Origin of the sequence: Candidatus Methylopumilus turicensis, from assembly GCF_000953015.1 — a bacterium.
GTDB lineage: Bacteria > Pseudomonadota > Gammaproteobacteria > Burkholderiales > Methylophilaceae > Methylopumilus_A > Methylopumilus_A turicensis.
The window spans coordinates 1,382,505-1,436,822 of the sequence record NZ_LN794158.1 but is presented as its reverse complement, the minus strand read 5'-3'; the positions used below and the strand labels follow the sequence as shown (position 1 = coordinate 1,436,822).

At 40.8% G+C, this 54,318-nt stretch carries 68 protein-coding genes and 3 tRNA genes (2 of these 71 running past the window's edge); 42 read left to right on the top strand and 29 right to left on the bottom strand.

Annotation, left to right across the window (positions count from 1 at the left end; all coding sequences use genetic code 11):
- Both ffh and BN1209_RS07245 read left to right on the top strand, forming a co-directional pair.
- Positions 1-912: the 3' portion of a signal recognition particle protein gene (gene ffh, locus BN1209_RS07250; RefSeq protein ID WP_045751581.1), read on the top strand. It extends 441 nt beyond the left edge of the window; only the last 912 of its 1,353 coding nucleotides appear in the window; the start codon falls outside the window, past its left edge; it ends in the stop codon at positions 910-912.
- A 76-nt stretch (positions 913-988) separates the two neighbouring features.
- A tRNA-Lys gene (locus BN1209_RS07245) sits at positions 989-1,064 on the top strand.
- A gap of 152 nt (positions 1,065-1,216) precedes the next feature.
- Here BN1209_RS07245 and BN1209_RS07240 read toward each other — a convergent pair.
- Positions 1,217-1,567, bottom strand: coding sequence for a DUF3147 family protein (locus BN1209_RS07240; protein ID WP_045751580.1), 351 nt, complete (start codon positions 1,565-1,567; stop codon positions 1,217-1,219).
- Between the two features lie 58 nt (positions 1,568-1,625).
- On the opposite strand from BN1209_RS07240, the gene BN1209_RS07235 reads away from it, so the two are divergent.
- The 6 genes from BN1209_RS07235 (at position 1,626) to BN1209_RS07205 (ending at position 5,308) form a co-directional block, all read left to right on the top strand.
- The gene (locus tag BN1209_RS07235; protein WP_045751579.1) at positions 1,626-1,988 is read left to right on the top strand and encodes a hypothetical protein; all 363 of its coding nucleotides are present in this window, start codon (positions 1,626-1,628) and stop codon (positions 1,986-1,988) included.
- A gap of 36 nt (positions 1,989-2,024) precedes the next feature.
- Positions 2,025-2,666, top strand: a complete 642-nt coding sequence (locus BN1209_RS07230; RefSeq protein WP_045751578.1) for a hypothetical protein — start codon at positions 2,025-2,027, stop codon at positions 2,664-2,666.
- A 12-nt stretch (positions 2,667-2,678) separates the two neighbouring features.
- A complete protein-coding gene (locus tag BN1209_RS07225) occupies positions 2,679-3,014 on the top strand; it encodes a heavy-metal-associated domain-containing protein (RefSeq protein WP_045751577.1) in 336 nt (111 codons plus the stop codon).
- The gene (locus BN1209_RS07220; RefSeq protein ID WP_171816516.1) at positions 3,014-3,412 is read left to right on the top strand and encodes a hypothetical protein; all 399 of its coding nucleotides are present in this window, start codon (positions 3,014-3,016) and stop codon (positions 3,410-3,412) included. Before BN1209_RS07225 ends, BN1209_RS07220 begins: the two co-directional genes overlap by 1 nt.
- Positions 3,413-3,948: 536 nt before the next feature.
- Entirely contained in the window at positions 3,949-4,605 is a 657-nt protein-coding gene (locus BN1209_RS07210; RefSeq protein ID WP_144402563.1) for a hypothetical protein, read from the top strand.
- A 19-nt stretch (positions 4,606-4,624) separates the two neighbouring features.
- Positions 4,625-5,308, top strand: coding sequence for a hypothetical protein (locus BN1209_RS07205; protein ID WP_045751574.1), 684 nt, complete (start codon positions 4,625-4,627; stop codon positions 5,306-5,308).
- A gap of 397 nt (positions 5,309-5,705) precedes the next feature.
- Here the strand turns inward: BN1209_RS07205 and BN1209_RS07195 are convergent, their stop codons facing one another.
- Positions 5,706-6,152, bottom strand: a complete 447-nt coding sequence (locus BN1209_RS07195) for a lysozyme inhibitor LprI family protein (protein WP_045751572.1) — start codon at positions 6,150-6,152, stop codon at positions 5,706-5,708.
- A gap of 154 nt (positions 6,153-6,306) precedes the next feature.
- Here BN1209_RS07195 and BN1209_RS07190 point away from each other — a divergent pair, with 154 nt between their 5' ends.
- Positions 6,307-7,491 (top strand): site-specific integrase, encoded by a 1,185-nt coding sequence (locus BN1209_RS07190; RefSeq protein ID WP_171816515.1) that lies wholly within the window; start codon positions 6,307-6,309, stop codon positions 7,489-7,491.
- Here the strand turns inward: BN1209_RS07190 and BN1209_RS07185 are convergent.
- Together BN1209_RS07185 and BN1209_RS07180 are read right to left on the bottom strand one after the other, a co-directional pair.
- Positions 7,457-7,843, bottom strand: a complete 387-nt coding sequence (locus BN1209_RS07185) for a hypothetical protein (RefSeq protein WP_144402562.1) — start codon at positions 7,841-7,843, stop codon at positions 7,457-7,459. The two genes, BN1209_RS07190 and BN1209_RS07185, sit on opposite strands and share 35 nt — an antisense overlap.
- 155 nt (positions 7,844-7,998) lie before the next feature.
- The gene (locus BN1209_RS07180) at positions 7,999-8,919 is read right to left on the bottom strand and encodes a hypothetical protein (RefSeq protein WP_045751570.1); all 921 of its coding nucleotides are present in this window, start codon (positions 8,917-8,919) and stop codon (positions 7,999-8,001) included.
- Positions 8,920-9,045: 126 nt separating this feature from the next.
- Between BN1209_RS07180 and BN1209_RS07175 the strand changes: the two genes are divergently transcribed.
- The 6 genes from BN1209_RS07175 (at position 9,046) to BN1209_RS09185 (ending at position 12,020) form a co-directional block, all read left to right on the top strand.
- Positions 9,046-9,819, top strand: a complete 774-nt coding sequence (locus tag BN1209_RS07175) for a hypothetical protein (RefSeq protein ID WP_045751569.1) — start codon at positions 9,046-9,048, stop codon at positions 9,817-9,819.
- A 52-nt stretch (positions 9,820-9,871) separates the two neighbouring features.
- Positions 9,872-10,609: an AAA family ATPase gene (locus BN1209_RS07170; RefSeq protein ID WP_045751568.1), complete on the top strand. Its 738-nt coding sequence runs from the start codon at positions 9,872-9,874 to the stop codon at positions 10,607-10,609.
- Between the two features lie 58 nt (positions 10,610-10,667).
- The gene (locus tag BN1209_RS07165) at positions 10,668-11,189 is read left to right on the top strand and encodes a hypothetical protein (RefSeq protein WP_045751567.1); all 522 of its coding nucleotides are present in this window, start codon (positions 10,668-10,670) and stop codon (positions 11,187-11,189) included.
- A 120-nt stretch (positions 11,190-11,309) separates the two neighbouring features.
- Entirely contained in the window at positions 11,310-11,582 is a 273-nt protein-coding gene (locus BN1209_RS07160; RefSeq protein ID WP_045751566.1) for a BrnT family toxin, read from the top strand.
- Positions 11,563-11,835, top strand: coding sequence for a BrnA antitoxin family protein (locus BN1209_RS07155; RefSeq protein ID WP_045751565.1), 273 nt, complete (start codon positions 11,563-11,565; stop codon positions 11,833-11,835). The genes BN1209_RS07160 and BN1209_RS07155 overlap by 20 nt, the downstream gene beginning before the upstream one ends.
- 14 nt (positions 11,836-11,849) lie before the next feature.
- Positions 11,850-12,020 (top strand): hypothetical protein, encoded by a 171-nt coding sequence (locus BN1209_RS09185; protein ID WP_171816514.1) that lies wholly within the window; start codon positions 11,850-11,852, stop codon positions 12,018-12,020.
- Positions 12,021-12,062: 42 nt separating this feature from the next.
- Here BN1209_RS09185 and BN1209_RS07145 read toward each other — a convergent pair whose 3' ends face one another.
- The 6 genes from BN1209_RS07145 to BN1209_RS07115 all read right to left on the bottom strand — a co-directional run bounded on the left by BN1209_RS07145 (position 12,063) and on the right by BN1209_RS07115 (position 15,484).
- Positions 12,063-12,629, bottom strand: coding sequence for a tyrosine-type recombinase/integrase (locus BN1209_RS07145; protein ID WP_045751564.1), 567 nt, complete (start codon positions 12,627-12,629; stop codon positions 12,063-12,065).
- A gap of 476 nt (positions 12,630-13,105) precedes the next feature.
- Positions 13,106-13,699 (bottom strand): hypothetical protein, encoded by a 594-nt coding sequence (locus BN1209_RS07135; protein WP_045751562.1) that lies wholly within the window; start codon positions 13,697-13,699, stop codon positions 13,106-13,108.
- Positions 13,700-13,719: 20 nt separating this feature from the next.
- Positions 13,720-14,235, bottom strand: coding sequence for a macro domain-containing protein (locus tag BN1209_RS07130; protein WP_045751561.1), 516 nt, complete (start codon positions 14,233-14,235; stop codon positions 13,720-13,722).
- Positions 14,236-14,256: 21 nt separating this feature from the next.
- Positions 14,257-14,496 carry a hypothetical protein gene (locus BN1209_RS07125; protein WP_045751560.1) on the bottom strand — a complete coding sequence of 80 codons (240 nt, stop codon included), beginning with the start codon at positions 14,494-14,496 and terminating at the stop codon, positions 14,257-14,259.
- 9 nt (positions 14,497-14,505) lie between these two features.
- On the bottom strand, positions 14,506-14,769 hold the full coding sequence (locus BN1209_RS07120; RefSeq protein ID WP_045751559.1) for a hypothetical protein: 264 nt from the start codon (positions 14,767-14,769) through the stop codon (positions 14,506-14,508).
- A gap of 1 nt (position 14,770) precedes the next feature.
- Positions 14,771-15,484, bottom strand: a complete 714-nt coding sequence (locus BN1209_RS07115; protein WP_045751558.1) for a hypothetical protein — start codon at positions 15,482-15,484, stop codon at positions 14,771-14,773.
- 143 nt (positions 15,485-15,627) lie between these two features.
- Here BN1209_RS07115 and BN1209_RS07110 point away from each other — a divergent pair, with 143 nt between their 5' ends.
- From BN1209_RS07110 to BN1209_RS07085, 7 genes are all read left to right on the top strand, one after another.
- Complete coding sequence (locus tag BN1209_RS07110; protein WP_045751557.1) at positions 15,628-16,593, top strand: helix-turn-helix transcriptional regulator; 966 nt, start codon at positions 15,628-15,630, stop codon at positions 16,591-16,593.
- Positions 16,594-16,595: 2 nt separating this feature from the next.
- Positions 16,596-17,129 carry a phospholipase D-like domain-containing protein gene (locus tag BN1209_RS09210; RefSeq protein WP_197539011.1) on the top strand — a complete coding sequence of 178 codons (534 nt, stop codon included), beginning with the start codon at positions 16,596-16,598 and terminating at the stop codon, positions 17,127-17,129.
- Between the two features lie 116 nt (positions 17,130-17,245).
- Positions 17,246-19,891 carry a DEAD/DEAH box helicase gene (locus BN1209_RS07105; RefSeq protein WP_197539010.1) on the top strand — a complete coding sequence of 882 codons (2,646 nt, stop codon included), beginning with the start codon at positions 17,246-17,248 and terminating at the stop codon, positions 19,889-19,891.
- Positions 19,891-20,580, top strand: a complete 690-nt coding sequence (locus tag BN1209_RS07100; RefSeq protein WP_045751556.1) for a DUF4391 domain-containing protein — start codon at positions 19,891-19,893, stop codon at positions 20,578-20,580. Before BN1209_RS07105 ends, BN1209_RS07100 begins: the two co-directional genes overlap by 1 nt.
- Positions 20,581-20,608: 28 nt before the next feature.
- Positions 20,609-22,459: a site-specific DNA-methyltransferase gene (locus BN1209_RS07095; RefSeq protein WP_045751555.1), complete on the top strand. Its 1,851-nt coding sequence runs from the start codon at positions 20,609-20,611 to the stop codon at positions 22,457-22,459.
- A 101-nt stretch (positions 22,460-22,560) separates the two neighbouring features.
- Complete coding sequence (locus BN1209_RS07090) at positions 22,561-25,587, top strand: type III restriction-modification system endonuclease (RefSeq protein ID WP_197539009.1); 3,027 nt, start codon at positions 22,561-22,563, stop codon at positions 25,585-25,587.
- A gap of 76 nt (positions 25,588-25,663) precedes the next feature.
- Positions 25,664-26,053: a hypothetical protein gene (locus BN1209_RS07085; RefSeq protein WP_045751553.1), complete on the top strand. Its 390-nt coding sequence runs from the start codon at positions 25,664-25,666 to the stop codon at positions 26,051-26,053.
- On the opposite strand, the gene BN1209_RS09180 is transcribed toward BN1209_RS07085, so the two are convergent.
- Genes BN1209_RS09180 through BN1209_RS07080 form a run of 3 tightly spaced genes read right to left on the bottom strand, consistent with a single transcriptional unit; the run spans position 26,046 to position 26,893 of the window.
- Entirely contained in the window at positions 26,046-26,222 is a 177-nt protein-coding gene (locus BN1209_RS09180; protein ID WP_171816513.1) for a hypothetical protein, read from the bottom strand. The two genes, BN1209_RS07085 and BN1209_RS09180, sit on opposite strands and share 8 nt — an antisense overlap.
- 48 nt (positions 26,223-26,270) lie before the next feature.
- Positions 26,271-26,441 (bottom strand): hypothetical protein, encoded by a 171-nt coding sequence (locus BN1209_RS09175; protein ID WP_171816512.1) that lies wholly within the window; start codon positions 26,439-26,441, stop codon positions 26,271-26,273.
- An 11-nt stretch (positions 26,442-26,452) separates the two neighbouring features.
- Positions 26,453-26,893: a DUF6641 family protein gene (locus tag BN1209_RS07080; RefSeq protein ID WP_045751552.1), complete on the bottom strand. Its 441-nt coding sequence runs from the start codon at positions 26,891-26,893 to the stop codon at positions 26,453-26,455.
- A 432-nt stretch (positions 26,894-27,325) separates the two neighbouring features.
- On the opposite strand from BN1209_RS07080, the gene BN1209_RS07075 reads away from it, so the two are divergent.
- Positions 27,326-27,748, top strand: coding sequence for a hypothetical protein (locus tag BN1209_RS07075; protein ID WP_045751551.1), 423 nt, complete (start codon positions 27,326-27,328; stop codon positions 27,746-27,748).
- Between the two features lie 174 nt (positions 27,749-27,922).
- Here the strand turns inward: BN1209_RS07075 and BN1209_RS07070 are convergent, their stop codons facing one another.
- A complete protein-coding gene (locus BN1209_RS07070; RefSeq protein WP_045751550.1) occupies positions 27,923-28,285 on the bottom strand; it encodes a helix-turn-helix domain-containing transcriptional regulator in 363 nt (120 codons plus the stop codon).
- A gap of 40 nt (positions 28,286-28,325) precedes the next feature.
- On the bottom strand, positions 28,326-28,652 hold the full coding sequence (locus tag BN1209_RS07065) for a type II toxin-antitoxin system RelE/ParE family toxin (RefSeq protein ID WP_045751549.1): 327 nt from the start codon (positions 28,650-28,652) through the stop codon (positions 28,326-28,328).
- Between the two features lie 86 nt (positions 28,653-28,738).
- On the opposite strand from BN1209_RS07065, the gene BN1209_RS07060 reads away from it, so the two are divergent.
- From BN1209_RS07060 to BN1209_RS07030, 7 genes are all read left to right on the top strand, one after another.
- Positions 28,739-28,999 carry a DUF4113 domain-containing protein gene (locus tag BN1209_RS07060; protein ID WP_045751548.1) on the top strand — a complete coding sequence of 87 codons (261 nt, stop codon included), beginning with the start codon at positions 28,739-28,741 and terminating at the stop codon, positions 28,997-28,999.
- Positions 29,000-29,100: 101 nt separating this feature from the next.
- Positions 29,101-29,364: a GNAT family protein gene (locus BN1209_RS07055; RefSeq protein ID WP_045751547.1), complete on the top strand. Its 264-nt coding sequence runs from the start codon at positions 29,101-29,103 to the stop codon at positions 29,362-29,364.
- Between the two features lie 4 nt (positions 29,365-29,368).
- Positions 29,369-29,836, top strand: a complete 468-nt coding sequence (locus BN1209_RS07050; RefSeq protein ID WP_082048466.1) for a type II toxin-antitoxin system HicB family antitoxin — start codon at positions 29,369-29,371, stop codon at positions 29,834-29,836.
- Positions 29,820-30,089 (top strand): hypothetical protein, encoded by a 270-nt coding sequence (locus BN1209_RS07045; protein WP_045751546.1) that lies wholly within the window; start codon positions 29,820-29,822, stop codon positions 30,087-30,089. The genes BN1209_RS07050 and BN1209_RS07045 overlap by 17 nt, the downstream gene beginning before the upstream one ends.
- Before the next feature lie 351 nt (positions 30,090-30,440).
- The gene (locus BN1209_RS07040; RefSeq protein ID WP_045751545.1) at positions 30,441-30,854 is read left to right on the top strand and encodes a MarR family winged helix-turn-helix transcriptional regulator; all 414 of its coding nucleotides are present in this window, start codon (positions 30,441-30,443) and stop codon (positions 30,852-30,854) included.
- Between the two features lie 33 nt (positions 30,855-30,887).
- Positions 30,888-31,460, top strand: a complete 573-nt coding sequence (locus tag BN1209_RS07035) for a YceI family protein (RefSeq protein ID WP_045751544.1) — start codon at positions 30,888-30,890, stop codon at positions 31,458-31,460.
- Between the two features lie 23 nt (positions 31,461-31,483).
- On the top strand, positions 31,484-31,717 hold the full coding sequence (locus BN1209_RS07030; RefSeq protein ID WP_045751543.1) for a CDGSH iron-sulfur domain-containing protein: 234 nt from the start codon (positions 31,484-31,486) through the stop codon (positions 31,715-31,717).
- Between the two features lie 100 nt (positions 31,718-31,817).
- Here the strand turns inward: BN1209_RS07030 and BN1209_RS07025 are convergent, their stop codons facing one another.
- Together BN1209_RS07025 and BN1209_RS09170 are read right to left on the bottom strand one after the other, a co-directional pair.
- A complete protein-coding gene (locus BN1209_RS07025; protein ID WP_144402560.1) occupies positions 31,818-32,120 on the bottom strand; it encodes a hypothetical protein in 303 nt (100 codons plus the stop codon).
- A gap of 105 nt (positions 32,121-32,225) precedes the next feature.
- Positions 32,226-32,540, bottom strand: coding sequence for a hypothetical protein (locus tag BN1209_RS09170; RefSeq protein WP_045751541.1), 315 nt, complete (start codon positions 32,538-32,540; stop codon positions 32,226-32,228).
- Between the two features lie 238 nt (positions 32,541-32,778).
- Between BN1209_RS09170 and BN1209_RS09130 the strand changes: the two genes are divergently transcribed.
- Positions 32,779-32,898 carry an entericidin EcnAB gene (locus BN1209_RS09130; RefSeq protein WP_144402559.1) on the top strand — a complete coding sequence of 40 codons (120 nt, stop codon included), beginning with the start codon at positions 32,779-32,781 and terminating at the stop codon, positions 32,896-32,898.
- A 220-nt stretch (positions 32,899-33,118) separates the two neighbouring features.
- Entirely contained in the window at positions 33,119-33,634 is a 516-nt protein-coding gene (locus BN1209_RS07015; RefSeq protein ID WP_045751540.1) for a peroxiredoxin, read from the top strand.
- A 59-nt stretch (positions 33,635-33,693) separates the two neighbouring features.
- Here BN1209_RS07015 and BN1209_RS07010 read toward each other — a convergent pair whose 3' ends face one another.
- Positions 33,694-35,178 carry an RNB domain-containing ribonuclease gene (locus BN1209_RS07010; RefSeq protein ID WP_045751539.1) on the bottom strand — a complete coding sequence of 495 codons (1,485 nt, stop codon included), beginning with the start codon at positions 35,176-35,178 and terminating at the stop codon, positions 33,694-33,696.
- Between the two features lie 225 nt (positions 35,179-35,403).
- Positions 35,404-35,475: a pyrroloquinoline quinone precursor peptide PqqA gene (pqqA, locus tag BN1209_RS09125; protein WP_081624291.1), complete on the bottom strand. Its 72-nt coding sequence runs from the start codon at positions 35,473-35,475 to the stop codon at positions 35,404-35,406.
- Between the two features lie 533 nt (positions 35,476-36,008).
- Here pqqA and BN1209_RS07005 point away from each other — a divergent pair.
- The 3 genes from BN1209_RS07005 (at position 36,009) to BN1209_RS06995 (ending at position 40,725) form a co-directional block, all read left to right on the top strand.
- Positions 36,009-37,853, top strand: coding sequence for an ABC transporter ATP-binding protein (locus BN1209_RS07005; RefSeq protein WP_045751538.1), 1,845 nt, complete (start codon positions 36,009-36,011; stop codon positions 37,851-37,853).
- A gap of 72 nt (positions 37,854-37,925) precedes the next feature.
- Positions 37,926-39,107: a MalY/PatB family protein gene (locus BN1209_RS07000; RefSeq protein ID WP_045751537.1), complete on the top strand. Its 1,182-nt coding sequence runs from the start codon at positions 37,926-37,928 to the stop codon at positions 39,105-39,107.
- A gap of 13 nt (positions 39,108-39,120) precedes the next feature.
- Entirely contained in the window at positions 39,121-40,725 is a 1,605-nt protein-coding gene (locus BN1209_RS06995) for a cryptochrome/deoxyribodipyrimidine photo-lyase family protein (RefSeq protein WP_045751536.1), read from the top strand.
- 153 nt (positions 40,726-40,878) lie between these two features.
- On the opposite strand, the gene azu is transcribed toward BN1209_RS06995, so the two are convergent.
- From azu to BN1209_RS06980, 3 genes are all read right to left on the bottom strand, one after another.
- Complete coding sequence (azu, locus tag BN1209_RS06990; protein WP_045751535.1) at positions 40,879-41,328, bottom strand: azurin; 450 nt, start codon at positions 41,326-41,328, stop codon at positions 40,879-40,881.
- Positions 41,329-41,436: 108 nt separating this feature from the next.
- The gene (locus BN1209_RS06985) at positions 41,437-42,072 is read right to left on the bottom strand and encodes an LON peptidase substrate-binding domain-containing protein (RefSeq protein WP_045751534.1); all 636 of its coding nucleotides are present in this window, start codon (positions 42,070-42,072) and stop codon (positions 41,437-41,439) included.
- Between the two features lie 4 nt (positions 42,073-42,076).
- Positions 42,077-42,580, bottom strand: a complete 504-nt coding sequence (locus BN1209_RS06980; RefSeq protein ID WP_045751533.1) for a BLUF domain-containing protein — start codon at positions 42,578-42,580, stop codon at positions 42,077-42,079.
- A gap of 177 nt (positions 42,581-42,757) precedes the next feature.
- Between BN1209_RS06980 and BN1209_RS06975 the strand changes: the two genes are divergently transcribed.
- The 7 genes from BN1209_RS06975 to BN1209_RS06945 all read left to right on the top strand — a co-directional run bounded on the left by BN1209_RS06975 (position 42,758) and on the right by BN1209_RS06945 (position 49,161).
- Entirely contained in the window at positions 42,758-43,219 is a 462-nt protein-coding gene (locus BN1209_RS06975; protein WP_082048425.1) for a LexA family protein, read from the top strand.
- A gap of 90 nt (positions 43,220-43,309) precedes the next feature.
- Positions 43,310-44,305 (top strand): NAD(P)/FAD-dependent oxidoreductase, encoded by a 996-nt coding sequence (locus BN1209_RS06970; RefSeq protein ID WP_045751532.1) that lies wholly within the window; start codon positions 43,310-43,312, stop codon positions 44,303-44,305.
- Positions 44,306-45,694 (top strand): exonuclease domain-containing protein, encoded by a 1,389-nt coding sequence (locus BN1209_RS06965; RefSeq protein WP_045751531.1) that lies wholly within the window; start codon positions 44,306-44,308, stop codon positions 45,692-45,694.
- 79 nt (positions 45,695-45,773) lie between these two features.
- Complete coding sequence (locus BN1209_RS06960; protein ID WP_045751530.1) at positions 45,774-46,205, top strand: thiol-disulfide oxidoreductase DCC family protein; 432 nt, start codon at positions 45,774-45,776, stop codon at positions 46,203-46,205.
- Positions 46,206-47,513, top strand: a complete 1,308-nt coding sequence (locus tag BN1209_RS06955) for a Y-family DNA polymerase (protein ID WP_045751529.1) — start codon at positions 46,206-46,208, stop codon at positions 47,511-47,513.
- A 102-nt stretch (positions 47,514-47,615) separates the two neighbouring features.
- Positions 47,616-48,674: an OmpA family protein gene (locus BN1209_RS06950; protein ID WP_045751528.1), complete on the top strand. Its 1,059-nt coding sequence runs from the start codon at positions 47,616-47,618 to the stop codon at positions 48,672-48,674.
- A gap of 139 nt (positions 48,675-48,813) precedes the next feature.
- On the top strand, positions 48,814-49,161 hold the full coding sequence (locus BN1209_RS06945) for a hypothetical protein (protein WP_045751527.1): 348 nt from the start codon (positions 48,814-48,816) through the stop codon (positions 49,159-49,161).
- A gap of 7 nt (positions 49,162-49,168) precedes the next feature.
- Here the strand turns inward: BN1209_RS06945 and BN1209_RS06940 are convergent, their stop codons facing one another.
- The 7 genes from BN1209_RS06940 to alaS all read right to left on the bottom strand — a co-directional run.
- Positions 49,169-49,375: a hypothetical protein gene (locus BN1209_RS06940; protein WP_045751526.1), complete on the bottom strand. Its 207-nt coding sequence runs from the start codon at positions 49,373-49,375 to the stop codon at positions 49,169-49,171.
- A gap of 16 nt (positions 49,376-49,391) precedes the next feature.
- Positions 49,392-50,786: a sensor histidine kinase gene (locus BN1209_RS06935; RefSeq protein ID WP_045751525.1), complete on the bottom strand. Its 1,395-nt coding sequence runs from the start codon at positions 50,784-50,786 to the stop codon at positions 49,392-49,394.
- Position 50,787: 1 nt separating this feature from the next.
- Positions 50,788-51,459: a response regulator transcription factor gene (locus BN1209_RS06930; protein ID WP_045751524.1), complete on the bottom strand. Its 672-nt coding sequence runs from the start codon at positions 51,457-51,459 to the stop codon at positions 50,788-50,790.
- A gap of 119 nt (positions 51,460-51,578) precedes the next feature.
- A tRNA-Arg gene (locus tag BN1209_RS06925) sits at positions 51,579-51,655 on the bottom strand.
- A 77-nt stretch (positions 51,656-51,732) separates the two neighbouring features.
- A tRNA-Ser gene (locus BN1209_RS06920) sits at positions 51,733-51,826 on the bottom strand.
- A gap of 57 nt (positions 51,827-51,883) precedes the next feature.
- Positions 51,884-53,119 carry an aspartate kinase gene (locus BN1209_RS06915; RefSeq protein WP_045751523.1) on the bottom strand — a complete coding sequence of 412 codons (1,236 nt, stop codon included), beginning with the start codon at positions 53,117-53,119 and terminating at the stop codon, positions 51,884-51,886.
- Positions 53,120-53,137: 18 nt separating this feature from the next.
- A protein-coding gene (gene alaS / locus BN1209_RS06910) for an alanine--tRNA ligase (protein WP_045751522.1) crosses the window boundary here: on the bottom strand, positions 53,138-54,318 show its 3' end. Its footprint extends 1,456 nt past the window's final position; only the last 1,181 of its 2,637 coding nucleotides appear in the window; the start codon falls outside the window, past its right edge; the stop codon is at positions 53,138-53,140.

Below are 54,318 nucleotides of genomic sequence, written 5' to 3'. Positions count from 1 at the left end.
AAAACGCTCGCCAATAGCCTAGAAGTCGATTGCTACGATTCAAATGCGAGCCAGAAGCCCCAGGACATTGCGCGCGATGCTTTGGCGCATGCTAAAAAGTTTTACTACGATGTCTTAATCTTCGACACCGCTGGTCGTTTGGGCATTGATGAAGCCATGATGGCCGAAATCAAAGATCTGCATACGCTACTTAACCCAGTTGAAACCCTTTTTGTGGTCGATGCGATGCAAGGTCAAGATGCGGTAAACACCGCAAAAGCCTTTGGCGAAACGCTACCGCTGACAGGTGTGGTGCTTACCAAATTAGATGGCGACTCACGAGGTGGTGCGGCGCTTTCGGTGCGTCATGTCACTGGTCAGCCAATTAAGTTTATTGGCGTCAGTGAAAAAGTGGATGGCTTAGAGCCATTCCACCCTGAACGGATGGCTTCGCGCGTGCTTGGTATGGGCGATGTGCTTTCGCTGATTGAGCAAGCGCAAAAAAATGTTGATTTAGACGAAGCTAAAAAATTCGCGGATAAAGTAAAGTCTGGCAAAAGCTTCGACTTAGAAGACTTCAAAATGCAAATGGTACAAATGCGTAACATGGGCGGCATGAGTGCGCTGATGGATAAGCTTCCCAGCCAAATGTCAGGCATGGCGGGCAAAATGAATAGCGATGATGGCGATAAAGCCATTAGACGTATAGAAGGCATTATCAATGCCATGACGCCATTAGAGCGTAAAAAACCAGAGCTGATTAAAGCAACACGTAAACGTCGTATCGCCGCTGGTGCCGGCCTTCAAGTCCAAGATGTCAATCGACTGCTTAATCAATTTGAAGAGACGCAAAAGATGATGAAAATGTTCTCAAAAGGTGGAATGGGCAAGATGATGCGCGCCATGCAAGGAAAATTTCCAGGTTTACGCTAGACTTTGATTGACGGGCGGTCATTTTTTATAGATAATTGCGACCTTTCGTTAGTTAGCTTCCTGCAAGATAACTAAAGGGCTGTTAGCTCAGCTGGTAGAGCAGCGGACTTTTAATCCGTTTGTCGTGGGTTCGATCCCCGCACAGCCCACCAAGTATTACAAAAGGGTTACGTGAAAACGTAGCCCTTTTTTTCGTCCAAAATTTCAATGCAGACCTGATGTGTGGTTTTAACTCAAAAGGTCTTAGATCAAAAAAGTCGGGAATCCCGACGTTTTGGGATTGGAATGTCAAAAGTTTTCACGCTTAGAGTAATTCAATTCCCCAGCCTTTAATGAGCTTAGCAAAAAAATAAAAGCTAATAAGCGTGACGATGATAGAAATCCCCATTGTTGACCAAAAGCTAAAACGCTTTAGTAACCAAGGAAACGCTAAAAACATTGGAAGGGTTGGGATGACATACCAAAAGGTATACCAAGCATGATTGGCAATCTTCTCGCTGGATTGGTTTTCCATAAATAGCCAAATTAACGTTAATACTGTCACAGTAGGCAATGCGGCAATCAGTCCACCTAATTTATCACTACGCTTTGCAACTTCAGAAATTAATACCACCATCCCAGCTGTAATTGCATATTTAAATATTATCCACTGCATTTCTATTCCCATTTATTAATAGATGAACTTTAGCTTCACGAAGCGTATCATAAGTATTATGAAGTCAATTCATAAAATCGTCGCTTTGTTGCTATTGCTTTGGACGCCGCTATTTTTTAGTGGTGCGGCTTACGCTGCAACGCAGATGGAATTAGCAAATGCTGCTTCGCACGAGACTGCGAAAGCTTCGCACTCTTGTCATGACATGCATAACGAGAGTGGGATTACGCATCAAGATATGAAACACAACACTGGCGATGCACATTGCCAGCATTGTGCTTTCTGCGTCGGATTTGTTACTCCACTTAATGAAGTTAACACTCATATTGTTCCTCAAGCCACTTCACTAGCTTTCAACGCTATGTGGGTTTCCTCCACACACAACATCACTCCAGACCATCGCCCTCCGATTGATGCTTAACGCATCGTAATTTTTTAAATTATTTTCGGAGGCATCATGCTTGCAAGACTATTTCTTGCATTGTTGCTATTGGTCACATTACCAGCCCAAGCGGCTGCGCTAATGGGATTCAAAGATAGCGCAATGTTAATGAGTGAGTTCTCGGTGGATAAAAAAGAACTCATGCTGAACTACTCTCCCTCAGTTGGTCACGCCTTTGGCGTTGAAACCATGTGGATGAGAGGCGAGAAGCAAACCAATCTCATTACTAACATCAATTACACAGGACTTATCAAGCGCTGGAATATGCCGAGTGGTCAAGCTAACTTATGGTTTATGACTGGCATAGGCGAAGCTTCTGGTGATTCTAGTGGGTTTTCTTATTCACCTAGCGTTCAGTTTGATTATGAAACGACACGTGTCTATTTCTTGGCGAAAGCCAGAATGGTACGTGCACCTCATATTCAATATGACACCTATAGTGTGCAAGGCGGCTTTTCTTTCTATGAAACAAGTTTTGAGGAAACTCAACCTTGGTTTGTCGTTGAAGCTCGCACCACAGAAAACATGGCGATGCGTAATGAAGTTACTCCAGCGCTAAGACTCATCAACCAAAACTACTTTCTTGAGTTTGGGATTACCAACCCATGGGATAGCGAATCACGCACACCCAGACTCAATTTAATGCTCACTTTTTGATAAGGAACCATCATGAAAAAACTATTTGTTATCGCAGTATTAGCAATTTTTACCAACACAGCATTTGCTGCAACTTCCATCCACGCAGAGGTAAAGGGCATGGTCTGTGCATTTTGTGCGAAAGGCATTAGTAAGAAACTGCGTGAGCAAGATTCCACGCAAGATGTTTGGGTGGATTTAAAAAGCCGTATGGTGGTGGTTGAGCTTAAAGACCAAAAGACCATGAGCTTGGAAGCGTTCACAAAGTTAATTAAGGATGCTGGCTATGATGTCGCAAGTGTTGAATATATCAATAAGAAGCTTCTTGAAATTAAGGCAGATCATACCCATATGAAAGAGGTGAAGTAATGACTGTGAATTCTCAACTTTTATCGATGAAGAAAGTATTAGCAGTGAACTGGTTAATTCTTTTTACCAGCAGTGCGACGCTTATTTGTTGTGCCATTCCAGCGCTGTTAGTAAGCCTAGGCTTAGGGGCAGTATTAATTGGATTGGTGAGTAACGTGCCACAACTGATTTGGATTAGTGAGCATAAGCCACTTGTGTTTGGTATCGCAGGCACGTTATTACTGCTTGCTGGGCTCATGCAGTGGCGTTCGTCCAAGCTACCTTGTCCAGCAGATAAACAACTAGCGCAAGCTTGTATGAAGGCAAGAAAGATGTCGAATGTGATTTATGGCATCTCATTATTGTTTTTTGCAGTGGGTTCCTGGTTCGCTTTTGTTGCGCCTTATTGGCTAGACTAATTCGAATTAAGTATCAGAAGTCTGTCGTTATAAGTTTTTTAACTTTAGGAGAGAATTATGTATGAAATGTTTAATGGAACAATCCCTATGCACGCAATTGCAATGTGCATTTTAATGAATGTCGCTTTGGTGCTATCCATTGCTGCGTTAGTCAAATACCTTATCAAAGGTAAATCTGGTTGCGGCTGTGGCTGTAATTGCGGCTGCAATTGTGGTTGTTCTTGCTGCAATGGTAAGAAAGAAAGTTGTGGCACAGAAAAAAATTCTTGCTGCAAATAATCAGAGGTTAGTTGTAAGAAAGGGTTACGTGAAAACGTAGCCCTTTTTTTCGTCCAAAATTTGAATACGTACCTGATGTGTGGATTTTTGTTGGGTAAGTTTCATGAGGTCTTTGATCAAAAAAGTCGGGAATCCCGACTTTTCTAGTTATGTTTACTAGCACTCTTTAATCGAGTTCGAATAAACTCTTCATATTGATAAAATTACTTGAAGGGCAATTGAGGACTATGCTCAAACTTATTAGGTCAGCTGCCCCTATGGCAAATCGTTTGGTAGCGATATCCTTGGTTTTGCTCTTGTTGAAGTTATTTTGTTTTAATCAAATTACTGAGCTATTTAACTTTGGATATCAGTTGGGACTGGTTGTAGATGGCATTTTGCTTTCCGTTATATCCAGCTATATCTTTTATCTTTTTGTAGTTCATCAGAAAGAAATAAGGGATAAAGAAAATATAACGCCATATATTGAAAAACATATTTTATCGATAATTGGGATCTGCTCAGCACAGGTGAATTCGATTGCTAAAGAGAGTGCAATCTCTTTGAATATTGAAAGTCTTGATAAAAGCTTGCTCAATCAAGCTATGACCAGGATTGATCCTAATGCCAAGGCACCGCTGATGATAGCAATTAATCCAGAGCAATACGCAAGCTGGCTTCAGTTCTTTGATCATCATAAGTATCGAACACAAGAAATTATTAAGCGTTTGTTTGTTCAGTTACCATTCTTGGATACCGAACTGATAGTGGCTCTCACTAACATCGATGAATGCATTCATTTTATGGCACTTGCTGGAACTGTAAGGTGGCCTGTGAGAAATACTAACCTTGAAGCATGGTCAGAATCATTTTACGATTACTGCGAACTTTGTATCAAACTCCAAAAGCTCTTAAAGAGAGAGACATTATCCTAATTTTATTACGGAAGTTTAAATGACTATAGTAAATGCTGAAGCAACCGTAGGCGTAAGTTCTGTGGCAACAGTATCTGCAAAGCTACGCGTAAATCTTGCCTTACACCATTTGATTGCAGCCTGTCGTTATTCGAACAGGATAAAGTGCATCGAAATTGAGAATAAAGGACAACCATTTGGTGGGTTTTGGGAGGAGGTTCTTCAGCAATCAATGGCCGTTTGTACATTAACTGTTGCTTCTTTAGAAGGATTTGTAAATGAAGTTTACTTTGAGGGGGGTATTTTAAAATCCACTGTGAACGATTCTGCATCAATCGAGTTGAGTGAGATTTTGGAAAGGGAGTCTATACTAAGAAAGTATTCAGTAGCGTTATCTCTAGTATCAGGAAAGCGTTTAGATATCGGTGAGGCAATAACACAAAACATATCAGCACTTATCAAGTTAAGAAATGCAATTGTTCATTTTTGTCCTGAGTGGATGGAAGAGCAAGATAAGCACGAAAAGTTATCTAAACTTCTAGAGCACAAATTCCATCAATCTGAATTTTTGGCAGAAGAGCCAATATTCCCTAGAGCGTGGGCGTCTCACAGTTTCTCGGTGTGGGCAATTAGCTCAACTATTAATTTTATCGACTATTTTTATAATGAAATTAGCCAACCCTCTGTTTTAGACCCTTTTAGAGATCGGTTAAAAGATTTCTGATGCCTGTTCGGTTGTCCATTATTTCAAAAGACTAGTCATAAGCATGGAGGGGTTGTTACGCAACTTCAGGGTAGAATAATCAAATCAGAAATATTCAACTGATTAACCTTATGATCAATATTATCCAACCAGCTTTGGCTTCAATTTACGCATTTCGTGTTGTGTTAAAGCTTCCTGCAAGCAACCGTTCAGAAAATCTAGAAGAGTACCCAGAGTTTATTGCTTTTGTTTCTAAGGCAAGAAGTTCTGGTTGGAGTGTGAATAAGTGCGTCAAGAATCTAACTATTCAATTGCAAGAAATAGATCGATACTCAAGAAACAATGGAAAGGATATAACCACAGGCCGAAAGCAAATACTCAAAGCTTGCTTAGATAACTGGGACTCGTTTGCAAGCTTTTAGCCTTCAAAACGTTTTTTTGGAGGTTGCGATCTTGGTTCAATATTACTTCTAAATTCAATTAAATGAAGTTCATGTAATCTTCGCTGGATCATTCTGCCTTTACACCAACTTATGTCAAAGCTTTGCATTGTTCCCCATTCCATTCGCCCGCTCTTCATATTCCTTGTTAGATCTCCCTCGGATTCACACTCAGACCTCATATATTCAACCCAAGATTTTTGAGATTTGTTAACTAACTCCATTCGATGTGAATCTAAATTCTTACTTAATTTTGCCAATCTAGTTTTAAGTTCGAGATCCATCTCTTCAATAACTCCAGTCCGGCATTGATCATCATATCGCCAGGATTTCTCATTTTCACAAGCTAAATCGGCATGTGCGCTTGATGTAAAAAACAGAATAATTAGCGCTAATATTTTTAATGAGAAATTGGATGGTTTCATAGCATTCCTGTAATTTATTAAATCGTATTAACTATGAACCTACTCTTACAGGTATAAGTTGTCAAATTGGCTGCTAATTGGTTGTCCATTCCCTAAAAAGACCATAAATTAGCCCTATATGGGCAAACCCCTAGCTGAAACAACACATGTCTTAATGAACAGAGAGCTTGTACTCTATAAGTCCCCGCGAAGTGAAGTATGGCAGTGTAGATATAAAGTTGATCACAAGTGGCTTCGTGCCAGTACCCGTGAATACAAGTTCGACCTAGCCTGCGCCAAAGCTAAAGAGTTATTGATAGAAGCTGAGATTCGCAAGCGCTCTAACATTCCAGTCGTTACCCGTAGATTTAAAGACATTGCCATACTTGCCGTTGATCGTATGCAGCAAGAGAAACGTGCTGGCACTGGCAAGGTTATCTATACCGATTACATGATCGTCATTGAGAAATATCTCATCCCATTTTTTGGCAGTCGAATGATTACCAACATCAACTATCAAGCTATTGATGAATTCGATGAGTGGCGATTGGCTAATATGAAAAAGCCGCCTACCCAAAGCACGTTAATGACACACAACGCAGCACTTAATCGCGTACTTGATGAGGCAGTCATGCGTGGTTATTTAAATGACGTCACAAGGCCTAAATTGGAAGCTAAAGGTAAAAGTGGTGATCGTAGACCTGCCTTTGACTTAGAAGAAGTAAAACGATTAATTCGAGCATTCGTAGGTTGGCCTGAACGAGGTAAAACAGCACATCTTATTGATTGCCGTTTTCTGCTTCGGGATTATGTATTCTGTTTATTAGATACAGGAGCAAGACCCGGCATTGAGCTATTTGGTATCAAGTGGCGACAAATAGAATTTGCTGTAGATTTTACTAGTGTTGTTTTGAGGGTAAGTGGCAAGACAGGTGCTAGGCAAATATTAGGTATGGAACGAACAGTTAATTCCATTCGAGCAATCGCACTTAGAAATTACACCGTCAATACTAATGACGCTTTGATCAATCTTACCAAGACATCAAATGACTTCATATTTAGAACACCTGATAAGACCAATCCAATTGGCAGTTTTCAGAGAACGTTTTCGATATTCCTTAAAGAGAATGACTTGTTAGTTGATCCCAAGACTGAGCAGAATAGAGTGTTTTATAGCCTTCGTCATACCTATGCAACGTTAGCACTCACTAATGATAATGTTCCCATCCACACACTAGCGAGGCAGATGGGAACAAGTGTGTTAATGATTGAAAAACATTATTCTCACTTAAGCGTTATCCAAGCGATTGATCAGCTTCGGGGAACTAAGACGAAGGGGCTGTTGGATCAGCAGGATTAGCGCCAGCGTTGGAAGACTGTGCCGCTTGGGTTTGTGCATTTAAATTTTGCTGTTGAAGTTTAGGGTTGAGAATGCCAGCAGGTTTCTTGGGATCAATTGGCTCAAGTTGAATTTCTCCAGAGGCGCTCACTTCATGAGCTTTTATATTGATGCTATTTAACTTTCTTGTTAGTGCTTCGTATTTTGTTTTTAGTGCATTGTAATCGACTATTTTTATATAGTTCCTCATGTCGACAGAAGGGCTCTGTTTAGAAGGGGCTTTTATCTTGATGATTTCTTCAATATGACCACAGCTTGTGCAAGTTAAACCAAATGCACTTCTAGGTTGACCTTTAATAACTTCAAACTGCAATGGTTGGAATTTGAGTTCTTTGTTTTGGCAATCGCTGCACTGAAGTGGCATGATGATGTCCCCATTAATTGAGTAGGAAAATCCCTACATCGCTAATGATTATCTCTTTGACAATTAGAGTCAATGACCTTAGATTTGTCCTGTAACAGGACAAATTAACTTTGCTCAGCTTGTAATTTCTTTTTAATATTTGCTTCCCAAGTGTTTTTACTTTTTATTCGCTTGGCAAGTGCTGGGTAATTGAAGTCGGCTTGTTCAACTGGATCTTCACAGGGGAATTTACCTCTCGCAGCATTTTCAGCAATCGCCTCATATTTCTTGAGTGCACGAGTTGTTATCTTGGTCATCATCAGGCGGTCATAGATTTCAGTACTTTCACGATCTAACCGTCGGGTGCTAGTGACATCTAACTCTTTGGAATACGAATCACTGAATCTGGAATGTGCGCCCAGTCGCCATGCTGCCCATTTAGGTTTGGCAGCTTTAAACCAAAGAAGTCTCAATCCTTTAAATAGCACAGGTGCTCTTAAACGTTGTCCGTGAAGTCTTATTCTGGACTGTGTTTCTTGTTCTGTTTCATCTTGAAGCTCAGTGAGGATCTTCTCGATCTGTTTTTTGTATTCAGTTTTTTTAAGACCCACAGGTAACGCTAAGAGTAATGTCCGCTCCAAACCTTCCTCAATTCTTGTTCCTTCTAGATAGCCATCTAAATCACTTTGCACATCCTTAGCTGCCAATTCTTTACCAACTTTAATGTCAGTGATTAGATGCACTTTAGGTTTCTTATAGGGATTACCAAATACCTTCAGTCCTCGTTCAATCCACCAGAATCTAAATAATATTTTTTGAACATCACCTAATAAGTCATAGGTCTTTAATACTTTCTCAAAATCGCTTGGTAGTTTTTTCTTATCTTCTTCGGTCAGACCTTCTTGACTGGCTTTTCTGGCTAGCTCATAGCTAGGACTCAATCTCAAATATTCAAACATCAATTCATAAGCCACGGTTGGCCTTGTATGCCAGTCAGGCTGATTGAAATCTGCAGGCCTTAATTTCCAGGGAAGTCTCTTTTGCATGAATGTCTACAAATAAGAATAAAAAGTATTTGTTCATAATACTATCCGTTCCAATTTGATTCAATGCTCGTACAACGCAATTCGGCAATTTCGCCAACACGATGCGTTGATGATAAGGAGCTTTAAATGAAAGTAGATAAAGAAATGAAATTGAACGTGGCTAACGGTGTAATGGTGAAGTTAGATGAGCTAGTAGTTAAACGTAATAAGTGGCAAGTGCACTATGACCGCACGAACAACACCTTATATGAATTGCTTGCAGGTTGTTTAGATTCTTATTACGCCATTAAAGGCACGAAAGCAGAAAAAGTGTTTCTCGAGAATATTAAAGATTCACTTCAGGCGCGTAAGTTAAAAGTGCAAGAAGGTACTTCAGTATTGAATTTGATTGTGCGTTACGTATTTGATTCAGATCGCCGTCGTATTCATGGCTATGCACGTGTACTTCGCGTGGCTGTTAAAGAAGAAATTGAAGTAGCTAACTTTGTAGAGTGGGTTAAACAAGCGGGAGGATTGGAGGAAATTACCTCTTCTAAAGGTGCTACAGAAGCAACGATTAAAAAACGTATGACTTTGGAAGCAAAAGTAGAGGATGTAAAAGACCTACTTATTGAGCAGTTACAGCATCCACTTGCGATTGTGCCTAAAACACATCTAGTCAGTGCAGTCGATACTGCAGAGTACACATTGTTGATTGGCAAGATGCAGGTCGATGGCAAGACGAAAGTATTGAGCGTAGTACCTGATGCCTCTAGCGCGATGATCCAAGCCTCAATTAAGAAAATTGCGGAAGCACTAATCGCACACGTAGAACGTGTGACGAAAGAGCGTTTAGAAAAAGAGGCTGATACAGCAAAGCTGGATGTGTTGAACTCTGCGGAACTGCTCGAGGCTGCTTAATTGATTTGAGGGGGAGCTAATCACTCCCCAACTTTTAGGAAAGGAATATGTGATGAATTTTGAATACAAATACGCGCCTCAGAAATTGAGTGACGTGATTATTTCAGACTCGGAGGTGCGCTATCAGTTAGATAGTTACATTAGTGGTGACAACATTAAGCCGCTAATTCTGCATGGGAGTTATGGAACAGGTAAGACAACGATAGCAAAGCTATTGCCGACTGAAATGGAAGGAAAGCCGGTAGTGATTGAGTTGTTACGCGCTACGGAATTTAACTCCATTAATGATGTGAATGAATTGTTTGGCTGCACTAACAATTTTTACAAGCTATTCACGATTGAAGGTCAGAATCGTAATTATGTGGTGAGTAATGAGGTGAACTTCACACATAAGGCGGCGGTTGCGTTTCGCGATATTGTCGATGAAATGATGTTCGCAACACAGTTCATCTTCACAACGAACAATGTTGAATTGCTAGATGCAGGTTTGCTGGATCGCTGTACAAAAGTGTTTGTGCCTGCTGCACAGCCGGAAGATTGGTTGCCACGCATTAAGTGGATTCTCAAACAAGAGGGTGTGAAGTTAAGTGATGCAAAGATCTTAAAGTTCTTAACGACGCAGCTTGGCGCTAACTCTAGTAATCGTAGTTTGCTGCGTGAGCTAGAAGATGTTGTCTTTAAGATCAGGCATCCACAGCCAGCCAAAGCAGCAGCGCCAAAACCTGTAGCAAAAGTTACCTTGCCACCAAAAGCAGTTGTGAAAGTCTTTAACCCATTGTCTGCAACTTAAACCCAATAGAGATTTGTCCTGTGAAAGGACAAATCTCTGACCTAAAAGGAATTTAGAAATGACTAAAGTATTTACACCCAAGCTTTACCTATTTGGACATGAATACAACGAAGCAGTTGAGCGTATTTTTGGCAAAGAAAATATTAAGATGGAGTTGATTACCCCAACATCATCGCTAGCGGATCCAATAGCGGAAAAACTGTCTGAGTTTGCGGATTATCGCCACGGCCGCGTGAGTCATATTGTGACCGTGACTGGTTATGAAAATAAGCAGCTTACTATGCTGAAGCTAGCAGGGCTCGATTACATGATGTTTGAAGTGAAGACAGTAGATGATCAAGATACCTTGTCCGATTGGTTTGATGACTACCAAACCTTTTTAGGTTGGTGGGATAGTGGTAATGACTTTCTGTCGGCACAAGAAACATTGTTAAACAATAGTGAGTCAATGTTTGACGATGACTATTATGGGGCACTTTATAACACTAACTTTGACCTAGTGGATATGAAGGATCGCTTCGAAGAGGTCTATCGAGAAGGCTTTAGAAGGGCATTTGAAAACAAGTTCCAGTTATCCTAGTTACTTGATATGAGGATTTGTCCTGTTACAAGACAAATCTTCTTACCCATTTAGAATATAATTTACGTAACTACAAAAAATATTTGTAAATCTTAATTAATGTCACTACAATAATTACCTATGAAGTTCACTTTTGACGCTAACAAAGATGCTATTAATTTATCCAAGCACAATCTATCTCTCGCAGAGGCTGAGCATCTGGATTGGGTTGATATGCTGTCATGGGTGGATGATAGACAGGATTATGGAGAGGTTAGACAAATTGGTTTGGTACCAATGAAACAACGACTTTATGTTGTGGTGTTTGTGGATAAGAAAACTGAACGAAGAATTATTAGTCTAAGAAAAGCCAACTTAAGAGAGTGTGAACGATATGAGCAAGAAATTAATTAGACCAACAGATGAAGAAGATCTTTTGATCACCGCAGCAGCGTCGAATGATGCTGACAATGTCCCACTAACAGATGACGAGTGGAATAGAGTGAGGGCTACGGTAAAACGTGGTCCAGGTCGCCCAATGGGCAGTGGCACGAAAGCACAAGTAACTTTGCGATTAGATGTTGAAGTGATTGAAGCATTAAGAGCTACAGGTACTGGGTGGCAGACTCGCGCAAATGATATTTTGCGTAAAGGTGTCCATCGCTAAGATAGGTCGACAAAATGGACATTAAACCTATTCAGAATGAAGCAGATTACAAAGCAGCACTCAAAGCTGTTTCGCCTTACTTTGAGAATGAGCCTAAGCCAGGTAGTGCTGAAGGTGATTTCTTCGAAGGGATGTTAGCGCTAATAAGTGCGTACCAAGCAAACACTTTTCCGATTCATATGTAATGATTGGCAAATAAAGATTTGTCCTTTTACAGGACAAATCTCCTAAATCAACTCAACAGCGTTACGCTTCATCTCATCGTTAACGTCGATATATCTTTGCGTCACAGCAATGGATTTATGGCCTGCTAGGCTCGCTAAAACACGCACTCCCACACCTTTGGTGGCTAGTGAAGTAATAAACGATCTCCGGCCAGAGTGGCTGCTAGCATTATTCAGTCCTGAGCGTTTATAAGTCCAAAAAAACCACTGGCATAAGGTGTTTGGAGTAAATCCAAGTCGATTGCTGGAATGGAAAAAGGGAATCTCTGGATTGAAGATCTTTCTAGTCTTTAGATAACTTGCAAATTCATCACGCAGCTTCTGAGGAATGAATACAACTCTTGCTTCATTGCCTTTAGTTTGTTCTGCTGAAAGACGAATTTCAGTTTTGATTGTGTGATCTTCGTTTAATACATCACGCATCTTTAAGTTAGCTATTTCTGCGACCCGCATACCTGACCAAAAGCTAGTCAAAATCAAACAGCGATTACGACCCGCATAACGACTTTTACTGACGTACCGAAGTACTTGATCTATCTCTGCTTGAGAAAGTGTTTTTGCTTGTGCCATTTTTAGTGCTCCTTGATAAAGAAAATATTAAATGCAGCTTATTTTCTTATTTAGCTAAGGACAACCGAATTTGGCACTAGCAAAGAGATATTAAAAATCAATTGGTTAACTGACTTTAGAGGGTTAGGTAAAGAATATAGCAATATTCTTTACCTAAGCACTTCATGGTATTTAAATATTGGATTTAAATTTAAGGCTATTTATCTTCCTTTTTAAAAGGAAAAAAGTCACTAAACTCAAGATTGAATATGCGGAAAATAAGAACGACTTAAATTCTTCACGACTAATCACTGCAGCATAAATTTCTAAAGTAAAAGCGACGACCATAAAATATTGCGCTAATTTGAAAAAATTAAGTTGATTCATTTTTGCTCCTTAAATTAATAAAAATATGTATTACTACCGTCCAACTTCAATGAAAATTTTGAAATAAATAATAAAGAGTTTTAACTCTTACCTTTGTCGTGGACTAAAACTTAGGTATGTTTAATTGATGCATTTTCTATAATTTTCATCGCTAACAAATCAATTCCGATCCGCGAATCAATGGTTGCAGTTTTGAAATCAAAGGTTTGTTTTCCAAGTCCAAAATAAGAAAACATCAGCTCACAAATAAAAAGTGGACGATTGCCATTTAATTTTGCAAATTCTTCGTTAGATACTTCAAGCGCAAAGTTAAGAAAGCGATAAAGCCTAATAATCTCGATGTCTGTTGATGATTTACATTCACCGTAAATTATAGATTCAACATCTTTTTTGTTTAAACCTGCTACAACTTTAGGTAGTGAAACATGACCGTTTGGGAATGCAATAATCCACTCCCTGAAAATATCTAAATCTTTCAATAATTGTTGATGCTTCCCCTGAGAGTCTTCCAATTGAGAAGCATTGCGAAAGGCTGCTATACGATAGGATATTGCAGCATCTTCAAAGAATTTGGCAGCCTTATCCGGTTGACCGCTATCAGCATAGGATTTGCCTAGAGAAAAAATATCTTCGGTAGCTTTTTTAATGCCTTTTGTCGAGAGTTTCACCAGCTCATCATATTCAGCTTGATTTAGTCCTTTCATTTTTTGCTCCACTTTTTCATTTATATCAATTGCTGATCAATTTGAATTCTTGTGGACATACTCTTTGCATCTAGTTCAGATTGAAATACAAATCTTATTTCTTTAAGTAATACGGTTTCTCTTAACGATAAAGCGATTTTTGAGTAGATATTAATAGCATCGGGCATTGGGAAACTATGAATGCCAGTTCCTATTGCAGGTAATGCTATTCGCTGAATATTATTGTCCTCCGCTAATCTAAAAACATTAAGAAGAGAGTCCCCTAATAGCGCATAGGGATTAAGATCAATATGAAACTTAGGCGTGCACACATGAAGAATATATTTATTGGGTAAATTAAATGCCTGCGTTATGACTGCATTAGGTGGTTTAAGGGGAGCTAAATGTTTTGTCATTTGTTCCAGCTCTTTACCTGCTGCTTTATGTATTACTCCGCAAACCCCAGATCCAGCAAGCATAGATGAGTTCGCTGAATTAACTATTGCATCACAATCGTCTTGGGCAGTGATGTTTCCTTGTACTGAAGTTATGATCATAAAAATTGATTCACTAATTACCTAGTTTGGATTGGGCAAATGCATAAAGATTGAATTCCCGTTATCTCCAAAGTTATTGCTGGATAATAATCTAATCTCAGCATTTCTTAACTTATCTAGAATAGATTCCCAAACCCATGGAACAGGAGGGCTTCCATCTGGATGATCTTCTTTAAATTTGTTGATAGCGTCATTAATTAAATGACTAAGCGAAATTCTTTCTACGTCTTGCAATGTCAATGTGTGATTATAGATAGTCATTACAATTCCTTAATTATTTGGTAGTAAATCTACTTTTGGAGGAAGTGGGACAATCTTGCTGTCAGCCCATCCTTCTGGCGGTGGCGGGACATATCCTCGTTGTATAGGCTGTATATAGACAGGCGGCGGGGAATAGTAAATTGGTGGTGGAACGATGTATGCTGGCGGAAGCAGATATTGAAGCGGTTGAGGATTAGCTGGTACTGGATAGTAATATCCGCCTGCCATTGCCTGCTGTGTAAATAACAATCCAACTAGTAAAAGTTTTTTCATATTATTCACCTAAAATTAATTTTGAGTTTTTAAGATCAGTATTTTTAAGATCAAAGATTGCTGGTTGTGACGTTGATTTAAAATCCTTGATTGAGAAGTTTGCGCTGATGAGCTTTCCCTCTTTAAAGTAAATCACGTTGATTGCATCGCTTTTGCTCATCTCAGCTTTAAGAACTTTGTCGACTCCCTCAAGTATGGTTTTTTGCTTCTCACCGTCAGCACTCAACATCATTATGGATATTTTGGCTTCATCCTCATTCACAATGTCATTGAAGTTTTTAATGTAAGTGCACAAAAATACTTTCGGGCTGTCGTTGTCTGGAAAAGGTCTGAGCGAGCTAAATTTATTCTTATAACTATCAAAAAGTAAGTGCACCTTATCGCTATTCTCGGGGGTGATAAGAAGGTTGCGGGTAATAGAACCAGTTGAGCCATAGCCCACTCGATATGAATCTTTAGGCTCTTCAATGTTAGCTACCCATAAATTGCCGTATTTCTGAACGTAGCCAACCTTTAAAGTGATCTCAGATTTTCCATCACTCTTATCTGAAATCTTTGCTTCTATTTTGACTTCATCGGCTTTGTGCCTGAAATGATCATAGATGCCATACGCAAATACAAAAATAATTGATAGGGCTATAGTCCCTAAGATTATGGTGATTGCTATTCTGTCTAGAAATTTTATCAACCTGTCAAATCTGCTCTTAATTTCCATCAGTTACTCCTTGATAATTATTGCTTGTCAAAAGTATGAATACCTGTGAAGCTCATAGAATGAGCCAGTTGATAATATTTGTAGCTCAATATATGAGCTACGAGCACTGCATAATCATGTAATACCTTATTAAGATTGAATATATGAGTATCAACGAACGTATATATCGTATTGATCAATTACTAAATGACCGAAAAACGGTGTCATTCCAAGAGCTATTAGATCGACTAGAGGTTTCACCGGCTACACTGAAGCGCGATTTGGCATATATGCGTGATCGTCTAAACGCCCCTATCGTGTATGACAAAGAGCAAAACGGTTGTCGATTTGAGAATAATTCTGAAAACTATGCCTTACCGGGTTTGTGGTTTAGTCCAGAAGAGATCTATGCGCTGCTGACCATGCAGCATTTACTGAGTAATCTCGACGGTGATGGGCTCTTAAGCAAGCATGTAAAACCACTGCAGTCTAGATTGTTAGCTATGCTTGAAGATTCAGACAGCTCATTCGAAGAAATTCAAAAGCGTGTAAAGATTGAAAAGATGGGCTCACGAAAATACGATCTAGAGCATTTTCAAGAAATAGGCTTGGCATTAGTTAAGCGAAAGCGATTAGTCATTGAATATCAATCTCGCAGCAAAGATGAAAATACACATCGTGAAATCTCACCACAACGGCTAATTTATTATCGTGACAATTGGTATTTAGATGGTTGGTGTCATTCCAGAAATGCACTCAGAAGCTTTTCTATAGATGCAATTAAAAAAGCAGAAATCCTAGAAACAAAGGCTGATGAAATTGATGACAATGAGTTGAATGCTGAACTTGGAAGTGGTTATGGTATTTTTGCAGGAAAAGAAGTGAAATGGGCTCTACTAAGATTTTCGCCAGAACGAGCAAAATGGGTAGCAACTGAAAAATGGCACCCCGCACAAAAAAGTAAATTTTTAGTGGATGGATCTTATGAGCTTGAAGTTCCCTATAGCGACAATCGTGAGTTGTTAATGGATATAATGAAGCATGGCAGTGAAGTAGAGTTAATATCTCCGCAGAATTTAATATCTGAATTGAAATTGATAATAAGTGAAACCCATAAGCTTTATAAGTAGATATGAAGTTAATTGACAACATAAACAATCTTCTTGGTGACGATCTCAAAGATTCCGCTAAGCCAGGATCAAAGCTTAAGATTGCAGCTTCTTGCTTTTCTATTTACGCTTATGAAGCTCTTAAACAAGAGCTTGAGATGGTCGACTCGCTTCAGTTTATTTTTACTTCACCTACTTTTGTCCCTAATGAAGTTACTGACAAACTAAAAAAAGAAACTCGTGAATTTCATATCCCTAAAGCGTCCCGCGAGAAAAGTTTTTATGGCACAGAGTTCGAGATTCAGCTTAAAAACAAACTAACGCAAAGAGCTATTGCCAAAGAGTGTGCTGATTGGATTAAAAGTAAAGCCGTTTTTAAGTCTAATAAAACCAAAGCGCCGATGCAGCAATTTGTGACGTGCATCAATGATGAGGAGCAAGCTGTATATCTTCCAATTTCAGGGTTTACTGCAGCAGATTTGGGCTATCAAAGAAGTGATGCATTTTCGAATATTGTAAATAAGATAGATGAGGCTGCTTTAACAACACTTACCTGAATTTATTTAACGAAATCTGGAATGATCAAGAGAAGCTTGAGGATGTCACTGAGGCTATTTGTGAACATATTTCTTCAGCCTATCAAGAAAACTCTCCTGAACGCATTTACTTCTTAATGCTTTACAACATTTTTAAAGACTTTCTATCCGAGATTAATGACGACTTACTTCCAAATGACTTAACGGGATACAAAGACTCTGTTATTTGGAACAAGTTATTCAATTTCCAGAAAGATGCTGCAACAGGGATCATCAATAAACTAGAAACTTACAATGGATGCATTCTTGCCGACAGTGTTGGTCTTGGTAAAACGTTTACTGCTCTGGCAGTTATCAAATATTACGAGCTCCGCAATAAGTCTGTTCTAGTTTTATGCCCTAAGAAATTGGCAGAGAATTGGCTTAATTACAATCGAAACCTCACAACTAATATTTTAGCGAAGGATAGATTGAATTACGATGTCTTGTGCCACACGGACTTGCAACGCAAAACGGGTGAGTCTCTTGGTATGCCGCTTAGCAAAGTGAACTGGAGTAATTACGATTTGGTTGTGATTGATGAATCACACAACTTTAGAAACAACGACGCCTTTAAGGAAAAAGAAACTCGCTACCAGAAGTTAATGAATACAGTGATTAAGCAAGGTGTAAAAACCAAAGTTTTGATGCTTTCTGCTACGCCTGTCAACAATCGCTTTAGCGACTTAAAAAATCAATTGGCACTTGCATATGAGGGGGACTCATCTGCACTCAAATCAAAAATCAAATCTGAGCGTGATATTGAAACCATATTTAGTCGGGCTCAAGCTTCATTCAATGCGTGGTCAAAACTGCCTGCTGAACAACGGACTGCAGCAACGATATTAGATACTTTAGATTTTGATTTTTTTGAGCTCTTGGATAGTGTCACAATCGCACGCTCTAGGAAGTATATTGAAACGTTCTATAACACGGCAGACATTGGAAAATTTCCAACAAGGTTAAAACCAATTTCATACCATAGCCCGTTAACTAGTGATACTAGGGTGATGGGCTTCAACCAGATATTCAAACAACTTAGCTTGCTGAAACTTTGTGTCTATTCCCCACTAATTTACATATTGCCCAGTCGAATCAGGAAGTATGAGGAAATTTACGATACTGATATTGGTGAGGGGAAAGCAAAGTTTAAACAGGTTGATAGAGAAAGAAGTTTAGTAGCATTGATGACCACCAATCTCCTTAAGCGATTGGAGAGCTCGGTACATTCATTCAGATTGACTCTGGAAAAGCTCAAATATAACCATCAAGGCACCTTAGAAAAAATCGAAGCCTTTAAGCTCACTGGCACAGACGCTGGTTTTGAAGATGTATCAATTAATGATCAAAATTTTGAAGCGGAAGAAGAAGACATTGATGAAGGCGGGGTGAGTTCAATAGGAGGTAAAGTAAAAATCAAGCTATCTGATATGGATATTGTTCGCTTGGAAGAAGACTTACGGGCGGATCTATTTTTTATCGAGAGCTTACTTGCAGAAATGCATTTGGTAACACCTGAAAAAGATTCAAAACTGCAGCATTTAATCGCTCAGATTAAACAAAAAATTGATCACCCAATAAATCCAAATAATAAAAAAGTTCTTATCTTTACTGCATTCGCAGACACTGCTGATTATTTATATGAAAATCTAGCGCCCATTATTATGCAGTCACATGCCTTACATACTGGCAAGGTAACTGGATCTGACAATCCAAAGTCCACGCTAAATGACGGAAGCAATAAAAAGAATTATGACTACCAAGCACTGCTTACGCTGTTCTCTCCAATATCAAAAGAAAAGTCTGTTGTATTACCTAACGAGCCAAGGGAGCTAGATATTCTTATTGGGACGGACTGTATCTCTGAAGGCCAAAACTTACAGGATTGTGACTATCTGATTAACTACGACATTCACTGGAACCCAGTTCGTATTATCCAACGCTTTGGTCGTGTCGATCGTATTGGCTCGCCTAATGATTGCATTCAGCTGGTGAACTACTGGCCTGATATATCTTTAGATGAATACATCAATCTAAAAGAGCGTGTTGAAAACCGCATGGTGATTGCTGATGTAACGGCGACTGGCGACGATAATGTTTTAAACGCTAAAGCAAACGACGTTTCATACCGTAAAGAGCAGTTACGGAAGCTTCAAGAAGAAGTAATTGAAATGGAGGACGTGAAAACAGGCGTCTCTATTACAGACTTGGGGCTCAATGACTTCAGAATGGATTTGCTTAACTATACTAAAGCAAATGGTGATCTAGAAAGCCTGCCATCAGGAATGCACGCAGTTGTGCCGGCGAATCAACAAAAAGGATTAGTGCCGGGAGTGATATTTACTCTTCGCAATATCAATCAATCAGTCAATATTAATCAGCAAAATAGATTGCATCCCTATTATCTAGTTTACATTGGGGATAATGGCGAGGTTATTCATAACCATACTGAAGTTAAACGCTTGCTCGATTTAGCGCGAACTGCATGCAAAGGTGAGTATGAGCCAATTAATGAGGCATGTAAGTTATTCAACAAAGCGACTCAAGATGGACGCGATATGCGACGAAGTTCAAATTTGCTTGACCAAGCTATCCGCACGATGATTGAGGTAAAACAAGATAAAGATTTAGACAGTCTGTTCACTCATGGAAAAACTACAGCCTTATCTAATACCATTGAAGGCCTAGACGACTTTGAGCTAATTAGCTTTATTGTTATTCACGATACTCAAGGCAAACACTAATGGGGTATGCAATTTATCAGTACCCTCAAAAAGCCTATGTTAATAAGCCAATACCTAAAACTAAGTTTTATGAAAATGCCAACATTCCCAAGTCTATTAAAGATGCCTTCGTAAGTCAGATTCAGCAAATCACTTGGGCCTATAAACTATCCCCAGAAACAATTAACCTAACATCAACTAAAAGCCTTCTAGAAATACAGGTGTTCAATATTCAACTAAAAACATCAGAGCTTGATGAAAAAGTTTTGCTGAGTATAGATAAAGCGATTTTTCATCCTATCATTTTCCAGCTTTACTTTGATGATAAAGTACAAGTGAAAGTGGCTTACAAGCGAATCAATGAATCCGATGAATCTAAGTGGTTAGTGGAGCAATACTTTAGTTCGGAATGGATAAGTATCAATCAAGCAAATGAAGTAAAAACCAACTTACCTATCGCTTTAGATTTGAATGGTTTGTATGAGCAAGTCCTTAAAGAGCTTCTAACTTTGAAAGCGAATGATGGGGAAGGTATTAAAGAGCAAACTTTGCGTTTTGGTTTAATTGCTCAAAAACAAAAAGAAATTGAACAGCTTCAACGTAAAATATACAAAGAAAAACAATTTAATCGTAAAGTTGCTATGAACGGCCAACTTAAGAAACTAGAGCTAGAGCTGCAAGAACTTATTCCAGAAACAACAGAGCATTAATAGGTAGTAGAAAAACTAGGGTATAAAAATGGACAAACTTGATATGCAATCACCAAACTTGGTAAATCAAAACTTTGAAAAATTAGCAGAGCTCTTTCCCAATTGCGTTACAGAGGGTGCAGACGGTAAAGCGATTGATTTTGACTTACTTAAACAAGAGGTTAATCATGCTGTAGTGGAGGGCAACAAAGAGCGTTATCGTTTGGAGTGGCCTGGCAAACGTGAAGCGATTGTTACCGCTAATTTGCCTATAACTAAAACCTTGCGCCCTGTGCGGGAAGATTCAGTCGATTTCGATAATACTGAGAACATTTACATAGAAGGTGACAACCTTGAGGTGCTCAAGCTTTTGCAACAAAGCTATCTCGGCAGAGTCAAGATGATTTACATTGATCCACCCTATAACACTGGAAATGACTTTGTTTACAAAGATAATTTTTCAAAAGATGCCAATACTGAGCTTCTTGAAAGCGGTCAAAAAGATGAATCTAATAATCGCTTGAAAGCTAATCCGGAAACTTCAGGTCGTTACCATTCAGATTGGTTGTCAATGATATATCCAAGGCTCAAATTAGCTAGAAATTTATTAAAGGATGATGGAGCAATATTCATCTCAATTAATGATTCTGAAATTGCAAATTTAAGAAAGCTTTGTGATGAAGTATTTGGAGATGATAAATTTATTGCTTGTTTTGTTTGGAAAACTAGGCAAGCAAGTGGTAAACAGATTGCATTGAGTAATTCGTCCCAAGAGCATGATTATATTTTGTGTTATGGAAGAACATTAAATGGCATAGCTAGAGACTCAACAACATATACAAACCCCGACAATGATCCACGTGGCATATGGGCAAAGCATCCTTTAGATGTTGGCTCCACAAAAGAAGAGCGGCCAAATTGTTTTTATGACTTAGTTGACCCTGCTACAAATATAAGATACCCAGCAAATCCCAATCGTGTTTGGGCTTTTGCACCGACAAGCATGGCTAAACTACTGGAAGAAGGAAAAATTATTTTTCATCCAGAAGGCAAAACAAGGCCAGGTTTAAAGAAATTTTTCAATGAACTCAAAACCGATTCAAAGCCAATTTCAACATGGCTTGATCGTGAGACATTTGGAATTGGATTTAATACTGAAGGCACAAAAATTGTTAATGAATTGTTTGATGGCGAGAAATTTTTTGATTATCCAAAACCAGTTTCTTTAATACAGCTATTGATAGAGCAAGCATCTGATAGTGATGATCTTGTTTTAGACTTTTTTTCAGGGTCAGGAACTACAGCTCAAGCAGTATGGAAGAGCGCAGAAGAAACTGGAGTATCAAGAAAATTTATACTAGTTCAACTTCCGGAACAATTAAGTGAAGATAGTTCAGCATCAAAAGCTGGATTTAAAAACATTTGTGATATCGGTAAGGAGCGTATTCGCAGGGCAGGTAAAAAAACTATTGAGGCGATGGGCTCTAAAATTGACTGTGGCTTCAGAGTTTTTCGCTTAGATGAAAGTAACATGCAAGATGTTTATTATAGCCCTCAAGATTACGACCAATCTAAAATGGATATGTTTACTGACAATGTAAAACTTGATCGCACAGCAGATGATCTTTTAGCACAAGTTATGCTAGATTGGGGATTGCCGCTTAGCTTAAAAATTGAATCTATTAAAATCTCCGGAAAAACTGTTTTTAAGGTAGCTGATAATTCACTTTATGCTTCTTTTGACCAAGGCTTAGATGAAGCTTTTGCAAAAGAAATTGCCAAAGATAAACCACTGCGTGTGGTATTTCGGGATAGTGGTTTTAAAGACAACAGCGCAAAAACTAATGTAAAACAATTGCTAAAACAGCTTAGCCCTGAGACTGAAATGAAGGTTGTTTAGTAATGAAGCTGCAATTTAAAGAGCAGTCATTCCAAATTCAAGCAGTAAAAGCTGTTGTTGATTGTTTTTCTGGCCAGCCATTGAAGTCCAACCGCTTCACCTTGGAGCGTAGTCAAAACATTATCCGAAAAGCAAAAGAAATTGCTAATGGGATGAGAGGTTTTGATTATGAGACAGAATTGCTGGAAGATATTGGTTATCGCAATAGCGTTATTCAAATCACTGAAAATCAGGTGTTGGAGAATATTAAGAGAGTACAGCGACTTAATGATCTTAATGAGAGCCAAAGTGTTGAGCGCCCAATTAGCGTAAAGGCTGGGTACAACCTTACCATCGAAATGGAAACTGGAACGGGTAAAACCTATACTTATATTCGCACTATGTATGAGTTACACAAGCAATATGGCTGGAGCAAGTTTATTGTCATTGTCCCTAGCATTGCGATACGTGAAGGTGCATACAAGTCATTTGAAGTAACGCAAGACCATTTTCAGGAACTATACGGCCATAAAATAATTCCTTTTATCTACAATTCAGGCCGCCCACAAGACATTGAACATTTTGCATCTGACAGCCGTATAAGTGTCATGATTATTAACACTCAAGCATTTAATGCAAGGGGCGTTGACGCAAATAGAATCAAACAAGAATTAGATCAGTTTGGGACAAGACGCCCTATAGATATTATTGCTCAAACTAATCCAATCATCATTATTGATGAACCGCAATCAGTAGATGGACCTGCAACCCTAGAAAGTATGAAAGATTTTAAGCCTCTTTTTACTCTGCGCTACTCAGCAACACATAAGGTCGATTACAACAAAGTTTTTAGATTGGATGCATTAGATGCTTACAACAAACGCTTAGTTAAAAAGATTCAAGTTAAAGGAATAAATCTTAAAGGCTCTACAGGTACAACGGGCTATTTGTATTTAGAGCAGATTGTTCTTAGCACCTCTAAGCCTCCTTTTGCAATGCTTGAGTTTGAAAAACGCGATAATATCGGAGTCAAGAAGGTTAGGCAGAAGTTAAGTGAAGGCGCAAACCTATTCGAGCTTTCTGGCAATCTACCTGCTTACAAAAATCACACTATTTCTGAAATAAGCGGCTACCTAAATAAAGTGGTAATCGGTGGTGAAGATATTTACCCGGGTGACATTCTGAATGACAAGGATGAGCACGCTTTTAGACGTGTGCAAATCCGCGAGACCATTATGTCGCACCTGCAAAAAGAAAAAGTTCTTTTCGACAAAGGCATCAAAGTTCTAAGTCTTTTCTTTATTGATTCAGTGGAAAAATATCGAGTTTATGACGAAGCTGGAGAGCAAGCTTTAGGCGAGTATGCGCAGATTTTTGAAGAAGAATACAAACATGCAGTGAATGACTTTGTAGATTTATTTCATCAAGAATACAACCATTACCTTCATGAAACAGATCCAACTAACGTTCATAAAGGCTACATGCCAAGCAATTACTTAGAATATCTGAAACGCGATGATGCTCAAAAAGTACATGATGGCTACTTTTCGATAGATAAAAAGGGCAAATCTATCGACCCTACGGTTAAACGCGGCAGCGAAGAGTCTGATGATATTTCTGCCTACGACCTAATAATGAAAGATAAAGAGCGCTTGCTAAGCTTTGAAGAGCCTAAGCGTTTTATATTTTCGCATTCAGCTTTGAAAGAGGGCTGGGACAACCCTAATGTATTCCAAATTTGTGCACTAAAAAATGCTGAGACTGGAAGCCAAACACGCAGAAGGCAGGAAGTTGGCCGAGGTATGCGTTTATGTGTAGATAAGCGTGGCGTTCGCCAAGACTTCGAACTAATTGGTGACCAAGTACACGATGTCAACAAGCTCACTGTTATTGCGTCTGAAAGCTATGAAGCATTTGCTAAGGGATTACAAACTGAAATTGCTGCGACACTTAAAGATAGACCACAGAAGGCAGAAGTTAAATTCTTTGTTGGTAAGGTATTGTTCAATAAAAAAGATGAGGAGCATCGCTTAACTGAGGATGAAGCTAATAAGCTTAATAAGGTTTTATTTAAGCACGATGTGATTGATGAAGATGACAAAATCACCTCCTTGGGCAGAGAGTTGATTGAGCAAAGTAAAATGCCGCTTCCGGAGACCTTGGAGCCCTTTAGAGGTGCTGTTGCTAAGCTTCTTAAGTCGATCTATACGGGAGAGTCCTTTAAGCCAGAAGACGAGCGCAAGACCATTGTGCTAACTACTAACCCCAACTTCAAAAAGAAAGAATTCCAAGACCTTTGGGAAAAGATCAACTTTAAGACTATATATGAAGTTAACTTTGACACAGAGAAGTTGATTAGCGATAGTCGCGGGCGTATTAATAAAGACTTGCACATTAGTTACCGCACCTACGAAGTTAAGACCGGTGAGCTAAAAGATGGCACCAGAGAGCAAATGCAAGAAGGTGCTTTGATTGTTGAGTCTGAACGCCAGAATCTCAAATTAAAGACCGACCTCTACACCAATGCTACCTATGACATTGTTGGCGAAATTGAATCACAAACAAATCTTACTCGACTTACGGTAGTCGATATTTTGAAAGCTATAGACTCACAAAAATTTTACTTGCTGCACAAAAATCCTGAAGAGTTTATTGCCAAATGCAGCAAGCTAATCAATGAGGTCAAAGCTAGTTTAATTATTAACAATATTGTTTATCACAAGACTGAAGAGCGTTATGATGCTAAAACGGTTTTCACAAACGACAAGTCAGCACTTCGTGATTCAGAGCTCCTCAAAAAGCACATTTATGACTATTTAACATCCGACTCTAAAATCGAATCTAATTTTGCTAAAGACCTTGAAAATAGTGTTGAAGTCATTGTGTATGCAAAACTACCTAAGAGCTTTTACATTCCTACACCAATCGCAAATTACAGCCCTGATTGGGCGATAGTGTTTGATAAGGAAAAGGTACGGCATATCTATTTTGTTGCTGAGACTAAAGGCTCAGATTCTGACATGGACTTACGTGGTATTGAACAGCTGAAAATTCATTGCGCTGAAAAGCATTTTGGTTCAATCACTGGTGGTGTGGTTAAGTTCTGCAAAGTCAGCAGTTACGATAAATTATTAGAAATCGTTAATTAACTTTATTTTATTTAAGCTCACTCCGTGAGAGACTGACTTCTTAATAATAACGACTTATCCAAATAGGAAAAGTCGTATGAAATTCAAGTCGCTATTAGTATCATCAATCTTAGTTTTATTGAATGGTTGCGCAACAATCACTCAAGGCACGCAGCAAGCCATCTCATTCAAACTTGAACCAAAAGACACCATTTGTGAAGTTAGTCGAGTTGGAGATGGAAAACTTGGAAGAGTCTCTAGTTCATCTAGCACGATTTTTGTTGGTAAAGACAAAGACGATATTATTATTGTTTGTAATGCTGCTGGATACGAGCAATCAACAACCAAAGTGGTGAGTGGTGCAACTGGCGCTGGTGTTACTGGCGTACTTCTAGATTTTGGTATTACAGATATGATTACTGGCGCTATGTATCGCTATCCTGAAGAAGTCACTATTGCACTTAGCCCATTAGCAAAAGCTAATTGATATTTGCTAGTGCCAGCTGCCCAGCTTTAATCTTCTGACGAGCCTTTTCAGCCTTAATAGCTTTTTGTGTGTTCTTAACTTGATTTTTCATGCCTTGGATGCGTGCCTGATCTGGCGTTAAAGGCTTTTGTGGTTTGATGATTGTTTCTGCGAATTCGTAATAGCGCATGGTAAAGATTCCTTTGTGTTTCTATTATTTACCATGCGCTAGTGTTACTTAATTTCTCACCTGCATTGGTAAACTAATGACATTAGCTAGGCCATACATGGCATTCAATTGACCACGTGCCGCTAGTGCATTCATGGCCTCAATTCTTACTTTGGTTGATTGTGTACTAGTCTTACTAACGGGTACTTTTACCCAGCATTCATAAGTATTCAAATTCATCTTCATTCCCCTTATTTCTTAAAGTTGCTACGAAGTGCACCACTGGCTTGATCAATCTGTTGATCTAGCTCTCCAGCTTCAACTGCTTTCTTCACCAGCTCTAATGTACTTATCAGTTGATCTTTGTCTGCGACTTCAATGCTGGGTTTGCCCTTGGCTAACTCAATCACTTTAGTGCCGTATTTAATCGTTATGCACAGCGAACCAGTGTCACTGTTAAACCACCATGGACGGATTCGCTTGTTCACAGCAACGGTTTCGCTAGTGCCAGTGTCGATATTTTTGACAGTCTTCATCTTGGTAATTTTGAAGGGTTCATTTAAGAACTGGCTTCGTGCCAATTGAATCTGTTCCCATAGTTTATTGCCCAGCTTGTAACGACGTTTCACAACATCTGGCATTTGCTGCGGCTTAACTGCTGTGACTAACTTCAAAGTATTTAATGTGCTCATGTAATTTCTCCTGTTTGGTTAATGGGCACACATAAAGTTAATGTCACTTCGCCGAGATGGACAACCGAAATCTGCCTGATCTCAACATTTTGGTTAAATTGATCCACTTAAAACACCTCAAAATCCCCAGAAAAATTCTACTTTCAGTTTTAAAGAGATAAATATTTTTGCGAGTTGCTTTGTTACAAAGTTGAGTTAGTCGCAAGAAGAAATAAAAAGAAGTTGCTGTTTACTGTCATTGTTACTTGGTTTGTTACTGGTAACTGGTTGCACAAATGAGAAGCTCTCATGCAACTCGTCAACAGCAACAGTCAACAGTGACTCTCTTTTTTCTCTTCTGCGACTTCTACTCCAAGGCGACTAAGCGACTAGCGCAACTTAAAAAATGGAGAACAAAACATGAAAGAACGAGAAATAGCAGTAAGAGGATTTATGAATGAGAAATTTGGCAGCACATACGGCAAAGGGTTATTCCATCGAGCCATCTATAACGGATCTGTTGAAGTCCGTGACCCATACTCAAAATACCTAATTGATCTATTTGAATATGATCGTTGGGAAATCAACGCTCGCGGTGATGAACAGCTAGCTTGGACTAAAAAGCTCGCAAGGGCACAGATCAATCAAGCGCCAGAGGCTTTAGCTTCTTGGATTCAGCACTACGATCCAATTACCAAAACCAAACGACAAGTAAACGGAGTATGTATTTATTTGCCAATGAGCCAAGAGTTATACATTACAGTTGATGATCCAGACGGTGGTATATCTGAAGAATGGACATTACAGGCCAAGCATTGCTTAAAGACAGGCCCTAACAAACCTATCTTTATCGCGACCAACTTCGATCTAATTTAACGCAATAGCGCATGAAGAATACAAAGCTGCTACATAGATAGCAGCTTTGTCATGATCAGCTGTTTAAGGCCTCCTAGTGTTTGTAATAGGCAGTGGATTTGTCCTGTAATAGGACAAATCTGAACTGTCTGGAATCCCGACATTTCAGAAAAGGACTGTCAAAAAAGTTGACACTTAGGCTGTAGCAGAAACTAGTGCGCTCTTTTGTTTTGAGTGAGGTAGTTTTACTGAATGTGCTTCGATACCAACATTTAAGCGTGTACGTACCGCACCAAAAATAGCTGCTAGGTTGTCCATGCTTGGATTGCCTTTTTGTGAAAGCATTCTATGTAGGCTTTTGCTTGGTTTTTCTGTTTTTTGCGCAAGTTCTTCAAAACCAATTGTTGCGTTCACTAAATCTCTAAGGATAAGTCGAGCAGTCTCAGTCTCATTATTTAAGAATAATGTTGCCGCTTCGTCTAATAGTGCTTGAGCGAATTGCGCATCGCGATTAACTCGCTCTAAGATGGTATCTTTAAAATCTCTTGTAAGTGCCATTGCATCTCTCCGTGTCTTGTATTGTGTAATTCAACTACTTTTACTTCTGTTTTTTTCTGGCTTTGTATTCAGTGTGTAATTCTTTAGCTCGGTCGATATCTTTTTGTTGTTTTTTCTTAGTTCCGCCACCAAATAAAATGATGAGTTTTTCACCATCTTTAGCTAGATAGATCCGATATCCAGGCCCCCAGTCAAGGACGAACTCACCAATCCCATCAAACCATTTGATATTGGAAGTGTTGCCTAGTTCCAGTCTTGCCACCACTACGGTGATCTTAACTGCTGCCTGTGTATCCAAGTCATCAAACCAGTCTTTATAGGGATTGGTTCCGTCTTCTCGGATATATTCTTTAACGTTGATTGCCATGAGTTGATAGTAAATTATATGTTACTATTGTGTCAACGGAAAAGTGACTTTTTCGATGACACCAGACAATTAGTAAAGATTGCGTTATGGGCTCTAAACACCTCTACAAGCGCGACTACAAATACGCTAAGGCTGGAGTAAGCTTGGGCGACTTAATACCAAGAAATAGAGCGCAGTTAGATATGTTTGCGTCAGGGCAATCAACTAGTCGAAGTACAAGTCTCATGAGCACCATCGACCTAATAAACAGCAAGATGGGACGAGGGTCGATTAAGTTAGCTAGCGAGGGTTTTGCTAGGCCGTGGAAGATGAAGCAAGGTAACAAAAGCCCGAATTACAGCTACTAGCTGGGACGGATTGGTTAGAGTTTGATATATTTGCATAATGATATTAATTTGGTAGCAACTAGATTTTAGTTGCTAAAGAAAAAACTTTTATACATAATCACATGTCAAAAAAACAGAAAAGACTAAAAGAGCTATTTTCAAGCCCGCCTCCGAGAGATTTCACTTGGGAGAATTTAGTTGCTGTGATGTCTTCAGCTGGATTTAGTAATCACTGTGACCATGGTGGATCACACTATATTTTTGAGCATGTGAATGGGTATAGAGTAAGCATGTCTAAAACTCACCCAGGCGGAATTCTAAAAGCGTATCAAATAAAAGATGCAAAAGAGGCTTTGATTTTTGTAAATGAAGGTCCAGAGGATTGAGAAGATGAGTGTTCTAACATATAAAACATATATAGGATCAATTGAGGTTAGCGTTGAAGATGAATGCTTGCATGGAAAAATTCTATTTATTGACGATCTAATTACTTATGAGGCGAATACAGTTCAAGAAATTCAGGTTGCTTTTGAGAGCTCTGTAGATAGATACTTACAGTATTGCCAAGAAACGGGAAAGTCTCCTAATAAGCCATATAGTGGGACTTTTAATGTAAGAACAGGCGAATCAATACATAAAAAAGCGGCTGAGCAAGCTGTAATGTCCGGCATTTCATTAAATGAGTTTGTTACTAAAGCTATAGAAGATCGTATAAATGGTGTTGGTTACGCTGAAGTTAAACATACACATTTTCATAATCATTATTCAGCGTCTAACGATGATTTTAGCGAAAGAACAATGGTTGCATCTTCAGCAATTCAGTCAAGTTGGGGGATAATGAATGCAACAACCCACTAACGAAACAGTGCAGCCAATACATTCTTTAACTATTAAAGAATTAACAGAGCTATTGATAAAAACTAACGGGATACATGAAGGTAAGTTTGAGCTTTCTGTCGAATTTCAAATTGGGGTTGGCGGAGTAGGGCCAAGTCCGGAAATGGTTGTGCCTGGTGCTATGGTTGGTGTTAATAGGGTTGGTTTAACGCAATCAATTGTTGAAGGCCCTAATACAGTTGATGCCTCATTAGTAAACCCTAAAAGCAAATGAAAATTTAAAATTTTTTGACACTTTTTAGCACGGTTCAATCAATACCATTTTTTGACTCAAGGGTAGCGCACTCTAGAACAGAGCCTCGACACTTTTAATCCGTTTGTCGTGGGTTCGATCCCCGCACAGCCACCAAGTATTACAAAAGGGTTACGTGAAAACGTAGCCCTTTTTTTCGTCTAAAATTTCAATACAGACCTGATGTGCGGTTTTCTTGGGGATGCTCTCTAAAAAGTCGGGTATCTCGATTTCTCTCAAATTTAACGTTAAAAGTTTTTTGAAATTAGCACTTGAATTTAGTTTTTGTTAGTACTATATTGATACTAATTAGTACTTTTATTGAGCTTAAAGATGAACTTCTTACCTGTTTTGAGAGAGTTGGCGTTAGCGTATCAATCATTCGAGCGATATTCAGCGCCAGATATAAAGGTGATGGGTTTAACGCATACACAATTCGACATTATTGCGACTTTAGGAAACCAGCCTCACATGACGTGTAAGCAGTTAGGGGAGAAAACATTGGTTACAAAAGGCACTTTGACTGGCGTCCTTGAGCGCCTTGAGATGAAAGGCATCCTCGAAAGGAAGCTTAATCCCGAGGATGCCCGTAGTCAGATGATTGGATTAACAAAAGACGGTCAGCAATTATTTGAAAAAGTATTTCCGCACCATGTAGCGCATTTGGAAAAGGCTTTTGGGAAGTTATCTGTAGATGAAATGACGGAGATACAAGGTTCATTGAAAAAGCTAAGAGCCATTTTCTAACAAATTATTCAGATTCACTTTAAGGAGAATTAAATGAAATCGGAATTATTAGCAGCACTATTAGTCACATTTGGGTTAAGTGTGAATGCAACAGCCGCGCCTGAAACTTATATAATCGATAGTAAACATACGATGCCGAGATTTTCATACAGCCATTTTGGATACTCAACGCAATTAAGCAAGTTCGATAAAACTTCAGGCAAGATTGTTTTTGATAAAGAAACAAAGCAAGGCTCTGTAGATGTGACGATTCAAACCACTTCCGTGAATACTGGTTACGCTCTCTTTAACGAGCATATTCAATCAGAAGACTTCTTCAATACTGCAAAATATCCAACGGCGACATTTACATCAAACAAGCTCAACTTTAATGGCGATAAGCTCTCATCTATGGATGGCACGCTGACGATCAAAGGCATTAGTAAGCCTGTTACTTTCACTGTGACTTCATTCCTTTGCATGCCGCATCCAATGGCTAAGAAGGATGCTTGTGGAGTAAACGCAACAGCCGTGGTTAAGCGCAGTGATTTTAATATGGGCAAGCATGTGCCATATGTCAGCGATGATGTGACAATCGACATTCCTGTTGAAGCCATTAAAGAGTAATTAATTTAAATTTGGAGATTAGAATGCAAGCAGCAAACCCACAAAACTCAGCTTATGCAGTAGAGGTTGAAGCTGGAAAAAGCTATTACTGGTGCTCTTGCGGTAAAAGTAAGACACAGCCTTTTTGCGATGGCTCGCATCAAGGTACTGCTTTTACGCCAGTAGCATATAAAGCAACAGAAAACAAAACAGCTTATTTCTGTGGATGTAAAAAGACGGTAAATCAGCCTATGTGTGACGGTAGTCACAGCAAGTAATAAAAAAAGGCTATCTCAGGCGTGGTTTTTTGTTGGAGATTGAGAAGTTTTCAAATTGGACGCTTAGGTGTTTAGAGTATTTAGATATCCCAAAGGTCAATTACGGTTTTATCTCCCGCTTAATAGGTGCGAGAAGAGAGGCTCTAGTATCTATAATTGTTTTGAATCCAGTCAACGTATCGATAGTTTCTATATAGACGATTAACTTTTTACTTGCTCTTTGCTGGGTTAACTTGATACAGCTCGGTGCGTTAACAGCATACTTACTTGAACATCTAACAGCCTGAGCATCCTCAAGTTGACCATCTTGAGAAAATGATCTTGCCATCTCAAGAATCATACATTCAGTTGCTTCCCACGAAGATCCTGAACTAAATCCAAACATCACTGAAGTGAGGCCCATAGATGTCGATCCCATACATGGCGCAGTCGGCAGATTCGCTGGTGAGTAAGATGTCGATACAGGGATTTTTGCAGCCGTATAGTTTGCATTGATTGCGTTATTGCCTCAAGTGTTGCCACTGGAAGATGATTGTCCTCCTTGAGCGGTTGAGGACCCGGTACTTAGAATACTATCACCCGTTGAGAGTGAAGAATTTCCACCCAAGCCCCCGAGCCCACCATTTGCATTAATGGTACCTGTTGTAGACGATGCTGTTCCGCCTAGCCCACCATTTGCAGTAGTTGGTCCAGTGATTACTGACTGGACAGGACTACCGGTTGCAGTATAAGTGCCGCCAGCTTCGACAAAGACTCCATCTGCATGGGCATTGAAAAATATCATTGCTATCAAACTTGCAACTGCAAGTTTCGTTTTATTCATTGTGGAATCTTTATTGTTACTGCTTGGGGGAGGCATGAAAGCCTAGGACAGTTTGGAATATCACTGTTAATTGATAGTAGTGGAATTGACTACTGATAGATACAAAAGAATTTATTTAAATAATGGATAGTCTGTTTGATATTCTGGGGTCAAAAGTTTTACACTGAAAAGGGCTCACAGGTTTAATATTCTCATCAGAGTTATCTGAATGAGATTCACACATAGATGGAGTGCTGGTATGAAAAAGATATTTTTGTTATTGGTTGTACTTTCACTAACTGCTTGCGCTACAGTTAAAGGTGCTGGCAAAGACTTAGAAAAAGCGTCTGATTGGACTAAAGAAAAAATGTCCAAATAAACGATCTTAAAGTTTTCGTTTAATTGCAAGCCCTCTCATCTCAATTTTTTGGTTGTATTGGTAGATATCCTGTCCGGTTATCTATTCGCTTAAAAGACCATGAATTATCCTGATATTCACGATCTCTAGCTGAAACAACATGGATGAATGAAGAGCGCGCTTGCGCTGTGATAACCTTGTGCCATGACCAATCTAAATCAACCCCCCCGCTAATTTACCCATGCCGATCAATGATGGTCTTGCAGATCATTTATTAGGGATTAGTTTACCTAGCCTTAGTCTGTTAGCGACTAATGGGAGTGAGATTGATTTAAGTAAAGTTAAAGGGCGCTTTGTTGTTTACTGCTACCCAAGAACAGGGACGCCAAATACCTCACTGCCAGAGGGCTGGGATCAAATTCCAGGGGCGAGAGGATGTACTCCGCAAAGCCTTGCTTATCGAGATCACTACCAAGCGCTGAAAGCCTTAGGTGTGGAGGTGTTTGGTTTGAGTGTACAAACCACTGAGTATCAAACAGAGATGGTGAGTCGATTAGATCTGCCATTTCCAGTATTAAGTGATAATCACTTTGAGCTTCAACGAGCACTTAATTTGCCTACATTTGAAGTGGCTGGCATGATTTTATTAAAACGTCTAACGTTAATTGTGAAGGATGGCGTGGTGGAGGCAGTTCACTATCCAGTATTTCCTAGCGATAGTGATCCTACTTGGGTGCTTGGAAAATTAGGGAGGTAAGCGGCCTTAGAGCCGTCGATCCTCCAACCATTTTGGATGTTCACATTTGCTTGCGTAATTTAATAGTTTTGTATGAAGTCTATAAAACCTTTCTCAACATTCACAGAGACAAGCCTGACTCTAATTCTTCTACCAACATCTAAGTTCGGCTCGCCATCTGCAAGCAATCCTTCGATAGGCATCTCTAAGATACGAACCCAGGTTGCACTTGCTGAGCTGCCTGTAACGATGGCATCAAAAGTTTGATTGATTCGCGATGAAAGTAAAAGCGCGGCTTCCGACTTCCGCACTCTTCTTTCTACTTTTCTAGCGGCATCCTCTTGTTGAGAGCAATGTTCCGCCAGCAATTTTAAATCTTGGTTGCTATAAGGTGGCGGCGTGTTTTGTAATGCGGCTTTTAACATTCTTAACGTGATTAAGTCGGGATATCTTCGATTCGGGGCGGTGGAATGTGTGTAATCTTGGACAGCCAGTCCAAAGTGACCGATTGGTTCTGCGTTAGGTTGCTCAACAATGTACTCACCTGACCCCATCAATTTGACGATCACTAATGACAAGTCAGGAAATCTTAGGGGATCTGCTTGATGTCTTTTAGCCAAAAAAACTGAGAGGGCTTTTGAGTCTGGTTGACTTGGCAGTTGCTCATCATATTTTTTTGCAAGCGCAACAATTCGTAACCAGTTTTCTGGAGAGCGCACCACTCTTCTGAGAGAAGCGTTGCCTTGTGCCGCCAAGAATTTCGCTGTGCATTCATTGGTGGCTATCATGAACTCTTCAATAAGCTGCCGGCCGCGATTTTGTACTTGCTGTGCTATCCCGATCACTTTTTCGCCGTCAAAAATTGCTTTTGGCTGAAAAATTTCGAGATCCAGTGAGCCTTGCTCATGGCGCCGCTTCCTGAGTATTTGCGCTGTCTTGTCTTGAAATAGCAGCTGCTCATTCATGCCCTTCACGCTTGAGAGAGCCTCCGGTGCTGGCGCCTTATGTTCAATCCAGTCAGATACTGCGTCGTAAGCAAGCTTTGCATGATTACGTACTTTTGCTCGATAAATATGGGATTCGCTAATCGAACCATCATGATTAATCACCATTTCTGTTACCACAGCAAGCCGATCAACATCTTGATTTAATGAAGTCAGATTGGTCGATAGTTTCTCTGGCAACATGGGGAATATTCTGGCGGACGTATAAATAGATGCGCTATTGATGTGGGCATGATCATCAATAGGCGAGCCTTTTTTAACAAGCGCATCGACATCCGCAATGGCAACAAATATTTTGACTAGACCATTTTTTAATACTTGGCATGCAGTTAGTTGATCAAGGTCTTCTGAGTCATCGTTATCGAGTGAGCACCAAAGAAGGTCTGTCAGATCAAAAATAGTTGGGTCATGGTCGTCATCAGCCGCTTGATCAATTCTTTCTAATTGTTTGAGCACTGCATCTGGAAACTCGGGTTCAAGGCCCCGCTCAATCATTGCCTCGGTGGCAATGCGTGCAATGTCTTTTTTAGAATAGTGATGATGATTGTGTTTAAAGGTCATGTTTTTATGGTGTCGAGTCAATATTAAGAAGTGATTACCTTGAGTTTAAGTCATACAGCCCGATCAGCATAATTATTCATGGATCAATCGAGCGACTAATTTCAAGCATGTAAAATCGCTTGTGCTTCATGTTAGATTCAATCGAATTAAGTGAGATCAATATTTGATGAACAAAAAAAAGACAGCCTAGGCTGTCTTTTTTTAAACAACAATTCTTAAAAAGAATTATTTGTTCATTACGTACATTGTTACTTCAAAGCCGAAACGCATTTCTGTAGCTGCTGGTTTTGTCCACATAATAATTCTCCAAATGTTTGTTTAAGTCGCTTTGCAGTAATTGCATCGCGTTGGATAAAAAATACGCTTCACATCAAAATTCACGCTATCAGTGTTCATGAATAAGCACTCATGATTTTCATTAACTTGAACACTAGTTTTTAATATTTAGCCGTCATTCCTTGAACTATGGCGCACTAGATTAATCTAGTAACAGTCGGTTACCCAATCCATGATTGCCTCCTCAAAAGTTTGTTGATACAAAATTAGGACTAAACAATTTCATCAAAGTTTTATTGATGAACTAAGTAAGATCATGAGTTTGACTTACATTATTCAATGACCATTATTCAATGACTTTTTGACTAAGCAATCAAAAGGCTCGCGATGCTTAAAAGGTATTCCGAATGAATGGGGAGTAAAGGCAAGATGAAACAACGTATACTTATTAGAATGGCTCTGCATGCGCTTTGTCTATCAAATGAAGTCTTCAAAAAACAATCAAAAGCGGTTAGCGTTCTCAAGACGATGAATCGCTTAACAAAGTAAAAAACATGTTTAAACGTTTTGAACAGTTCATTAATCCATTTGCTGAAAGCATGATTGCTCGGCCGCATCAAAGCTTTTGGAAATTTGCTTGGGTCTGTACTAAAGGCTTTAGGCCTTATTTAGCCGGGATGACGATATTTACCGGATTGGTGGCTGCGTTCGAAGCATTGTTATTTGCAATGATGGGCAAAGTGGTTGATTGGCTTAGCCACGTTCCGCCTGCAGAGATTTGGTCCCAAGAGGGTGAGCACTTGGTTTGGTTGTCAATTGTGCTGATTGTCAGTGTAGTTTTCATTGCACTTCAAACGCTTTTTAAGCATCAGACCTTGGCGGGTAATTTTCCGATGCGTTTGCGCTGGAATTTCCATCGTCTCATGCTCAATCAAAGCATGAGTTTTTATCAAGATGAGTTTGCAGGAAGAGTGGCGGCCAAGGTGATGCAAACTGCACTCGCGGTTCGCGACGTATGGTTTATTGTTGGCGATATTATGGTGTATGTGGTGGTGTACTTTGGCAGTATGGTCGCGATCGTGGGGTTTTTTAATCCGCTGATCATGTTGCCATTTTTAGCTTGGTTGGTCGCCTATGTCATCTCATTGAGTTACTTTATCCCTAAATTAAGTAAGCTTTCTCAACATCAAGCAGATGCGAGAAGCTTGATGACGGGACGAATCACCGATGCCTACACCAACATCAGTACGGTGAAGTTATTTTCACATGCGGGACGAGAGGCTGCTTATGCACGCTCGGCGATGCATGAGTTTTTAGGGACAGTGCATGGACAAATGCAACGGGTGAGCCAAGTAGAAATCGTGAATCACCTACTAAACATGTTGCTGATTATTGCCACAGGATTCTTGGCCTTATGGTTGTGGAGCATCAACGAACTGACCATCGGTGGCTTAGCCGCGGCGACCGCCATGTCGCTGCGTTTAAATGGCATATCACATTGGGTCATGTGGGAAATGACCTCGTTATATGAACAGGTTGGCACGGTTCAAGATGGGATGAATACGCTGACGATAGATAACAAAATTAATGATAGACAAGATGCAAAGCCGCTTATTGTTAAATACGGCGAGGTCAAGTTTGATCGGGTCGATTTTGGCTACAATCATGATCGCCAGGAAACGAGCAAAAAGATTGTGTTGAAAGCCCTTAATATCACCATTAAGCCAGGTGAAAAAGTGGGCTTGGTGGGACGCTCCGGGGCAGGAAAATCGACGATTGTTAATTTGCTATTACGGTTTTATGAGGTCGAAAACGGGGCTATTTTAATTGACGGTCAAAATATTAATGGCGTCACGCAGAACTCTTTGCGGGCGCAGATTGGGATGGTGACGCAGGACACCTCTTTGTTGCACCGAAGTGTGCGTGACAATATTTTGTATGGCCGCCCAGAGGCGACAGAGCAGGAGATGGTCGCGGCAGCTAAGCGTGCTGAGGCACATGAATTCATCATGCACTTGACTGACTCAAAAGGGCGAACAGGCTATGACGCCCATGTGGGTGAACGGGGTGTGAAGCTTTCTGGTGGTCAACGTCAGCGAATTGCAATTGCCCGTGTCATGCTAAAGGATGCGCCCATTTTATTGCTGGATGAAGCAACAAGCGCGCTTGATTCTGAAGTGGAAACCGTTATTCAAGCGAGTTTGTATGATTTGATGCAAGGAAAAACTGTTGTGGCCATTGCACATCGTTTATCAACGATTGCTGCGATGGATAGATTGATCGTATTAGAAAACGGTCAGATTGTTGAAGAGGGCTCCCATGCCGACTTGCTAACATTAGGTGGTTTGTATGCAAGTCTTTGGACCCATCAGCGCGGTGATTTTTTAGGTGAGCAATAATTTGGATGCCTACGATCAAAAAGGGTAAAGGTATGTTTGTAAAATTTAGTCTAAAGATGGCAGCATAATCAAATGAATCAAGCTTTAAACAAGACAGTTGATTTTGATCAATTGATTAGCCGAGACAATACCAACAGTCTCAAGTACGACGGGCGCCAAACAATTTTCGGGCAGGAAGACGTGATTCCATTATGGGTTGCGGATATGGATTTTGCTTCGCCACCACAAGTCACCCAAGCACTGATCGACCGTGCGACACATCCGATTTACGGCTACAGTCACTTTCCCGAGTCGGTGTATGAGTCCTTAATCGAGTGGTTGCGTCGTCGTCATGGCTGGCAGATTGAGCGTGATTGGATTGTACTTTGCCCAGGGGTTGTGCCGTCGATTAATGCTTCAGTATTAGCATTTAGTCAGCCTGGCGATGGCGTCATTGTTCAGCCACCGGTATATTTCCCTTTTTTTTCTGCCGTTAATCGGCAGTCCAGAGCGCTGATCTACAATCCGCTTCAACTAGAAAATAATCACTATCAAATTGATTTTGCCCATTTGGAAGCCTGTGCAGCGCAGGCCAAAATGCTATTGCTTTGCTCTCCACATAATCCTGTTGGTCGGGTTTGGCGTGAAGATGAACTCAAGCGCATCCTAGATATTGCGGATCAGCATGACTTAATTATTTTTGCCGATGAGATTCATGCGGACTTAATTTATCCGCCAGCAAAACATCAAGTGCTAGCAAGACTCGCGCACCAACAAAAAAATATCATTACTGCTGTGGCACCAAGTAAAACCTTTAATATCCCAGGGCTGAATTTGTCAGCATTGATTATTCCTGATGCCAGTCAGCGAAATCGCTTGAACGAGGTGTTTGATCGCGTGCATGTCAGCGCGGCCAATCCTTTTAGCATCGTTGCCTTTGAGGCGGCATACCGGCATGGAGATGCTTGGCTTGATGCGATGATTCCCTACCTGCAAACTACAAGAGATATGGTGGTCGATTATGTTGCCGCGCACATACCAAAAATTAAAGCGTTTGCATCCGAGGGGACCTATTTAATTTGGCTGGATTGCCGGGCATTAGCATTAAGTGATCAAGCCTTAAAACAATTTTTTATTCAACAAGCTGGTGTTGGTTTAAGCCCTGGTGATTTATTTGGTGAAGCTGGTAGTGGCTTTATGCGCATGAATATTGCCGCACCAAAATCAGTCATTCAAACGGCGCTGAAAAATATCGCAACGGCTTTACAAGCTTAAAATATATTCAATCATGCTGCCCGAGGTCAATATTGTTTGGTTAAAGCGTGACTTGCGTATTCAAGATCATGCCGCACTTTATGAGGCGACAAAACAAGCACACGATGTGCCCCAAGTCTTGGTGTTGCCAGTGTTCAGCTGGGATGCCTCTGTATGGTCCAGCCCTGATTACGCGCAACAGCATGTCGCATTTGTGCGTGAGTGTTTGGATTCCCTGAAAACTGAGCTTCAGCATATTGGTCTAGATTTGCTTGAGTCTGCAGATGGCATAGTCAACTTCTTGAATGCCTTGTCCAAAACTCATCATATTGTGGGCTTATATAGTCATGAGGAAACGGGCAACCAATGCACTTATGCACTTGATCAAGAGGTGGCACAGTGGTGTCGTCAACATCAAGTGCCTTGGCATGAGTATCCACAGAATGGAGTGGTGCGTCGCTTAAAAAATCGAGATCACTGGCATGCTATCTGGGAAAAGCGAATGGCACTGCCTCAATATCCAGTGCCAAGGGTTAAGCTGGTTAAAAGTGATTTAGGTTTGACATTGCTTGAGGCTAATAATAAGGCGATTAATTTTAATAAGCCAGAAGCAGACAAGCCACTCCGGCAAAAGGGTGGTCGCGAACCTGCACTTAAAATCTTGCATTCATTTTTAAATGGGCGCGCGAGTCGATACCGTGGTGGCATTTCTAGTCCTATTTCTTCTGTGGAAGCGGGCTCCCGAATATCTCCGTATTTGGCATGGGGGGTGCTCAGCATCAAAGAAGTGATGCACACTCTCCGGATGCAGCGTGTTCGTATCAAGCAATCTCCCAGTAGGTACCCTAACAACCTGGAAGCGGGCCTTAAAGGTTTTGAAAGTAGACTGCATTGGCATTGCCATTTTATGCAAAAGCTGGAATCAGAGCCGGAAATTGAATATCGTGGCCTACACAGCGCGTTCGATGGCGTTCGTGATGAAGCCTATGCAGATGCCGAAACAAGTCAAAAGCTAGAGAGATGGAAGACGGGTAAAACCGGATGGCCTTTGGTGGATGCGTGCATGGCCATGCTGAACCAAACTGGTTGGATCAACTTTAGAATGCGTGCCATGCTAATGAGTACGGCGAGCTATTTATATTGGTTGCATTGGCGTGAAACCGGATTGCATTTGGCAAGGGAGTTTTTAGATTACGAGCCAGGCATCCACTGGTCACAAGTTCAGATGCAATCTGGGACTACTGGGATCAACACTTTACGGATTTATAATCCAATTAAACAGGCGAGGGATCAGGATCCTGAAGGTGCGTTTGTGAAGCAATGGTTGCCTGCATTAAAGCATGTCCCAAAGGTATGGATATTTGAACCATGGTTAATGACGCCAGAGTTACAGCAACGCTATGGTTGCGTGATCGGTCAAGATTATCCAGCGCCAATCATTTCGGTCGAGTCAGCCATCAAGGCCGCCAGAATTAAAATGTCGGCTGCCAAGCAAGCGGCCAGTAATAGTTCAGAAACTAGGCAAATTGTTCAAAAGCATGCTTCGCGAAAATTCAAACCTTCAGCAAGGTCTAAAAAAACCAAAGAAGCAAAGACAAAAGGCAACGATACTCATGTTTACCAACAAGCCCTTTTTTAGCCAATAAGGACAAAGAGTAATGAATATTGATGACCACATCTTCTGAGTAAAAACGACAAGCTTTGCTAAGTTTTTAGCCTAACAAATGTAAAAAGCCCCCAAAATACCATGGGTATTTTGGGGGCTAAGATTGTTGCGAAAGTTAACTGATGATTAGTTAAACTTCACTACGCCATTCATGACTGCTGAGTGGCCAGGAAAACTACAGAAAAATGCGTAGGTTTCTTTTTGATTCATTTTGTCAGTTTTGAATTTGATGGTCGCTGATTCGCCGCCGCCAAGCACAGCAGTATGTGCAATTACGCGCTCATCATTGTCTTTCACAAAGTTTTTGCTTAAACCAGCTGTATTGCCATCCGCAATCACGGCTTGCATATCAGCTTTTTTAGCAATCACCAAGTTATGACCCATTGCCGCTTTTGGCATGTTGCCAGCATTCTTTAGTGTCAAGTTAACTTCTTTACACGCTTTACCGATTGTAATTTCTTTTGCTGAATATGCCATGCTAGCAGTTGCTTCGATTGCTACATCACACTCACCAGCCATCGCGATTGAAGAAGAAATGCCTAAAATTGCAATTGAACCTACGATAGTTTTTAACATGAGATTTACCTTATATAAAAAAGAGAAATGTTTGTTAGTACAAAAAATTTGAACTCTATTATAGGTATAAGTTCTTTGTGTTGCAAAGATTAAGTGGAATGGTTTGTTTTAGTTAAAACGACGATCGTCTGCGCTGTCTTGAGTCAGCATTTCATTAATCAATGTGAGTCTAGTTGATGGGTTGTCAAGTACGAGTAGGCTTTGCTTTTCATCTAGGGGGATCGAGAGTATTTCACACCAGCGATTCGCAAGCCAAGTGCCACTTTCAAGCTGGTGGGGTTCTTGAAATGGCGACAACTCATCGGAGTGTGCTTCTTCCGCAAGAGCGTTGACTAGCTGTTCGAAATACACTTTTGGCGCAATGATGTCTTCAGGTAATGGCACATCGGCTTCAGTTGCGAGGATGGTCACTTGGCCGATCCATAACCCGTCCTGTTGTTGACTAGCGGATTCCACAATGATTTTTTGTGTTGCCAAACATCGAAGATCAAATAGGCTTGGTTGGGTAACATTCGTGTCGATAATTTCAACCATCACACCCACCTCGGCAAATGGCAGTGATGGATGACTGCCATGATTTAATCCTGAAAAGTCAGTTAAATCTGCAACAATGCCAAAGCCGCTATTATTTCTCAGGCAATTTCTCACCATGTCGACATAGCGCTTCTCGAAAATACTTAAAGGGAGAACGCCGCCTGGAAAAAGAACAAGTTTAAGCGGGAATAAGGGCAGGGTTGTTGTCATGGAATTAACTCAGATAAGCTTTAAAGAATCGGCCAATGCTTCCTTCAATCAATCCATTGAAGTCTTTTGCTTGGTTCTTGGTAAAGTAAAATCGGTGATCTAAATGATGCACCAAATAGTTAAAGCAAAGACCCATGCCTAAAAAAGGCATGCAGCGATTTTGTGAGTAAGCTTCATATGCGACCACGATGTCGTGATGACGGCGATCATTGCTAATGATGTCGAAGAGTTGCGTGACGTCTTCTTTCTTACCTTCGATCAGTTGAATCAGCTGGTCATTCGTCGATACTAAAAATCCAGAAATACCATGGTTGATATTGTAAATTTGTGCATCTTTAAGAATCTCAATGAGACTATCTTCTGATAAAGCTGAATCAGGAGTGCTCGTATAGATTAATTGTAAAAAAGGTGCATGGTCTGTATGAATTTGAATGCTCCAAACAATGAAATGTTGTATTGCCCAATTTAAATGACACTTATCTTGGCTTGTTGTTCCAACTGCCTGCATTAAAAGCTTTAAATGGCCAGTGCATGACGTAATAAAAATCTGCGCAAAATAATAGCATTTTTAAAAATAATGTTCATCACGCTTGAACCGAAAAAGGAGACGGCACTCCATGATTGACGTGCACCTCATTAATCATTAATATTTAAATATTGTACGAACGTACAGAAGGTGAATGTCATGAGTCCAATCGATCTAATCCGTAGCTATAAGCGTAAGCAACATTCAAACGTTGAGGAAATCTTCGTCCGCGTCTCTAACAAGAGCGCGGATATTCCACTATTTAATCACAAGGTTTCCGCGGGATTCCCAAGCCCGGCAGCCGATCACGTCGAGGTCAGGCTGAGTGCTGATCAATATCTTGTGAAGAATCCAACAGCCACGTATTTTGTGCGGGTCAAAGGCGACTCGATGATAAACGCGGGCATCTTTAATGGGGATGTATTGGTGGTCGATCGTTCGCTTGATCCGAGTATCGGTCAGATTATTCTTGCTGAAATTGACGGTGAATTCACCGTTAAGTATCTGGGCCAAAACCAGCTAGTGCCGGCGAATCCTCTTTACCAATCCATGCGCTTTGATGATGCAGATACAGTTGCACTGATCGGTGTTGTTACCGGCTCTATGCGTAAATTTTTGTAAGCTTAGCGATTAAAAATTGATTAAATTTTTCGCACTAATTGTGATGATGACTATCAAAGACTTCATTCAAAGAGTCATGATTGAGCATGGATGAGCAAACAAAAACCAAAAATAGCCATTATTGGCGCAGGCATTGCAGGACTTAATCTCGCCAAGCTTTTGGCGGATGTTGCTGAAATTGTGGTGTTTGAAAAGTCAGATAAGCTTGGCGGGCGAGCAGCAACGCACCATGCGAATGGCTTTTCTTTTGATCATGGCGCCCAGTTTTTTACTGCAAAAAGCAAAGTGTTTCAATCGTTTGCCAAGACCTTGGAAGCAGAGCAGGTGCTTGCGCGATGGGATGCAAGATTTGTTGAAGTTGCAGGCACTGAGATTGATAGTCAGCGTGAATGGGATGATGAATTTCCGCATTATGTTGGTACGCCGGCCATGAATGCTATCGGGCAGCACTTAGCGAAAAATCTCGATGTACGTTTAAATCAATTAATCGTTAGCATTAAAAAATCGAACACACATTGGATTGTAGAAACTGCCCAGGCTAAGTATGAAGGCTTTGATTGGGTGCTAGTGACCATCCCTGCCGCGCAAGCAAAAGCGATACTGCCTGAAAATTTAGGTCTTAAGGCTCAGCTGGATGATGTAGTCATGCGACCATGCTTTGCCTTAATGCTAGGGTATGAGACGCCCAAGTTATTAGATTGGGATGCGGCTTTTGTATCGAAATCAATATTGAGTTGGATCTCAATCAATAGCTCAAAACCCAACAGAGGTCAGCCTTTTACGATGGTTGCATTGAGCAGAAATGATTGGGCTGGAGATAATTTTGATCAGCAAGAGTCTGACATTGTGGCGGCAATGCTTTTGGCGTTAGAAGCGATTATTGGGCAAAAGTTAGAGGATGCTTCATACCTTAAGCTTAAGCGCTGGAAATATGCGAATGCCCCTAGAAAAGACACGCCAATGGAAATGATTGATTATGCATCTCAAGTCGCCTGTTGTGGTGACTGGTGTCTAAGCGGAAAAATTGAAAGTGCTTTTATGGCCTCATGGCAGCTAGCAAATAAATTAAAGGACGTCATACGTTAAATGTTAGCTAACTACGTATTACTTGACCTTGAAACCACAGGCGCCACGCCACTGAGAGATCGCATTACTGAAATCGCATTAATTCGCTTTCAGGATGGGATTGAAGTTGATCGTTGGCAAACACTCGTGAATCCTCAGATGAACATTCCAGACTTCATTCAAGGATTAACGGGGATTACTAACGAAATGGTTGAAGATGCCCCAACTTTTGAAAAAGTCGCGGGAGAGTTGTTGGATTACTTAGAGGGTGCCGTGATGTGCGCGCACAACGTCAGGTTCGACCATGGCTTTTTAAAGACAGAATTCAAGCGCATTGGCATTACCTTAAAGCAAAAAGTACTTTGCACCGTCAAGCTTTCACGAAAACTTTATCCGCAGTATAAAAGCCATGGCTTGAGTGCAATCATTGATCGGCACCAGCTTGTCTGTACACAGCGGCATCGAGCGATGGGCGATGTGGAAGTAATGGCGCAGTTCATCGCCCTTGCCAAAGATGAGTTGGGCTTAGACGCCTTGGAGACCGCCGTTGCTGGGCTTTTCAAACACACAAGTTTGCCTTCAGGCTTGGATGAGCATGTCATGGATGATATTCCTGAAGGCCCTGGTGTTTATTTGTTCTTTGGTGAAAATAGTTTGCCACTCTATATCGGCAAGAGCATTAATCTCAGAGCGCGAGTGATGTCGCATTTTAGTAGCGATCACAGTTCCACCAAAGAAATGCGAATCAGCCAAGAAATTAAATATATTGAATGGGTAGAAACAGCAGGAGAGTTTGGCGCACTTCTGCTCGAATCTAGATTGGTGAAAGAGCGGCAACCTATTCATAACCGTCAACTCAGACGTGAGCGGCAACTATGCTCTTGGTTTTTATCGACCAACCCAGACGAGTCTCCCTTGCTGACTCTTGTGAGAGAAGATCACATTATTCCTGAAAATATGGCACAGTTATTCGGCACATTTAGATCAAAGCGACACGCCACCGAAGCTATTAGAAGTATTGCCGACGCCCATCATTTATGTCTGAAAACCTTGGGCTTAGAGTCAGGGAAGGGCGGATGTTTTGGTGCACAAATTAAACGTTGCAAAGGGGTTTGTTTGGGTAAAGAAGATGTTGCCATTCACTACCTGAGAGTAAAACAAGCACTATTATCGATCAAATTTAAATCATGGCCTTTTGAAGGGCGAATTGCTGTCAAAGAATACAGCCGTGAGAGTCAAAAAACAGAACTGCATGTGTTTGATCAATGGCGACATATCGACACGTTAAAAAGTGAGGATGAACTGTATGCACTCGGCGACGCAAAACAAACCTTGGCATTTGATTTAGACACCTATCACCTGCTTGCTAAGCACATCTCTAAAAGTAATTTAGAGATTATCAATATTTGAGGCAGTGCCAGTTGCTTAGCCGATCAAGATTGCTGGGATATTGGAGCACTTTACTCAACATGATCAAAGGGATCTTGATATGTATTTAGCATCTCTAAAAACCATCACCGAAAAACTGACCATTTACTATGATGGTCACTGTCCATTGTGTCTTGCTGAAATTCATTTTCTCGAGCATCACAATCATCGCGGCTTATTATGTTTTGTGAACTTACATACGCTTGAAGCATCCAGCGATGTTAATTGTGAGTTGGCCATGAAAACGATACATGGACGAATTGGGAATAGATTAATGCGCGGCCCTAGCGTTTTTCAAGAGGCTTATAAAAGAACAGATCTTAAGTTCGTGAATTATCTTTTCTCCTTTGTTTGGTTTAGATTCTTGTACGCAAAATTTTATGTCATCTTTGCAAAGTATCGACACCCAATCTCTAAAGCCATTGGCCCTTGCTTGCTTAGGCTGTCGAAAAAAAGATACCCAGGGCGCTCAAAAAAAGACGCCCCGATTTAAATGGAAAATCACCATTTTTTAAATGCTCAGCGCACTATTGCACTGATTGATGTCAATAATTTTTATGTCAGTTGTGAGCGCTCATTTAACCCAACTCTGAAATCACGGCCGGTGGTTGTGCTATCTAATAACGATGGCTGTGTCATCTCTCGAAGTAATGAAGCGAAAGCGCTAGGCATTAAGATGGGAGCGCCTTGGTTCAAATGCCAAGATCTCGTCAAAAAACATCAGATAACCGGATTGTCGAGTAATTATGCTTTGTATGCAGACATGAGTAACCGTGTCATGACCATCCTCAGTGACTTTAGTCCGAATCAAGAAGTCTATTCAATTGATGAATGTTTTTTGGATCTCACAGGGTTTGAGAAAAAAAACTTAGTGGAATACGGCCAGCAAATGCGCGCGCGCATTTTGAAATGGACAGGTTTGCCTGTTTGCGTTGGGGTTGGATCAACTAAAACACTCGCTAAACTAGCTAATCATATTGCTAAGAAGCAAGCGCAGTTTAATGGAGTTTGTGATTTGAACCAGCTAAGCGAGGGAGCATTAAAGGACGTGTTTAGTCTGCTCGATGTGGGTGAAGTATGGGGAGTCGGGCGAAAGTTAGCCATCAAACTTAAGGCGCTAGGCATTCATACCGTATTGGATTTGAAGCAAGCAGATTCAGAGTATTTGAGACAACAGTTTAGTGTGGTCATGGAAAAAACGGTGCGTGAATTAAATGGCACTGCCTGTATGGCGTTGGAAGAAATCGTACCGCCAAGAAAACAAATCCTTAGCTCACGCAGCTTTGGCCATCCTGTGCGGGACTTCAACAGTTTGGCGGAGTCCATTACTTTGTACATGAGTAGAGCGGCTGAAAAACTACGTAGTCAACAATCGTTAGCTAACGTTGTTCAAGTTTATATTAGAACCAGTCCGTTTAAGTTGGATGAGCCACAGTATGGCAATGGCATAACAATTCCTTTGCCAACGCCTACCGACGACACTCGGCAATTGGTGAAGATTGCGCTATGGGCGCTTAAGCGTCTTTATCAGCCAAATTTCAACTATGCTAAAGCTGGGGTATGTTTGGGGGAGCTTATCCCGCGTGCCTCAGCACAATTTGATTTGTTTGCATCAGGACAATCATCGAGTCGATCTACCAAGCTCATGAGCACAATGGATTGCATCAATGCCAAAATGGGCAGAGAAAGTATCAAGCTCGCCAGTGAGGGTTTTGCAAGGCCCTGGAAAATGAAACAGGGGAATAAAAGTCCCAACTACACCACGCATTGGGACCAGATTCCTATTGCATCAAAAAATTAATATTATTTAGTAATTTGCTACTAACAGTTTGTCCATAAAGTATAATTATATAAAATTTAATAAACGTTTTATTTTGTGTGTGTATTTTTTTAGGGAGTTGATATGAAAAAGAATTTAATGAGTTTGGCGATTTTGACGGCATTGAGCTTTGCCTCTTTGGCTGCGTCAGCAGATGAAGCCGCCTATAAAGGCGCTTGGTATGCGCTTCCTGGTGTTAGCTACAACTGGACTGACAGTGACTTGAAAGCAGACGATGGTATGGGTGGTTTTCTGCGTGCAGGTAAAGAAATTAGCCAAAACTGGGATGTCCAATTTGGTGGTTCTTATGCCAGCGTTGATGGCAATGCAAACGGAAAATATAAGCAAACTTTGCTAGGCGTTGATGCGCTGTATATGTTCAGCCGTGAAAAATTACGTCCTTTCTTATTAGTGGGTGTTGGTTATGCACACAATAAATTGGATTATGCCGTGTCTGGTGGGTCAAAAGACTCATTGATGGGTAACGTTGGGGCTGGTGTGCAATACGCCTTGACTGAGAACATTGGCTTGCAAGCGGATTTACGTTCAGTCTGGAGCCAAGCTGAGGTAGGTGCCGATAGCAAAACAGTAGCAAATACAGTATTAAATGTCGGCGCTATCTTCCGCTTTGGAGTGCCTGCACCAGTGGTTGCAGAACCTGTCGTGCAACAAGTTGCGCCACAACCCGTCTTAGAGGCCCCTGCAGCTGAACCTGTCGTTGTGACAAAGCCAGTTTGTAAGCCTGTCATTGAAACGATTACTATTCAATCGGAAGCCCTATTTGATTTTGATAAAGTCACGATCAAAGGCAAAAACAACCAGGTGTTAGATGGTGTTGCTGCTAAGATTAAAGAGCACGATGATATTGAGTTTATCCTAGTCACTGGACATACCGATAAGATTGGTTCCGATGCTTACAACCAAAAACTATCAGAGCGACGTGCTGACGCTGTGAAGAAATATTTGGCTTCACATGGCATTAAAGACGTTCGTATTAAGTCGGTTGGTAAAGGTGAGTCAGAGCCGGTTGTTGACTGTGCTGGTGTTAAAGGTAACAAGAAGATCATTGAGTGCTTGGCGCCTAACCGCCGTGTAGTGGTTGATGCAACACATAAGCAAGAAGATGGTTGCACCGCGAACTAAGGCTTTAACTTAATCGCATTGATGAAAAGGGTTGCGTGTAAACGTAGCCCTTTTTTATTATGAGGTTAAAGATCATGAATGACATTAATCCTTCATGTTTTTGATTTATGATGAATACATATAAAATTTAAAAGGATCAATGCAAGTGATTAACTTAATGAAGCACAAGAAAGAATCTTTAAGCGCCATCATGATTTTTGCAATCCTGCTTTCCTTCACAAACTTTAATGTGATCGCTAAGGATTTAAGTGATGAGAAATACCAAGTCCGAATGGCTCAAAAGGAATACGACAAAGCAAATCAAGATTATGAAACTTTAAGTGGCACCATCAAAGAGCTTGAAAAAAGAATCGCGCAACAAAATCAGCAGTTAGATGCACTTAAAAAATCATTGCCCGTCAAAGAGGGGCGCCTCAATCAGGCTCAAAAAATACTCGAAGAAAAGCAATTGGTGCTTGATAAGGCTTGGGATGAAAACAAAAAATAATGACGATCTAGTTTTGCTTTGAGCGTTCGCGCTTTTCTCTCCATTCTGCAATTCTTTGACGGCGCATCACAACCGTCATGACAATCGCTGCCCAGCCGATTGCTAACCAAGGTAACATTCCCGCGTAAATGCTAATCACAACCAAATGTGGGTAGGCGGTGGTGAGGATTAATGGTAACAATGCTAGTATGAGCCCCAGAAATATTATAAGCATGGCATCCCTTTGATTTCTATGATCTTGCTTCAGTAAAACTAACTTGTATGTTGAGCCCTTTTTTTGTAGGGTCATCGCTAATTTCTATGTTTGCATGATGGAGCTGTACGATTTCCATCACAATTGCAAGACCAAGTCCACTTCCTTCTTGACCTGATCCAATGATGCGATGAAATCGCTCAAACACCTTTTCTCGCTCCTCGATTGGAATTCCTGGACCGCTATCTTCCACACTTAATACAATTTCCCCGGCCTCGCGTTGAACGTTGACAGTCACCTTTCCTCCCTCTGGCGTGTAGAGCAAGGCATTATCCAATAAGTTATAAAGCATCTCTTTCAGACGTTTTTTATCACCTAATACAGTGGCTGAAGACTCAAATGCTTCTAGTCCAAGGTCTATACCTTTTTTAATGGCAGTGGGAACCATGTCGGTGGTGACTTCTTGCGCGATTTGATTGAGATTGACCTGGTGAAGCACCACACTGTGAGAAGCATCTTGTTGGTTTCTTGCCAAACTAAGTAATTGGCTAATGGTATGCGATAGACGCTCCATGCTTGCGCTGACGCGCGCAAGCATCATCGGGTGTTGTTCAGGATCGGTTTCCTGTAATGCCAGTTCTAGTTGAGCTTGTGCGCCAGCCAAAGGCGTTCGAAGCTGATGGGCTGCATCTGCGATAAAGCGATTCTGAGCATTCAATACACTCTCTAACTTCCGCATCAATGTATTGACAGAATTAACTAGGATCATCACTTCTGTTGGCACATCTGGCATGTCAATCTCACTCAGATCAAGTGAGGATCTTTTAGATACTGCAGTTTGTAAGTCAAATAATGGTTGTAAGCCACGTTCAACCCCAAACCAAATAATGCCTAAGGTACAAAGCAGTAACAGCAACTGAGGAACGATAATATCAATCAATACGTGGCTAGCCAGCGCCTCACGCTTATTTAAAGTTTCCGCTACTTGAATATATACCGGCAAAGTTGTGCCATTTTTTTCGATATTCACTAGGGTCGAAACAATGCGAACTTTTAGTTTTTTGACAACACCATATCGGAAACTTGGTGTCGCGGTTTGGGTGTTTAATAATGGCGTCAGACCCTCATCCGTTTCGCCATTTATAATTTTGCCGTGAACATCAGCAACATTATAAAAAATCACGTCTGATTGATCGTTGAGTATGAATTGCTTTTCATTCTTTGGAAGAGATAATTTTTCAATAGAATCTTCAGACTTTTGAAGTAATTGATAAATTGAATAGGCCGAGTCATAAAGTGCATTATCAAAAGCATCCCGTTGCTCCACGATAGCAAAACGAAATAAAATCGATGAGACAAGCAAAATTAGAATCAGCAATGGCGGCACTAAAACGCGCAACAGTTTTTTTCTTAATGATGAATACTTTTTCATTTTAAGATTGCGCTTTTTGCAGTAAGTATCCCAAGCCACGGATTGTTAATACATTAATACCGATAGGTTCTAATTTTTTCCGAATTCTGTGTATATAAACTTCAATTGCATTATTGCCAACACCTTCATCCCATTTACATAGGGTTTCTACAATCGCCTCTTTGCTAACGACTCGGCCAACACGAGAGAGTAGCATTTCAAGCACGCTAAACTCACGTGGTGAGAGCAGCATTTGATTGCCGTTTACCATCAGCATTTTGTCTGTGATATTGAGTAATAAAGGACCATATTCAATGGTGGAGGCAAGTGTGGCGTTGTTACGTCTTATTTGAGCCCGTAAGCGCGCTTCAAGCTCAGGTAACTTAAACGGTTTGGTCAAATAGTCATCTGCGCCCAAGTCCAGTCCTTTAACTCGGTCATCCAAATCATCTCTCGCCGTCAAAATAATCACGGGCGACATTATCATGCGACCGCGCATTCTTCTCAAGACCTCAAATCCATCAATTTTAGGTAGGCCCAAATCTAGAATCACCGCGTCAAATAGCTGTTCATGAAGTGCAACATCTGCTTCATGACCCTCATGCGCCCAATTAACATGATAGCCAGCTCGATTGAGTGAAACGCTCATCGCATGGCCAAGTGCTGCATCATCTTCTACCAATAAAATTTTCACGAATGACCTTTGCTAGATGCTATTTTAATAACGATTTTACTCAGAAAAGGTAGAGGCTAAAAGTATAAGATTGAAACAAAAAAGGCCTACAGCATAAAACTGTAAGCCTTTTAATTGTATGGTGCGCCCGAAGAGATTCGAACTCCTGACCCCTTGGTTCGTAGCCAAGTACTCTATCCAGCTGAGCTACGGGCGCGCAAGGCCTGAATTATACGTGAAGTTAAGTTTAATTCCAGTAGAAAAACTTAATTTAATGATAAAACAGCCATTGTTTGGCGGAGAGCGAGGGATTCGAACCCTCGATACAGATTTAAGCCCGTATGCTTCCTTAGCAGGGAAGTGCCTTCGACCACTCGGCCAGCTCTCCGTTTTGTTGCTGTGTTGCGAGGGCGTAACAATACTCGATTACGCCTTAAAAATCAATCTAAGCTTCTTCTAACTCAAACGCTTTATGAAGCACACGAACCGCGAGTTCCATGTATTTCTCGTCGATCACAACCGCGATTTTAATCTCGCTGGTTGAAATCATTTGGATGTTAATGCCTTCTTCAGCAAGTGTGCGGAACATTTGGCTTGCGATGCCAACGTGTGAACGCATGCCAACGCCAACGATAGATACTTTAGCGATTTTGTCATCGCCGCGGATTTCACGTGCGCCGATGTGCGCTTGTACTTGGTTAAGGATACCAAGTGCTTTTGTCATATCGTTTTTGTGCACAGTAAATGTAAAGTCCGTTGTGCCGTCTGCACCCATGTTTTGGATAATCATATCGACGTCAATTTTTGCATCTGCTACTGGACCTAAGATTTGGTAAGCGATGCCTGGTTTGTCTGGCACACCGAGTACCATGATTTTTGCTTCGTCTCGGTTAAATGCGATGCCTGAGATGATTGGTTGTTCCATGTTGCTGTCCTTGTTTTCGGGATCTTCAAAAGTGATGAGTGTGCCTTCGCCATCCTCTTCAAAGCTTGAGAGCACACGTAGTTTTACTTTGTATTTACCTGCAAATTCGACTGAGCGGATTTGTAATACTTTTGAGCCTTGGCTGGCAAGCTCAAGCATTTCTTCAAAAGTAATCGACTTTAAGCGACGGGCTTCTGGCACCACGCGAGGGTCGGTAGTGTAAACGCCGTCAACGTCAGTGTAGATTTGGCATTCATCCGCTTTAAGTGCTGCGGCTAAGGCTACGCCAGTGGTATCTGAACCGCCACGACCTAGCGTTGTGATGTTGCCGTTCTCATCCACGCCTTGGAAGCCAGCCACTACTACAACGTAACCAGCATTTAAATCAGTTCGAATGCGATCTTCATCAATGCTAAGAATACGTGCCTTGGTGTGAGCATTGTCTGTCACGATGCGGACTTGTGAACCTGTATAGCTTTTTGCTTTAAGACCAAGTTCCATCAATGCCATTGACGTAAGACCAATGGTGACTTGTTCGCCAGTAGCCACCATGACGTCTAATTCGCGTGGGTCTGGCTCTGGCATGATTTCTTTTGCCAAGTTAATCAAGCGATTAGTCTCGCCTGACATGGCTGAAACCACCACGACAATTTGATGACCAAGTGCTTTGAATCGAGCCACGCGACGCGCTAAGTTTTTAATGCGATCTGGGCTACCAACTGAGGTGCCACCGTATTTTTGAACAATGAGTGCCATAATATTTACTGTTTAAGGTTAATTAAGTTTTTGTTGAACCCACGCTTGCACGCTTGCAAGTGCTTGAGGTAGTTGACTAGGGTCTGTGCCGCCAGCCATTGCCATATCTGGCTTGCCGCCACCTTTGCCGCCTACTTGGCTCGCCACATGGTTGACCAAGTCGCCAGCTTTTAGTTTTATGATGACATCCGGTGTGACGCCTGCTGCAAGGCTGACTTTGCCGTCACTCACGCTTGCCAACACGATTGCCGCAGATTTTAGCTTATCTTTAAGCTTATCCATGGTCTCACGCAAGGCATTCGCATCAGCGCCTTCTAGTATTGCTGCAAGTACCTTAACGCCGTTAATCTCGAGTGCTTGATCTGCAAGGTCGTCGCCTTGAGATGAGGCTAATTTAGATTTTAAGCGCGCAAGTTCTTTCTCAAGTGATTTTTGTGAATCAAGTAATTGCGAGATTTTTGTGCCTAGTTCATGCGCTGGTGATTTTAGTTCGCTGGCAATATGGCTCAGCAGTGCTTGTTGGTTTTGCACTAATTTAAGTGCATTCGCACCTGTGGTTGCTTCTAGACGACGTACACCAGCGGCTACGCCACTTTCAGCAGTGATTTTAAAGAGACCAATATCCCCTGTGCGGCTTACGTGTGTGCCGCCGCAAAGTTCACGTGATGAGCCGATGTCTAATACGCGTACTTCATCGCCATATTTTTCGCCAAACAACATCATGGCACCAGTTTTTTGTGCGGATTCAATATCCATCACGCGGGCTTGCGTTGCTGCGTTAGCAAGGACTTCAGTGTTGACGATATTTTCAACTTGGCTAATTTCGTCGTCTGTCATTGGGGCGTTGTGAACAAAGTCAAAGCGCGTTTTTTCTGTATCAACTAAGGAGCCCTTTTGTTGCACATGTTCGCCTAGTACTTCGCGCAATGCTTTGTGCATTAAGTGCGTTGCTGAGTGGTTGCGCATGGTGCTTGCTCTAGCGTTTGTGTTCACGCGGGCTTGAAGGGTGTCGCCTACTGCTAGCTTGCCTGTAGTGAGGACGCCGTGATGGCCGAATACGTTAGCTTGAATTTTGAGGGTATCTTCAACAGTGAAAATGCCATCGTTTGATTTTAAATCGCCACAGTCACCAATTTGACCGCCTGATTCGGCGTAGAAAGGCGTGTTATCTAAAACCACAATGCCTAAATCGCCTTCAT

Bases quoted from the DNA above. Each gene is read 5' to 3' on its own strand.
- BN1209_RS07240 (WP_045751580.1), bottom strand. From the start codon at position 1,567: ATGCAGTGGATAATATTTAAATATGCAATTACAGCTGGGATGGTGGTA.
- BN1209_RS07235 (WP_045751579.1), top strand. From the start codon at position 1,626: ATGAAGTCAATTCATAAAATCGTCGCTTTGTTGCTATTGCTTTGGACG.
- BN1209_RS07230 (WP_045751578.1), top strand. From the start codon at position 2,025: ATGCTTGCAAGACTATTTCTTGCATTGTTGCTATTGGTCACATTACCA.
- BN1209_RS07225 (WP_045751577.1), top strand. From the start codon at position 2,679: ATGAAAAAACTATTTGTTATCGCAGTATTAGCAATTTTTACCAACACA.
- BN1209_RS07220 (WP_171816516.1), top strand. From the start codon at position 3,014: ATGACTGTGAATTCTCAACTTTTATCGATGAAGAAAGTATTAGCAGTG.
- BN1209_RS07210 (WP_144402563.1), top strand. From the start codon at position 3,949: ATGGCAAATCGTTTGGTAGCGATATCCTTGGTTTTGCTCTTGTTGAAG.
- BN1209_RS07205 (WP_045751574.1), top strand. From the start codon at position 4,625: ATGACTATAGTAAATGCTGAAGCAACCGTAGGCGTAAGTTCTGTGGCA.
- BN1209_RS07195 (WP_045751572.1), bottom strand. From the start codon at position 6,152: ATGAAACCATCCAATTTCTCATTAAAAATATTAGCGCTAATTATTCTG.
- BN1209_RS07190 (WP_171816515.1), top strand. From the start codon at position 6,307: ATGAACAGAGAGCTTGTACTCTATAAGTCCCCGCGAAGTGAAGTATGG.
- BN1209_RS07180 (WP_045751570.1), bottom strand. From the start codon at position 8,919: ATGCAAAAGAGACTTCCCTGGAAATTAAGGCCTGCAGATTTCAATCAG.
- BN1209_RS07175 (WP_045751569.1), top strand. From the start codon at position 9,046: ATGAAAGTAGATAAAGAAATGAAATTGAACGTGGCTAACGGTGTAATG.
- BN1209_RS07170 (WP_045751568.1), top strand. From the start codon at position 9,872: ATGAATTTTGAATACAAATACGCGCCTCAGAAATTGAGTGACGTGATT.
- BN1209_RS07165 (WP_045751567.1), top strand. From the start codon at position 10,668: ATGACTAAAGTATTTACACCCAAGCTTTACCTATTTGGACATGAATAC.
- BN1209_RS07160 (WP_045751566.1), top strand. From the start codon at position 11,310: ATGAAGTTCACTTTTGACGCTAACAAAGATGCTATTAATTTATCCAAG.
- BN1209_RS07155 (WP_045751565.1), top strand. From the start codon at position 11,563: ATGAGCAAGAAATTAATTAGACCAACAGATGAAGAAGATCTTTTGATC.
- BN1209_RS09185 (WP_171816514.1), top strand. From the start codon at position 11,850: ATGGACATTAAACCTATTCAGAATGAAGCAGATTACAAAGCAGCACTC.
- BN1209_RS07145 (WP_045751564.1), bottom strand. From the start codon at position 12,629: ATGGCACAAGCAAAAACACTTTCTCAAGCAGAGATAGATCAAGTACTT.
- BN1209_RS07135 (WP_045751562.1), bottom strand. From the start codon at position 13,699: ATGAAAGGACTAAATCAAGCTGAATATGATGAGCTGGTGAAACTCTCG.
- BN1209_RS07130 (WP_045751561.1), bottom strand. From the start codon at position 14,235: ATGATCATAACTTCAGTACAAGGAAACATCACTGCCCAAGACGATTGT.
- BN1209_RS07125 (WP_045751560.1), bottom strand. From the start codon at position 14,496: ATGACTATCTATAATCACACATTGACATTGCAAGACGTAGAAAGAATT.
- BN1209_RS07120 (WP_045751559.1), bottom strand. From the start codon at position 14,769: ATGAAAAAACTTTTACTAGTTGGATTGTTATTTACACAGCAGGCAATG.
- BN1209_RS07115 (WP_045751558.1), bottom strand. From the start codon at position 15,484: ATGGAAATTAAGAGCAGATTTGACAGGTTGATAAAATTTCTAGACAGA.
- BN1209_RS07110 (WP_045751557.1), top strand. From the start codon at position 15,628: ATGAGTATCAACGAACGTATATATCGTATTGATCAATTACTAAATGAC.
- BN1209_RS09210 (WP_197539011.1), top strand. From the start codon at position 16,596: ATGAAGTTAATTGACAACATAAACAATCTTCTTGGTGACGATCTCAAA.
- BN1209_RS07105 (WP_197539010.1), top strand. From the start codon at position 17,246: ATGCTTTACAACATTTTTAAAGACTTTCTATCCGAGATTAATGACGAC.
- BN1209_RS07100 (WP_045751556.1), top strand. From the start codon at position 19,891: ATGGGGTATGCAATTTATCAGTACCCTCAAAAAGCCTATGTTAATAAG.
- BN1209_RS07095 (WP_045751555.1), top strand. From the start codon at position 20,609: ATGGACAAACTTGATATGCAATCACCAAACTTGGTAAATCAAAACTTT.
- BN1209_RS07085 (WP_045751553.1), top strand. From the start codon at position 25,664: ATGAAATTCAAGTCGCTATTAGTATCATCAATCTTAGTTTTATTGAAT.
- BN1209_RS09180 (WP_171816513.1), bottom strand. From the start codon at position 26,222: ATGCGCTATTACGAATTCGCAGAAACAATCATCAAACCACAAAAGCCT.
- BN1209_RS09175 (WP_171816512.1), bottom strand. From the start codon at position 26,441: ATGAATTTGAATACTTATGAATGCTGGGTAAAAGTACCCGTTAGTAAG.
- BN1209_RS07080 (WP_045751552.1), bottom strand. From the start codon at position 26,893: ATGAGCACATTAAATACTTTGAAGTTAGTCACAGCAGTTAAGCCGCAG.
- BN1209_RS07075 (WP_045751551.1), top strand. From the start codon at position 27,326: ATGAATGAGAAATTTGGCAGCACATACGGCAAAGGGTTATTCCATCGA.
- BN1209_RS07070 (WP_045751550.1), bottom strand. From the start codon at position 28,285: ATGGCACTTACAAGAGATTTTAAAGATACCATCTTAGAGCGAGTTAAT.
- BN1209_RS07065 (WP_045751549.1), bottom strand. From the start codon at position 28,652: ATGGCAATCAACGTTAAAGAATATATCCGAGAAGACGGAACCAATCCC.
- BN1209_RS07060 (WP_045751548.1), top strand. From the start codon at position 28,739: ATGGGCTCTAAACACCTCTACAAGCGCGACTACAAATACGCTAAGGCT.
- BN1209_RS07055 (WP_045751547.1), top strand. From the start codon at position 29,101: ATGTCAAAAAAACAGAAAAGACTAAAAGAGCTATTTTCAAGCCCGCCT.
- BN1209_RS07050 (WP_082048466.1), top strand. From the start codon at position 29,369: ATGAGTGTTCTAACATATAAAACATATATAGGATCAATTGAGGTTAGC.
- BN1209_RS07045 (WP_045751546.1), top strand. From the start codon at position 29,820: ATGCAACAACCCACTAACGAAACAGTGCAGCCAATACATTCTTTAACT.
- BN1209_RS07040 (WP_045751545.1), top strand. From the start codon at position 30,441: ATGAACTTCTTACCTGTTTTGAGAGAGTTGGCGTTAGCGTATCAATCA.
- BN1209_RS07035 (WP_045751544.1), top strand. From the start codon at position 30,888: ATGAAATCGGAATTATTAGCAGCACTATTAGTCACATTTGGGTTAAGT.
- BN1209_RS07030 (WP_045751543.1), top strand. From the start codon at position 31,484: ATGCAAGCAGCAAACCCACAAAACTCAGCTTATGCAGTAGAGGTTGAA.
- BN1209_RS07025 (WP_144402560.1), bottom strand. From the start codon at position 32,120: ATGGGCCTCACTTCAGTGATGTTTGGATTTAGTTCAGGATCTTCGTGG.
- BN1209_RS09170 (WP_045751541.1), bottom strand. From the start codon at position 32,540: ATGAATAAAACGAAACTTGCAGTTGCAAGTTTGATAGCAATGATATTT.
- BN1209_RS09130 (WP_144402559.1), top strand. From the start codon at position 32,779: ATGAAAAAGATATTTTTGTTATTGGTTGTACTTTCACTAACTGCTTGC.
- BN1209_RS07015 (WP_045751540.1), top strand. From the start codon at position 33,119: ATGCCGATCAATGATGGTCTTGCAGATCATTTATTAGGGATTAGTTTA.
- BN1209_RS07010 (WP_045751539.1), bottom strand. From the start codon at position 35,178: ATGACCTTTAAACACAATCATCATCACTATTCTAAAAAAGACATTGCA.
- BN1209_RS07005 (WP_045751538.1), top strand. From the start codon at position 36,009: ATGTTTAAACGTTTTGAACAGTTCATTAATCCATTTGCTGAAAGCATG.
- BN1209_RS07000 (WP_045751537.1), top strand. From the start codon at position 37,926: ATGAATCAAGCTTTAAACAAGACAGTTGATTTTGATCAATTGATTAGC.
- BN1209_RS06995 (WP_045751536.1), top strand. From the start codon at position 39,121: ATGCTGCCCGAGGTCAATATTGTTTGGTTAAAGCGTGACTTGCGTATT.
- azu (WP_045751535.1), bottom strand. From the start codon at position 41,328: ATGTTAAAAACTATCGTAGGTTCAATTGCAATTTTAGGCATTTCTTCT.
- BN1209_RS06985 (WP_045751534.1), bottom strand. From the start codon at position 42,072: ATGACAACAACCCTGCCCTTATTCCCGCTTAAACTTGTTCTTTTTCCA.
- BN1209_RS06980 (WP_045751533.1), bottom strand. From the start codon at position 42,580: ATGCAGGCAGTTGGAACAACAAGCCAAGATAAGTGTCATTTAAATTGG.
- BN1209_RS06975 (WP_082048425.1), top strand. From the start codon at position 42,758: ATGAGTCCAATCGATCTAATCCGTAGCTATAAGCGTAAGCAACATTCA.
- BN1209_RS06970 (WP_045751532.1), top strand. From the start codon at position 43,310: ATGAGCAAACAAAAACCAAAAATAGCCATTATTGGCGCAGGCATTGCA.
- BN1209_RS06965 (WP_045751531.1), top strand. From the start codon at position 44,306: ATGTTAGCTAACTACGTATTACTTGACCTTGAAACCACAGGCGCCACG.
- BN1209_RS06960 (WP_045751530.1), top strand. From the start codon at position 45,774: ATGTATTTAGCATCTCTAAAAACCATCACCGAAAAACTGACCATTTAC.
- BN1209_RS06955 (WP_045751529.1), top strand. From the start codon at position 46,206: ATGGAAAATCACCATTTTTTAAATGCTCAGCGCACTATTGCACTGATT.
- BN1209_RS06950 (WP_045751528.1), top strand. From the start codon at position 47,616: ATGAAAAAGAATTTAATGAGTTTGGCGATTTTGACGGCATTGAGCTTT.
- BN1209_RS06945 (WP_045751527.1), top strand. From the start codon at position 48,814: ATGCAAGTGATTAACTTAATGAAGCACAAGAAAGAATCTTTAAGCGCC.
- BN1209_RS06940 (WP_045751526.1), bottom strand. From the start codon at position 49,375: ATGCTTATAATATTTCTGGGGCTCATACTAGCATTGTTACCATTAATC.
- BN1209_RS06935 (WP_045751525.1), bottom strand. From the start codon at position 50,786: ATGAAAAAGTATTCATCATTAAGAAAAAAACTGTTGCGCGTTTTAGTG.
- BN1209_RS06915 (WP_045751523.1), bottom strand. From the start codon at position 53,119: ATGGCACTCATTGTTCAAAAATACGGTGGCACCTCAGTTGGTAGCCCA.